Origin of the sequence: Thermophagus sp. OGC60D27, from assembly GCF_052400625.1 — a bacterium.
Classification (GTDB): domain Bacteria; phylum Bacteroidota; class Bacteroidia; order Bacteroidales; family Marinilabiliaceae; genus Thermophagus.
Genome location: NZ_JBQTGH010000017.1, coordinates 1 through 57,671 on the forward strand (window position 1 = coordinate 1; position 57,671 = coordinate 57,671).

The 57,671-nt window shown below is 40.7% G+C and carries 43 protein-coding genes; 19 read left to right on the plus strand and 24 right to left on the minus strand.

The window, feature by feature from the left end:
* Positions 1-14 precede the first annotated feature (14 nt).
* From ACT29H_RS15500 to ACT29H_RS15520, 5 genes are all read right to left on the minus strand, one after another.
* Positions 15-2,534, minus strand: coding sequence for a glycoside hydrolase family 2 TIM barrel-domain containing protein (locus tag ACT29H_RS15500; RefSeq protein WP_444822564.1), 2,520 nt, complete (start codon positions 2,532-2,534; stop codon positions 15-17).
* Positions 2,535-2,700: 166 nt separating this feature from the next.
* The gene (locus ACT29H_RS15505) at positions 2,701-3,993 is read right to left on the minus strand and encodes a class II aldolase/adducin family protein (RefSeq protein ID WP_444822565.1); all 1,293 of its coding nucleotides are present in this window, start codon (positions 3,991-3,993) and stop codon (positions 2,701-2,703) included.
* 15 nt (positions 3,994-4,008) lie between these two features.
* Positions 4,009-5,397, minus strand: coding sequence for an FGGY-family carbohydrate kinase (locus tag ACT29H_RS15510; protein WP_444822566.1), 1,389 nt, complete (start codon positions 5,395-5,397; stop codon positions 4,009-4,011).
* Entirely contained in the window at positions 5,394-6,665 is a 1,272-nt protein-coding gene (locus ACT29H_RS15515; protein ID WP_444822567.1) for an L-rhamnose isomerase, read from the minus strand. The genes ACT29H_RS15510 and ACT29H_RS15515 overlap by 4 nt, the downstream gene beginning before the upstream one ends.
* A gap of 126 nt (positions 6,666-6,791) precedes the next feature.
* On the minus strand, positions 6,792-7,805 hold the full coding sequence (locus ACT29H_RS15520) for an L-rhamnose/proton symporter RhaT (RefSeq protein WP_444822568.1): 1,014 nt from the start codon (positions 7,803-7,805) through the stop codon (positions 6,792-6,794).
* Positions 7,806-8,220: 415 nt separating this feature from the next.
* Between ACT29H_RS15520 and ACT29H_RS15525 the strand changes: the two genes are divergently transcribed.
* Entirely contained in the window at positions 8,221-9,087 is an 867-nt protein-coding gene (locus ACT29H_RS15525) for an AraC family transcriptional regulator (protein WP_444822569.1), read from the plus strand.
* 64 nt (positions 9,088-9,151) lie between these two features.
* On the opposite strand, the gene ACT29H_RS15530 is transcribed toward ACT29H_RS15525, so the two are convergent.
* Entirely contained in the window at positions 9,152-10,243 is a 1,092-nt protein-coding gene (locus ACT29H_RS15530) for a hypothetical protein (RefSeq protein WP_444822570.1), read from the minus strand.
* 348 nt (positions 10,244-10,591) lie between these two features.
* Between ACT29H_RS15530 and ACT29H_RS15535 the strand changes: the two genes are divergently transcribed.
* The gene (locus ACT29H_RS15535; protein WP_444822571.1) at positions 10,592-11,812 is read left to right on the plus strand and encodes a hypothetical protein; all 1,221 of its coding nucleotides are present in this window, start codon (positions 10,592-10,594) and stop codon (positions 11,810-11,812) included.
* Here ACT29H_RS15535 and ACT29H_RS15540 read toward each other — a convergent pair whose 3' ends face one another.
* The 4 genes from ACT29H_RS15540 to ACT29H_RS15555 form a co-directional block, all read right to left on the minus strand.
* Positions 11,813-12,724, minus strand: a complete 912-nt coding sequence (locus ACT29H_RS15540; protein ID WP_444822572.1) for a patatin-like phospholipase family protein — start codon at positions 12,722-12,724, stop codon at positions 11,813-11,815. It lies immediately after the preceding gene.
* Positions 12,725-13,121: 397 nt separating this feature from the next.
* A complete protein-coding gene (locus ACT29H_RS15545) occupies positions 13,122-13,316 on the minus strand; it encodes a sporulation protein Cse60 (protein WP_444822573.1) in 195 nt (64 codons plus the stop codon).
* 275 nt (positions 13,317-13,591) lie between these two features.
* On the minus strand, positions 13,592-13,873 hold the full coding sequence (locus ACT29H_RS15550) for a hypothetical protein (RefSeq protein ID WP_444822574.1): 282 nt from the start codon (positions 13,871-13,873) through the stop codon (positions 13,592-13,594).
* Positions 13,874-14,163: 290 nt separating this feature from the next.
* A complete protein-coding gene (locus ACT29H_RS15555) occupies positions 14,164-15,447 on the minus strand; it encodes a S28 family serine protease (protein WP_444822575.1) in 1,284 nt (427 codons plus the stop codon).
* 517 nt (positions 15,448-15,964) lie between these two features.
* Between ACT29H_RS15555 and ACT29H_RS15560 the strand changes: the two genes are divergently transcribed.
* Positions 15,965-16,996, plus strand: a complete 1,032-nt coding sequence (locus tag ACT29H_RS15560) for a DUF4097 family beta strand repeat-containing protein (protein WP_444822576.1) — start codon at positions 15,965-15,967, stop codon at positions 16,994-16,996.
* A gap of 72 nt (positions 16,997-17,068) precedes the next feature.
* Here ACT29H_RS15560 and ACT29H_RS15565 read toward each other — a convergent pair whose 3' ends face one another.
* The 4 genes from ACT29H_RS15565 to ACT29H_RS15580 form a co-directional block, all read right to left on the minus strand.
* The gene (locus ACT29H_RS15565) at positions 17,069-23,827 is read right to left on the minus strand and encodes an aminotransferase class I/II-fold pyridoxal phosphate-dependent enzyme (RefSeq protein WP_444822577.1); all 6,759 of its coding nucleotides are present in this window, start codon (positions 23,825-23,827) and stop codon (positions 17,069-17,071) included.
* A gap of 465 nt (positions 23,828-24,292) precedes the next feature.
* Complete coding sequence (gene hflC, locus ACT29H_RS15570) at positions 24,293-25,237, minus strand: protease modulator HflC (RefSeq protein ID WP_444822578.1); 945 nt, start codon at positions 25,235-25,237, stop codon at positions 24,293-24,295.
* A 41-nt stretch (positions 25,238-25,278) separates the two neighbouring features.
* Positions 25,279-26,295, minus strand: coding sequence for an FtsH protease activity modulator HflK (gene hflK / locus ACT29H_RS15575; RefSeq protein ID WP_444822579.1), 1,017 nt, complete (start codon positions 26,293-26,295; stop codon positions 25,279-25,281).
* 22 nt (positions 26,296-26,317) lie between these two features.
* A complete protein-coding gene (locus ACT29H_RS15580) occupies positions 26,318-28,540 on the minus strand; it encodes a bifunctional alpha,alpha-trehalose-phosphate synthase (UDP-forming)/trehalose-phosphatase (protein ID WP_444822580.1) in 2,223 nt (740 codons plus the stop codon).
* A 99-nt stretch (positions 28,541-28,639) separates the two neighbouring features.
* On the opposite strand from ACT29H_RS15580, the gene ACT29H_RS15585 reads away from it, so the two are divergent.
* A complete protein-coding gene (locus ACT29H_RS15585; protein WP_444822581.1) occupies positions 28,640-30,445 on the plus strand; it encodes a glycoside hydrolase family 15 protein in 1,806 nt (601 codons plus the stop codon).
* A gap of 43 nt (positions 30,446-30,488) precedes the next feature.
* Here the strand turns inward: ACT29H_RS15585 and folK are convergent, their stop codons facing one another.
* From folK to ACT29H_RS15610, 5 genes are all read right to left on the minus strand, one after another.
* A complete protein-coding gene (folK, locus tag ACT29H_RS15590) occupies positions 30,489-30,863 on the minus strand; it encodes a 2-amino-4-hydroxy-6-hydroxymethyldihydropteridine diphosphokinase (RefSeq protein ID WP_444822582.1) in 375 nt (124 codons plus the stop codon).
* On the minus strand, positions 30,863-31,219 hold the full coding sequence (locus tag ACT29H_RS15595) for a dihydroneopterin aldolase (protein WP_444822583.1): 357 nt from the start codon (positions 31,217-31,219) through the stop codon (positions 30,863-30,865). The genes folK and ACT29H_RS15595 overlap by 1 nt, the downstream gene beginning before the upstream one ends.
* Positions 31,220-31,221: 2 nt before the next feature.
* On the minus strand, positions 31,222-31,941 hold the full coding sequence (locus ACT29H_RS15600) for an SDR family oxidoreductase (protein ID WP_444822584.1): 720 nt from the start codon (positions 31,939-31,941) through the stop codon (positions 31,222-31,224).
* 179 nt (positions 31,942-32,120) lie between these two features.
* Complete coding sequence (locus ACT29H_RS15605) at positions 32,121-32,591, minus strand: GAF domain-containing protein (RefSeq protein WP_444822585.1); 471 nt, start codon at positions 32,589-32,591, stop codon at positions 32,121-32,123.
* A gap of 289 nt (positions 32,592-32,880) precedes the next feature.
* Positions 32,881-33,399: an RNA polymerase sigma factor gene (locus ACT29H_RS15610; protein ID WP_444822586.1), complete on the minus strand. Its 519-nt coding sequence runs from the start codon at positions 33,397-33,399 to the stop codon at positions 32,881-32,883.
* A 593-nt stretch (positions 33,400-33,992) separates the two neighbouring features.
* Between ACT29H_RS15610 and ACT29H_RS15615 the strand changes: the two genes are divergently transcribed.
* A complete protein-coding gene (locus ACT29H_RS15615) occupies positions 33,993-35,093 on the plus strand; it encodes a nucleotidyltransferase family protein (RefSeq protein WP_444822587.1) in 1,101 nt (366 codons plus the stop codon).
* On the opposite strand, the gene ACT29H_RS15620 is transcribed toward ACT29H_RS15615, so the two are convergent.
* Positions 35,066-35,797: a phosphorylase family protein gene (locus ACT29H_RS15620; RefSeq protein WP_444822588.1), complete on the minus strand. Its 732-nt coding sequence runs from the start codon at positions 35,795-35,797 to the stop codon at positions 35,066-35,068. The two genes, ACT29H_RS15615 and ACT29H_RS15620, sit on opposite strands and share 28 nt — an antisense overlap.
* Positions 35,798-36,342: 545 nt before the next feature.
* Between ACT29H_RS15620 and mnmD the strand changes: the two genes are divergently transcribed.
* Positions 36,343-37,128 carry a tRNA (5-methylaminomethyl-2-thiouridine)(34)-methyltransferase MnmD gene (mnmD, locus tag ACT29H_RS15625; RefSeq protein WP_444822589.1) on the plus strand — a complete coding sequence of 262 codons (786 nt, stop codon included), beginning with the start codon at positions 36,343-36,345 and terminating at the stop codon, positions 37,126-37,128.
* A gap of 312 nt (positions 37,129-37,440) precedes the next feature.
* Positions 37,441-38,247, plus strand: a complete 807-nt coding sequence (locus ACT29H_RS15630) for an FKBP-type peptidyl-prolyl cis-trans isomerase (protein WP_444822590.1) — start codon at positions 37,441-37,443, stop codon at positions 38,245-38,247.
* 682 nt (positions 38,248-38,929) lie between these two features.
* Here the strand turns inward: ACT29H_RS15630 and ACT29H_RS15635 are convergent.
* From ACT29H_RS15635 to ACT29H_RS15650, 4 genes are all read right to left on the minus strand, one after another.
* Positions 38,930-40,210, minus strand: a complete 1,281-nt coding sequence (locus tag ACT29H_RS15635; protein ID WP_444822591.1) for a DUF4861 domain-containing protein — start codon at positions 40,208-40,210, stop codon at positions 38,930-38,932.
* Positions 40,203-41,015 (minus strand): gluconate 5-dehydrogenase, encoded by an 813-nt coding sequence (locus ACT29H_RS15640; RefSeq protein ID WP_444822592.1) that lies wholly within the window; start codon positions 41,013-41,015, stop codon positions 40,203-40,205. The genes ACT29H_RS15635 and ACT29H_RS15640 overlap by 8 nt, the downstream gene beginning before the upstream one ends.
* 62 nt (positions 41,016-41,077) lie before the next feature.
* Positions 41,078-41,914 carry a 5-dehydro-4-deoxy-D-glucuronate isomerase gene (gene kduI, locus ACT29H_RS15645; protein WP_444822593.1) on the minus strand — a complete coding sequence of 279 codons (837 nt, stop codon included), beginning with the start codon at positions 41,912-41,914 and terminating at the stop codon, positions 41,078-41,080.
* A gap of 37 nt (positions 41,915-41,951) precedes the next feature.
* Positions 41,952-43,013 (minus strand): LacI family DNA-binding transcriptional regulator, encoded by a 1,062-nt coding sequence (locus tag ACT29H_RS15650; protein ID WP_444822594.1) that lies wholly within the window; start codon positions 43,011-43,013, stop codon positions 41,952-41,954.
* A 745-nt stretch (positions 43,014-43,758) separates the two neighbouring features.
* On the opposite strand from ACT29H_RS15650, the gene uxaC reads away from it, so the two are divergent.
* The 12 genes from uxaC to ACT29H_RS15710 all read left to right on the plus strand — a co-directional run bounded on the left by uxaC (position 43,759) and on the right by ACT29H_RS15710 (position 57,409).
* Positions 43,759-45,153 (plus strand): glucuronate isomerase, encoded by a 1,395-nt coding sequence (gene uxaC, locus ACT29H_RS15655; RefSeq protein WP_444822595.1) that lies wholly within the window; start codon positions 43,759-43,761, stop codon positions 45,151-45,153.
* 225 nt (positions 45,154-45,378) lie between these two features.
* Positions 45,379-46,416 carry a PfkB family carbohydrate kinase gene (locus tag ACT29H_RS15660; protein WP_444822596.1) on the plus strand — a complete coding sequence of 346 codons (1,038 nt, stop codon included), beginning with the start codon at positions 45,379-45,381 and terminating at the stop codon, positions 46,414-46,416.
* 42 nt (positions 46,417-46,458) lie between these two features.
* Positions 46,459-47,133, plus strand: a complete 675-nt coding sequence (locus tag ACT29H_RS15665; protein ID WP_444822597.1) for a bifunctional 4-hydroxy-2-oxoglutarate aldolase/2-dehydro-3-deoxy-phosphogluconate aldolase — start codon at positions 46,459-46,461, stop codon at positions 47,131-47,133.
* Between the two features lie 2 nt (positions 47,134-47,135).
* Positions 47,136-47,990 carry an SDR family oxidoreductase gene (locus tag ACT29H_RS15670; protein WP_444822598.1) on the plus strand — a complete coding sequence of 285 codons (855 nt, stop codon included), beginning with the start codon at positions 47,136-47,138 and terminating at the stop codon, positions 47,988-47,990.
* 19 nt (positions 47,991-48,009) lie between these two features.
* On the plus strand, positions 48,010-49,083 hold the full coding sequence (locus ACT29H_RS15675; protein WP_444822599.1) for a sugar kinase: 1,074 nt from the start codon (positions 48,010-48,012) through the stop codon (positions 49,081-49,083).
* 95 nt (positions 49,084-49,178) lie between these two features.
* Positions 49,179-50,453: a lactate racemase domain-containing protein gene (locus tag ACT29H_RS15680; protein WP_444822600.1), complete on the plus strand. Its 1,275-nt coding sequence runs from the start codon at positions 49,179-49,181 to the stop codon at positions 50,451-50,453.
* A gap of 157 nt (positions 50,454-50,610) precedes the next feature.
* The gene (gnd, locus tag ACT29H_RS15685; RefSeq protein WP_444822601.1) at positions 50,611-52,065 is read left to right on the plus strand and encodes a decarboxylating NADP(+)-dependent phosphogluconate dehydrogenase; all 1,455 of its coding nucleotides are present in this window, start codon (positions 50,611-50,613) and stop codon (positions 52,063-52,065) included.
* 20 nt (positions 52,066-52,085) lie between these two features.
* On the plus strand, positions 52,086-53,084 hold the full coding sequence (locus ACT29H_RS15690) for a TRAP transporter substrate-binding protein (RefSeq protein ID WP_444822602.1): 999 nt from the start codon (positions 52,086-52,088) through the stop codon (positions 53,082-53,084).
* 126 nt (positions 53,085-53,210) lie between these two features.
* Positions 53,211-53,714: a TRAP transporter small permease gene (locus ACT29H_RS15695; RefSeq protein ID WP_444822603.1), complete on the plus strand. Its 504-nt coding sequence runs from the start codon at positions 53,211-53,213 to the stop codon at positions 53,712-53,714.
* A gap of 2 nt (positions 53,715-53,716) precedes the next feature.
* A complete protein-coding gene (locus tag ACT29H_RS15700) occupies positions 53,717-55,021 on the plus strand; it encodes a TRAP transporter large permease (protein WP_444822604.1) in 1,305 nt (434 codons plus the stop codon).
* Between the two features lie 67 nt (positions 55,022-55,088).
* On the plus strand, positions 55,089-56,132 hold the full coding sequence (locus ACT29H_RS15705; protein ID WP_444822605.1) for a LacI family DNA-binding transcriptional regulator: 1,044 nt from the start codon (positions 55,089-55,091) through the stop codon (positions 56,130-56,132).
* A gap of 17 nt (positions 56,133-56,149) precedes the next feature.
* Positions 56,150-57,409 carry a tagaturonate epimerase family protein gene (locus ACT29H_RS15710; RefSeq protein WP_444822606.1) on the plus strand — a complete coding sequence of 420 codons (1,260 nt, stop codon included), beginning with the start codon at positions 56,150-56,152 and terminating at the stop codon, positions 57,407-57,409.
* Positions 57,410-57,671: the final 262 nt, after the last annotated feature.

A 57,671-nucleotide genomic window follows, 5' to 3' on the forward strand; every position in this document is an offset into this window, starting at 1 on the left:
ATATAACACACGATTTAAAAGATACTCTGGAAAACCTGTGGCATTTTCAGCTTACAAACCTTAACTAAACGACATTGGTAATTTGAAGAAATGGTAATTCTCCCCTCTCGCAACCCATCAGCCATTGCTTTAACCTTGATTTCTCCTGCACGACGTCCAGCCCTAATTATCAATAGCGCTTTGCCTTGGAAAACTCTTCTTTGGTTCGCAACAAAAGGTTCGTCGCTCAAAACGTCAGCGTTTCCTACTCCGGCTATGGCTCCCTCCCCTGTTACCTTAAAACGAATATTATTAGAAGCATCCGGAACTAACACACCGTTTTTGTCCACCACCTTAACGGTTATATAAGAAAGATCCAAACCATCCGCTTTTATTTTTGATCTGTCAGGTTCCAAAACAACTCGATATGGTTTATCGGCAGTTACCATCTTATGTCGGGCCACTTCTCTGCCTTCAATTCTACTAATTGCCAAAATCTCCCCTGACTCCCAAGGAACTGTCCACTCTAAAAACTTGTGCATGGCAGGCCCCGTGTTTACAGGATTATCGGGATCATATTCGTCAGCGGCAAATCCTTTAATATCCTTACTGTAATATACTTCCGGAACATTGCGTCTACCCAACGATCTTCCATTCAAAAAAAGTTCCACTTCTTGTCCATTGGTAAATGTATATAGTTTAACGGAATCTTTATCATGCCAGTTCCAATGAGAAAACATAGGTTGATATCTTAATTGAACCTCATTCCAATACTTTTGCCTTTCATCATTCGAATCGAAAGCAGCAATCTGTACCATTGGATGTTCGCTGTATAAACTTTGAATATAGTAACTAAAAGGCTTCCAATGGTCATTCCAGTCTATGATTCCATTCGGCCATCCCTTGGATGGCCACCCAAAAGATTCTCCTATGTAGTCAGTTCCTCCCCAGTAAAATAATCCTACCGAATTGTGATGATTAAAATTAAACCATTCGTTTCCCAAATTCCCCACTTGTGCTTCGCTCAAAATAAACATAAGTTGTGGATATTTTGCTTTATCCACCGGCCAAAACTCTTCTCGATAATTGGTACTAACCACATCCATATAAAATTCCATTTCAGGTGGCCCTTCCCTGTAATAATTTTCTGTTCGATATGCCCCGCTTTTTCGAGAAGGATGCAGACCACACGTCACTTTGCGCGTGGGTTCGTAAGCATGAATAAAATCGCGCATTTTTTTCATCATCGGAACACCAAATTCGTAATGTGGGCTTCTTTGCTGGTGCGTTTCATTTCCTACACTCCAAATAAATACAGAAGGATGATTACGATCCCGTCTAATAAATGACTCCAAACTTTCTTCCCAATGGTCATTAAAATCATTTCCCTTACCAAAAAACTGATCATTCCACTTATCAAAGGCTTCATCCATTACTAACATTCCATTACGGTCACACCAATCTAAGATAAATTCATCATGAGGATTATGTGCCAATCGAATAGCATTGCACCCCAACTTTTTTAATCCCTCCAAACGGCGTTCAAAGCCTCTTTCAAAAGCTGCTGCACCCAATGGACCTAAATCATGGTGAATGTTTACACCTTTCACCAAGACCTTTCTCCCATTTAGTAATAATCCTTGATCCCGATCAAACTCAATGGTCCGAATACCAAAAAAAGATTGATATAAGTCACTTTCTTGTCCATCTGCTACAACCGAGGAGCGAACCTGATAAAGATTGGGCGTCTCCAAATCCCACAATAATGGGTTTTTAACTTTAACTTCTTGTGAAAACACATAAAGTTCTCCCGCGCCCAAAGGCACAACGTCCGAAATGCAATCAACTACTTCTCCTGAGGGTCCAATAATTTCGGTTTTCAGAGTCACCTCTGAATTATTATCTTTTTCATTCACCACCTCTGTTTCTACCAACACTTTAGCCAGACCGTCTGTTACGAAAGGAGTTCGAATATAAGTCCCTTTATAAGCAACATGTACCTCATTGGTAACATGCAGAATTACATCCCGGTATATCCCTTCTCCATTATACCATCGGGAACTTTCCATATCTGTATTATCATAACTGACTGCAATAAGATTGTCCCCTTGTCGTACAACGGATGAAATATCGACTATAAAATTTTTAAATCCGTTTAACTCATGAGCTAATTTTTCTCCATTAACATAAACCCGACAATCTCGATAAACACCTTCAAATTCAAGGAAAATCTTTTTAGAATTCAGTGGATTACTGAAATTAAGCCACTTCCTATACCACCCTTTTCGGCGTGGCAAAAAACCGTTCTTACGATCAGCATTCAGGCTATCCTTTACAAATGGGCCGACAATACTTGCATCATGTGGCAGATGCACCGTCGACCATCCCGAATCATCAAATTCCGGTTCTTGCGCCCCGGGAATTTCTCCAAAAGCATGTTTCCAGTCAAAATTAATTAATGTCGAAACTCTAGTGGTTTTCAAAAAATCTTGGGACTGGGCGTTTATAAGGGAAATGAAACTTATTAACAGTATAATAGCCTGAATTCGTACCATAATGCTTTTTCTTTAAACCATTGGATATTAAACATTTCTCACCAAACTTTATCTGGCAAAAAAAAGTTATAAGAACCGACCTGAAATTTTCAACTCAAAATACTTGATTTTCTTTCCACCAACATTTACAGATTCAATTATTCGTTGTTCTTAAATAATTCTATATCTATTTGAGAAATTTTTCCCGTAATGCTTCAACTTCCTTATCACCAATCGGCCGAAGGTCGCCAATCGGCTTGGCCATAGTCAGTGATTTCGCACTAAATTCTGCCACCTCTAGGCGATCAAAGGTTTGCAGTAACTTATCGCCTGTAACCAATACAGAATCATTTTCAATAATCACAGCAGGGATGTCTTTTGAAATGAGATCAGGTATTATCTTTTTACCCTTAAAATGAGAACCAAAGGGAACAATAGGTACATCTTGCAGAAAAATCCAGCTCTCAGGAATAGTGCGTACATCAAACTTCTCCCCTGTAACACCAAATGCCATCAAATAGGGAGATTGAGTAAGAATAATCGAATTGATATCAGGATGCCTTCGATAAATCTCCTGATGTAACCAAACGGAACGGCTCGGAACTTTTCCTGGTTCCCGCTTGCCGTCTTTTATCTGAACGATATCCTCAATTGTAATATCCCAACGAAGAACATTGGTAGGCGTTATCAAAAAATCATTATTTCGCCAACGGCATGATACCGTTCCATAAGAGCTAATCATCATGCCTTGTTGACAGGCTCTGCGAACAATATTTGTAATCTCTTGACGTATTTCTCTCTCATCGGAGGGGAATTCCACATGGTCCTGTTCTGGTTGTAGGACAGGAATCTGACCTTCAAAACGTTCTATTTCTTCATCGCCTAACGATTTTACAGTACCAATGGTTTTGGCATTAATGATCGTACGTGCACAAAACTCCAATGTCTCAAATCGTTGAAAAGCATCTTTTAAATCAGTTCCACCAACAACAACACCATGGTTCTCCATTATCACCGCATTGAAAGACTCTTTAAAAACCTTGGCAATATTGTCTCCCAACTTTTGGCTGCCTGGTAATTCATATGATGCATATCCTATAGGACCGCATATATTCTTTGCTTGAGGAATAACGTTGGTATCAGGAATATTATGAACAATACTAAAAGAAACCAATGCCGGAGGGTGAGCATGAATCACCGCTTTTATATCGGGTCTGTTTTCGTAAATAGCCTTATGAAAAGGATATTCTGACGATGGGCTGTGAGGTCCCTCAATGGTGCCATCATTACGCACACACATAATATCTTCTCGCCTTAGGGACCCCTTATCAATTCCTGATGGTGTCACCCATATATCACCATTTCCATCAATAACAGAAATATTACCACCTGTTGTTGTCGTTAATCCATGATAATAAATCCGATTAATTGTAAGAATGATCTGATCGCGAGGATGCATCATTTTTGTATCTAATTTCATTACTACTCCCTATGTTTAAAGAACTGCCTGTTTTAAATTCAAATTTATTTGAGGCTTTGGAGTTTCACCAAAAATATCTGAAACAACCGCTGCTGCTCCAAGTGCAGTAGCATTGTGAATGGTTGAAGTAAAAACCTTCATCTTTGGGAAAAATCCAGCCATGACTTTTACAAAAATCTCATTTTTGGAAAAACCTCCGGAAATAAAAATAGTCTTAATACTTTCCTGACTCTCAAGAATTAGCTCTATAGAATTAACATTCAACCTAGTCAGATCAAAAATTAATCGATGATAAGCTTCCTCAAACGAAATAAACAAAGTTAAATCAACTTGGTCATCCAGATAATTATCGGGAACTCCATTTTTAAAAAAAGCTTTGGAAGATATTTTGTCTTCTTCCAAAAAAGTTTTGATTAATTCATCATTTGCCAACACATTCTTAAAGTCACCCTCTCCAACCTTAAAATGACGGCATAAGTTTTTTAGATTAATATCATGGATATGGCCCATAAAAAGCCTTGACGATTTAACTGGTTTTTCATCAATACTAAGGTAACATAAACAATCATTTTTTAACTGTTCAAGGGTTAAAGGAAGATTATTAAAAGGATTCATATTAATACACCAAGTGCCGGTAGAAACTAAAATAAAGGGTTCCCCCACCATATGAAGATAGGGCACCAAAGATGCGGAACTGTCATGAATTCCTATCCCGACCCACAATTCTTGGCCGCCAATAGAAACAAGAGTTCTTTCAGAATTTTTTTCAGGCGATGGCAATAAAACACCTTCCTCCTCAAGCCATTGATGATATTTCATTTGATCAAAATCCCACATCCCTGTATGACATCCAATTGAAGTATAATCCGATACGATCCTATTTGTTAACAAAAATGATAAATACTGAGGTAAATGAAGAATATGGGTAACTTTTTTATAAACATCCTTTTTGAAACGCTTCAACCATAGAATTTGAACTCCCGAATTCAGCATCGCTTCAAGGGGAGGACTGGCTGTTTTACGACAAAATTCGTTCCTCCCACCATTGGACTCATACCATTCATTTTTAACAATCTCCGGAATAGGCTTCATATAATTGTAAACAGGGGTCAACCGGTGACCCCTACCGTCCAAAAAAACCAAAGACGCGCCATAAGTGGAAAAATTCACTCCAATAATATGGTATTTTCCCTTATTTATTTCCTCTTTAAGCCGACTCCTAACCCATTCTTCTATAAATGATATATCATCACATTCAAAACCATCATCATCAACTACAGGAGGAATTTTCTGTTCATCCTGAAAAACCAACTCCAATTTATTATTGAACAATAGGAATTTTTTATTAGTCTTCCCTATATCAAAGACAGCAATTACATCTTCCATATTTTCACAAAAAATCATCTTCTCTTTTTCAAGATTTCTTTTTCATAATCAACGACCTCCTTAATAAAATCTCCGCCAACAGGAACTTTATTCACCAAGCAATAATAGTCCCAAACGGCTCCAAACAATCTTGTTTTCATTGTTTCCATAAGCGCCAACCTTTCAAAATTTCGGGAATTTTCTTCGTAGCTAAGTAACATTTCAGTTGGCTCCAATAAGGCCTGCATAAATGCTTGCTGTGTCGCTCTGGTTCCAACTAAGTAAGCACCTACTCTATTCACACTTCCATCAAAGAAATCAAGCCCAATATTTACCCGATCTAAATAATTGTTTCGAATAATTTCTTGAGCTATCAACATGATTTCATCATTCAGTGTCACAATATGATCGCTATCCCAACGTACACCACGGGTTACATGAAGCAATATTTCATCCAGAAATTGAAGAACAGAAGAAATTTTATCACCGACCTGCTCTGTTGGGTGAAAATGACCATTATCAAGACAAAGAAGCTTTTGATTTTGAATAGTATACCCCATATAAAACTCATGAGATCCTACCACCATAGCCTCCGATCCAATACCAAAAAGCTTGCATTCCATTGCATCTTTCAGATATTCCTTTGAAAACTCCTCTGCATAAATCTCATCTAAGGATTTCTTTAGAATAGTTCGATAACCAGCCCTGTCAATGGGATAATCCTTAGAGCCATCAGGAATCCATAAATTATGAACCGAAGGGGTTCCCAATTGTTTTCCAAATTCTGCAGCAATTTTTCGGCAGGCCTTCACATGGTTAATCCAGAATCGTCGAACTTCTTCATTTTTACTGGAAAGAGTAAAGCCATCATTAGCCTTGGGGTGAGAAAAACAAGTTGCATTAAAATCTAATCCTATTCCTTGCTCTTTAGCCCAGTCAATCCATCCTTGAAAATGCTCAATGTCCACCTCATCACGGTCAACTTGTTTTCCTCCAAATTCACCATAAATGGCATGAAGGCTAAGCCGTTGTTTTCCTGGAAGCAATGAAAAAACCTTTTCCAAATCAGCTCTCATTTCTTCAATAGATCTTGGTTTTCCTGGATAATTTCCTGTCACCTGTATTCCACCTCCACCAAGTTCTGCATCGGGCGTTTCAAAACCACTCACATCATCCGACTGCCAACAATGAAGACTGATAACAATTTCATTCATTTTTTCCACAACGGCATCGGTATCTACACCAAAACCGGCATATTGCTCTTTAGCTAGTAAATATGCTTTTTCTATATTATTATTAATACCCATAGATAAAAAGTTTAAATAATGATTTTAATTTTTCTAAAAACTATTATGCCAAAATTGAATTCATTCAAAAACCAAATCCGTAATCGCCCAAACAATTAGCGAATATTTTCTTATGCCTGATAATCTTTATAAACTCACCACGAAAGTCGATGCAATAAGAACAATTAAGCCTACAAATAAAACCCACATTGTTTTTCGGTTGGCCCCTTTCCATTCCTTCAAAATAATTCCCCAAACATTGCTAAAAGAAATATTCAAAGCCATTAAAATACTCCAACCAAATACTGCCATATTTTCTGGAAGTTTACTTTGCCCCATGCCTAAGAAATGAAACTGAAGAAACCAAAGAAAACCTGCCAGAAAAGTAAAAAACAAATTATTGAAAAATATTTTAGCTCCTGAATGAAAATAATCCTGATACGTTTTATTTTTAATATTTAAATAAAGGCAATATACCGCATTGGTAAAAAATCCCCCCCAAAGAATGAATACAAGAGATGGATTCTTTAAATACAAAGGATCCGTACCGTAAGACCTGGTTAGCTCTTCTATCGGCTTAGCAGCTTCAAGTCCAAAATTAAAACACGCACTCATAACACCTGCCAATATCGCGATCAAAACCCCTTTTTTTAAAGCAAATTCAGATACCGCTTTCTTTCGCTGCTCCTCTGTCAAAGATTTATTTTTTAACGCTCCTGCATATCCTATAATAGCGATTCCCGCTACGCATACGCCAACACCAATAATGAGAATCCATGACAGTGATTCTTGTGGATTGATCATTGGAGGTACCAACGTCCCAAAAGCGGCTGTAAGTCCTAGAGCTAAACTCTGACCTAATGCAACACCCAAATACCGAATTGAAAGGCCAAAGGTTAGTCCGCCTATACCCCACAAAACCCCAAACATTATTGCTAGCCATTTGGGCTTGTTAGGTGCTTCAGACAAAACTTCAAAAAGAGCGTTCTCTGGTACAGTTAGCCATGCAAATAGCAATGGAACCACCAACCATGCAGCAATACCTTGCATTATCCAATAACTCTCCCATGCCCAAGATTTAACTTTTTTAAACGGAACATAAAAGCTGGAAGCCCCCAAACTTCCAACAGCAATTAGAAGGATACCTTGAATTGCATTCATAAGATAGATAAATATAAAGATTAAAAACTTTAAACAATCATCAAAAGTATCTAACACATACTATCAAATCAATACACAAACTGGCATTAAAGTTAACCAATTTGACACATGTCTTTACAATTAAAAAGGATAAACTACTAGAAACTCATCACTAAGCAACCTCTAATCATATATCTCTATAACATTTCTTGAACATTAAATCACCAAATTCAATTTTTAACAAAACTTCAAACCAATTAATTAATCCTTCAGCCAATACATTCCCCCATAAAATACTATAAACAACTCATAATAAAGCTTATTCTAGCAACATCAAAGAAAAATCCATTTAAAATTGTTAGCAATTGAAAATTCCTAATTATTTACTATTTTTACACTGGCAGAGTTTTTTTTAACAATAACAACAAAGCCCAACATGCAAGACTTCTATAAATATCTTACGACAAATCAAGAAGATAAAGAATGGGGCATTTCATTCAACGTGGTGGGCTTGGCAACTGTAAAAGCAGGTGAAATATATCCTTGGCCCGATCATCCAACTGGTTATTATTTTCAATGGGATAAAGGCAGGATTTTATCCGAATATCAAATCAATTATATTACAGAAGGACAAGGAATCCTGGAAACGAAAACAGGCAAGTTCAAAGTCCATACAGGTACCATAATGCTTATAAAGCCAGGAATGTGGCACCGTTATAAACCCGACATTAAAACAGGTTGGACTGAACACTATATTGGAATTGAAGGTGATATTGTAGATCGTCTCTTCCGAAACCCTATTCTCAATTCAAGAATCCCGATTATTGAATGCGGATTAAAAGAAAGCTTTTTAGATTGCTACTACAAAATATTCGAATTGGCTCAAAAAGAACGTCCTGGATTTCAACTAATTTCTTCCGGCATAGCAATCAGATTACTAGGATCAGTGGTATCACTAGTAAAAAACAGACATTTCAAAGGGACACCTCTAGAAATCGCGATGGAAGACGCAAAATTTATAATGCGGGAAAATGTAGAACGCGAATTGGACTTCAAAAAGCTCGCTTCATCTCTTAATCTTGGTTATTCATATTTTAGGAAGATGTTCAAAAAACATACTGGTGTTTCCCCTGGGCAATATCATTTGCACCTCCGTTTGATGAGAGCCAAGGAATTGCTTCTATCTACAGATATACCGATCAAACAGGTAGCATTTGAGACAGGTTTTGAGTCAACACATTATTTCAGCCGCCTGTACAAAAAGAAAATGGGAATTCCTCCTTCTGAAGTTAGAAAAAAATGAACTCCAATTCCTAGCTTTCTTACTCATTTTATCCCCCCAAAAAACATAAATTTAAAAGATATTTTTATTCTTCTCCATCCCATCCGGCTAGACGGGCCAGGATCCACCAAAAAGCCATAGCCTTACGATTGGCGGTGATATGTTGAGAGTTGTGCGCTCCATAGGCAACCTCCCCACCAGGTGATAATCTATTTTCCCAATAATCCACTCCTTTTGTATGAGACGCTTGCCATTCTTGATAAAAATTTCCTCCATATAGGTCAGAATAGCCATCATCCCCAGCATCTTCCCAATAATTTCCGTCCATATCATGGGTATCAATACTATAATAATCTAAACAGTAAAGTTTATTTTCCTGGCAATAAGTATTGATTAAATCTGCCTGATTTTTAGGCCTTCCTTCTCCCACGTTCTTATCGAATACAGCATGTCCAGTCATAAAAATAAAATGAACGAATTCTTCCCGTTGTCCGGGACCGGTTCCAATTTTTGAACCTCCTTTACCATATTCGGCAATCAACTGTGACATACCTGGAAGATAATTTTCCTCCACCTTATGCTTGGATATATCACACCACGACCACATTACCACATTAACATGGGCATTATCCGGATCGTCAAGGAAATTTCTGGTTGCCTGAATAAAGGCTGTTTCATCCACACTTAGATCAGTGGCTGTTTTTCCCTGTGAGGCATAATCTTCCATTGCATAATCATAAATGGTCAATTTCCCATTGATCAACGTATTGCGCGAAACACCAAATAGATTCTCATCACCATCCTTATAACTTGTTAGGCCGAATACACCACGTGTCACATGCGTGCCATGCGAAGTATGCTGATAAGCCACATAAAAATTTTCTCTAGCTTTCTCAAGATATTGCTTTGGAATACTCCTTAATACGGATTCTTTTGCCACCTCATGTCCTGCAACAAACCTAGTTCCTTCAACACTATCCAAATCATCACCGACACCTTCTGAATTTTCTCCCTCGGAACTATCATCATCTACATCATTTGTCTCCTCCTCCGATCCGGAACTGGGATCGGTTTCTTCCGTCAACTCACCATCACCTGTATTATCCTCAACAGCGTCAAGCGTGCATGCCGTCAACCAAAACAAAAACATCGAAATAAAAAAATAACCTGGCTTCATATGCCTTAATTTAATTTTCATTAATACTCAGTCAATTATCAAAATCATAAACCCATTGGTACTAGACATTTAATTCTCAAAAATCGAAACAATTTCAACGACACTCAACTCGCTGTCATTTAAAACATGTATTCAAAATAAGAAAAGCTTTAAAGTCATAACGCCTTCCCACCTCCCATATTGCTTAAAAGATAACTTGAGCCTCCACTGCTAATACATAAACACCCATTTTATGACTTTCAACAGTAACAATTCATTTTCAGTCTTTTTTACAACTGGCAAAATACGACGACTTTGTATCAAAATCAATAGTATTAGCTTTGCAATTAAAAACAATAAAAAGAAGCCATGCACCCCGAAATTTTTTTATTTAATCCCACCAATGAAATGGCCATTGCCAATGGTCAGGGATCTTATATGCCCCCCCTCAGACTTCAAAGATTCGAGAATGACTTAGCTGCAATACCTTGGTTATTAACTAATGAACAAGACTTTATACTTATCTCTCAAAAACAAGGAAATACTTTAGAACATTTAAGCCAATTTGGTTGGAAAATGCCGTCATTGGTGACTTCACCTTCTGAAATACCTGAAAACATGAGGATTAACTTTTCCCCATGGGGATGGAGTCCGGCGGTATATAACAAACTAAAACCTTTTTATCATTTGGCATCCAGACAATGGATGGAACACCCTTTTGCCACTTGGAAAAACAATTCAGCACATCTCCTAAGCCGTGAAACTGGATATCAGCTCTTAAACGAAATTAAAAAAATAAAAAATCAACACCCCAAACATTATGATCTCATTGAGATTCCTTATTCGCCAATAAAAATCAGTAATATCAAACAATTGGCGCAAACATTATCAGACATCCAACCACCTGCTTTGATCAAAACCCCCTGGAGTGCTTCAGGACGAGGACTCTTTAGAATAAGAGATCATCGTGACGATCCTTCACAATCGGACTGGATCCGCGGAATGCTTAAACGACAAAAAGTTATTTATCTTGAGAAAATGCTTTCTAAAATTCAGGATGTCTCATTTCAATTTATAATCAATAAAAACATTAACTATAAAGGGCACAACTTTTTTTATACTGATGATTCCGGACAATTTGCGGGATGCGCGGTTGGATATCCTGAAAACAGTTTTTCCTGTTTTCAGGATATGAACAAAGTCAAAGAAGCATTATCTCAGGGTGCTGAAATAATATCACTAGCTCTTAAGCAATTGAGAATAGAAATTCAGTATTGTGGGCCGGCCGGAATTGATGGGCTCTTTTTCATAGATGATCAAAATGAAATGAAGTTACAACCTTGTCTTGAAATCAACTTAAGATATAACATGGGCCTGGCTAATCTTCGGCTGCAAAATAGAATTGCGCCTCAAGCGCATGGACGTTGGACTACAGGCATTTTTAAACAGGAAGCTTGGACTTCATTTTGCAAGAGAATGAGTATGGAGAATCCTCCCGTCTTTGAACAAAACAAAATAAAAAAAGGATTTTTGCCGTTGGTTAATCCCTATTCCGAAAAGCTCTTTGGAGCATGGCTAAACCTAAAATAGCTAAATACCGCTACCTTCTTCTTCTATTTTGCTTATTTGCATCACAGGACCAAGTTCTTCTTGAATAAGTTTTACCGTGGCATCATACCCAATTTTAAATAGTTCATCCGCTTTGTCGAAATCCAAAAGAGTGAAACGCTTCATCTCCTCCGGCTCAATTAAAAAATCGCACATTTGACGGCTTTCATTAACATTTTGCTCTACTGCCAGACTAAAAGTTCGCTGGGCAATTTCACGAATCCCACTTAATTTTTCCACTGTACCATTATAATTGACATTCACACCGATCAAAATACGACACTTATCCTTAATGGATGCAGCCGGAAGGTTATCAAATAACCCTCCATCGATATAAGTTTTTCCTTGGATATCCTGGGGTAACAAAATAACGGGAACCGAACAGGATGCAATAACATAATCAATAAGAGGTCCCTTTTCGCCTTTCACTTCATTAATCCCATCTGTAATATTTGCCACAGACAAAAAGAATGGTTTCTTTAAAGTGGAAAAATCATCCTCAGGAATCTCCTCTTTCAATAATCTTCGCACGGCATTCAGTTCGAAAAAACCTCGTTGACCAAAACGAAGTGATACCATGCTATAAATTTTATCCTTTTTCACCAGGTCAAGAATACGTTCTGGACGAATTCCAGCAGCATATAAGACGCCAACTAAAGCCCCCATACTAGTGCCGGAAATAATATCGGGCGACATTCCGTACTGATCTAGCGCACTGAGAACACCTATATGAGCTATCCCCCGGGCACTCCCCCCACTCAGGGCTATCCCCACCTCATGGACAAAGGAATTTTCATATTGATCAGCCAAGCTCTTTTTGTTCTGTGCCGGATCTCCCTGCGGCCCCGACTTTGACTTCTCTTTATATTTTAGTATCCAATCAAATAATCCCATAGCAAACAACTTCAGATGTTAAACATTGACTCAAAAATATCAGCTAAATCTTAATAATCAATAACAATCTATTCTTCAATATTTAAAAGGTTCTGTAGATTAATGCGCTGAATGTCGATATTCTGTGAATTAATTTACATCAAAAATCTGGAAATCTTTGACTTTATGAACAGATTCTAAAATAAAAAAAGGAAGAATAATAAATACTCTTCCCTTTTTAAAAATAATAACTTACTCAACATTTTTTGACTCCACTTTTATTTAATTCCGATAAGCTATATGGCTATTCGTCTCATTTTTTTCGGAATCACATAAAAGCACTTCAAACAAAAAAGTATTGATGATTTTTTGAACGTTTAACCTAAAATAACATTTTCTACTTCTTTTTTCAGAAGATTCACCCTGCAGTATACAATAATAAAGCTGAGTAAGTATTAATGCCTTGACTGGAATGCGCAGCATACTCCAAATCGATAATCTGATCGGGAGAAATCTTTTCTTCCGCAAGAAAATGGTTGATCTGATCATCCAGCGACATGTCATAATCATCTAATCCAGTGTACTGAAAGTGTTTTGTAAATACTTTTTTCATAAAATCCTCTTTAATATTATTAAACTCACATCACACATTCGGTCTACGCAAAAAAGAGTTTTTTGATACACTAAAGATTCTAAATAACTACATAATTTTTATGTTCTGATAACAATTAGTTCTATATGTTGTCTTTAGATCAAAAAAAATTTCCAATAAGATTCAATAAACTAAAGTAGTTTAAGGGGAAAGGCCCTACCAATAAACCCACATAACAATCTACTCAGATCCAAATTAAAAAAAAGAGGGGCGTGCCCCTCTTTTTTTTAATCACTCTATTTTAGTTCGCTTACAATTTCGACTAGTTCGGAAAATTTCTGATACATCTCCTTGCGAACCTCCTGAAAATACTTTTTCACCTTTTTAGGATCCCTTTTTTCAACAGGATGATTAATTTTTTTAAGAATGGCACTACGGAACATAAGGGTATCGGTAACCACCTTCCTGAATGTCTCATCATCCACATTGCTAAAGAGCATTTTTCTTACATAAGCTTCAGTAACTATTTCACCGGCCAAATAATTTATATCTTTCTTTAAGTCTCTAATACTCGCCATGATTTCCTAATTAAAATTTATATACCAAATTTAAATGTTTTTATTATTGCATACAAACCATTGGTTCACATTTACTCCTTTTTTTATTCTTTTAATCTAAAAAATCAGGCTATTCGTAAAAGAAATCAACACATTAAACATTTACCTTTAACATTAAAAACATATTTTTCTACATTTGTAATCGTCAGAAAGTGCTTGCGCTTTTTACCCAAAAGTGCAACGTGACCTAAGTAACCCATGTTCAAAAAGGAAAAGACGACTCAAAACGTTGAGCCGTCTTTTTTTTTAGTTTAATTTAGCCATTCATTCAATTGGCGAATTACTACCTGTCGCAGAGAATCAGGCAAATTATTGATTCTGGTCCGATGCGAACCTCCAGGCTTTTGGATTTTCACCATTTGTGATAAACCTTCTGGCTCCAGCGAGGTGGCACTCCATGGATCATTCTGACCGGTTATCAAAATAATTTCAGGATCAGCCTCTTTCAGTTTTCTTAAGATTCGATAAGGTGCATTTTTATCGAATTCAAGATTGGCCACATCGGGAGCCATAAACCGATTAGAAACGGTATCGGTATGAATTTCATCCAACCACGCTTTCAACGGTGTTGCCAAATAGGGATAATAGCCCAATTCTTTGTATGCTTGATAAAAGAAAGGACAAATCTGTTCCCATTGCTGATCCGAAAAGTATCCAAAATCACTCCCCTTTTTCAGATGGTTAAACAACTCTTCGGCTGAAGCCCCTGACCCCGGAATATTATCAATATTACCGCCCCATTGCCATAGACTGAATGGATATTCCAGAACTGCCAGCTCAAAAGCTTTTTCCTTCCCCATTCGGAAAGTATATCCTTTTTTTCGGGCCAAATCATTAAAAAAAGGCATCAACTCATTCTGGCGCTTTAAAACTTCTTTCTGAAATGTCAAAATACGGTGCCGTTGTTCGGCACTACCAACATGTTTAAAAAATTCAATCAACCGTGTATCTTCCTTTTCCAGATTAAACGGAGCAACATAAGCAACAGTAACATCCACATCCTTAGGAAAAAGAGCACGATGAATCAACGCAGTTTGTCCCCCTTTGCTTATTCCGGTATTTATCCATTTTCCGGTGTAAAAAGGCCTAAACATTTCCACAATTCGGTGATGATCCATTGCTGCCTGATCGATAGTCAAAAACTCCCAATCCATGGAGTCAGGAACAGATTGACCAAAGTATCGATGCTCCACAACAATTTGATTTCCACCAACAATTTTCGTGAGTTCGGTGGTTCTGTTTTTGGGGGCCATATACCCCTCTGTCACTAATACAACGGGAGCCGAAGTTGACCTATGAGACAACCATACTCGCTGATTAAAATAGCCCTTTTCCGGATGAAAATGATCAACGGGTTGTTTTACCCACAGAAGCCATGCTTTCGCAAATATGGAATCGGCCCGCACCTCATCCGAGGAAACCACCCCTGGCCAATTAGAAAATATATCTGCCTGCGTTTGGCCGAATACAATAATATTAATACTAAACAACCCAAAACAAACAACTAATAAAACACTAAATTTTTCTCTTTTCATTTATTCTTATTTAGATAGACCAAAACACCCTCCCAAAAAAAATTCATATACTTCATCCTTCACTTTTCATCACTTGGGATTATCAATTAATTTCTGATAAACCGAATGCAGCAAACAAAAATTACCCTATCCTCTCTTTTAAACTCATTTACAAAATATGAAGTATCAATGCATAATTAGGAATTTTTCTTATTTTCTATTAAATTGAGTGATCTTAACTTATAAATTATCAGCCTTTTAACATACTAATCTTTTGAAAAATTTTACTGTAATCCTAAAGAAATCGTACAAAAATATATCAATTTCATTTTCTTTGTAATGACAAAAGCTATAGAACAACCATCCCCTTCATTTGGGGGGTGCAATTTAAAGTTTTTTTAGGTCCGAAAACCATCGGCATTTAAGATCTTATGAACTGTTAATGGAGAACTCATCTATTTAATTGAACAAACCTTAAAATCATTATTAAATATTTTAAAATATTACAATATAAATAACCATGCAAAAATTAAAATTTATGAAAAGACTTGTTATGCTCATTTTCCTGTCAGGAATATTCAGTTTAGCCTCACAGGCTCAGTCCTTGAAAGAGATCTGCAATATGACCAAATCATTCAAAAATACCGACACTGTAAAAATAGATGCCAATTTCTGCAAGGTTACCATTACCTCAGCTAAAACTGATTCCATAAATGTCCAAACAGTTATCAAGGCTTCCACCTCCACCGACGGTTTCGGACTGAAAGAAGAAATCAGTAATAACACTTTAGAACTTTACGTTATGATTCCTGATACCCATGTCTCTACCAAAACGGGGGAAATTATTCTATCTGTTCCTGCGGGAGTTAACGTTTTCGTTCAAACTACTTCTGGTTATATTCAACCCCAAAATCTCTACGACTGTTATTTGGAAGGCAGTTCCTCATACGGAAAAATCCTAACAGAAAATGTTTCTGGACACTACAAATTCAAAACTTCAACAGGAATAATATCGGTTAAAAATCTCAAAGGAGACCTTTCGACTATGACCAAAAGCGGATCCATCGAACTTTATAACATAGATGGGAAAGTTCACTCTGTTTCTGACAAAGGAATCATTTCGGCCGATAATATTCTTGGAAATCTTACTGCCCAAACCAATACGGCAGCCCAAAATATTTCCAATGTTAAAGGAAACCTAATGCTGCGAACCTCAACCGGCATATTAACCCTGAAAAATATCCAGGGACAATTGCAGACCCTCAACGATGACGGAGATGTGTGGATAGACAATCTAAAAGGAACTATGGACCTTAAATCACTGGCCGGCAAGCTGGTCGGCACAGCCATTCAACTCACAAAAAGCAGCACCTTTGAAACCACCAAAGGACGAGTTGAAATGGAATTAAAAAACCCTCTCAATGAACTCACTTTTGATTTGGAATCCAACTTTGGCTTTCTTTATATCCCGGGAAAATCCAAAAAGAAGAAACTCACCTCGGGAAAAGGACCTATAGTCATAACAGCTCGTACCAACAGTGGTCCCCAACGTTTTACTCTGGCCAAATAAACGAAACAAAAAGGAACGGCCCCACTTCTGAATGGGGCCGTTCCTTATATCAGATTATCTTAGCGATGGAGACTATTTACTTTCGCCTTCTTTCCCAGTTTTTCTTGGTCCTTTACTTTTCCCTATTCCAGCCTCCTTTGAAGATGTTCCTTTTTGCGTAGAACCTGTTTTTGATGAAGAAGAACCTCGAACTTTGGAACCTGCTTCTCCTCTTCTCCTCTCCAACTCTTTAAGAACCGCATATTTGGCGGCGGCAATGGTTTCACGATTCACCTTTTCGGTAATTCTACCTTTCAACAAATCATCAAACTCGATATAACCATCCATTAGCAACAATTGAGTAATCATATTATTGATGATGGTCTCCTCACTGTACCCTTTAGCCACATAAAGTTTTCCGGCATCCTCCAGAAATTCTTGGGCAAAATCGGGATAGTTGGGAAGACTCATCAATTCATTACAGGTTTCTCCAAAGCTATTAAGTTCGATGTTCAAATTAGGCGTCACCAACAACGGACTAAACTCTTCATGACGATCTTTGGGGCAAAATTTATTCACCCCGGCCAGATCAATAGGGACAGAAGGATCATCCATCCTGACAAACTCCGCCTTCATCATTCTATCTAACTGATAGAGGTAGAAATTGTATCGCCAAATTTCATTGCTCGTTTGTCCATTGGAAAAGATATGGGCATACTTTTCACGGACAATCCGTCGCACCTGATTCTTCTTCTGGTTGATTTCAGCACGACCAGCTCGCAACTCTTTTATCAGATTGGTGAGGGACTCTGCTGCCTTCTGAGGACCTGTAATTTCCTTGCCTTTTTTACCGATTTCAGTAGACAAAATACCGCACTCTATTTTAGCGCCTTCACCTGTTCCATCCTCTCCTCCGCTTAGAACATCTATCAAATGATAACGTCCATCAATCTGCTTATCCTGCGACACAAAAGGTTGTCCGGCAGGTGTACTGGCCAAGGAATCGAAGATAGAGCTGAAAATATTTCTGGACAAAGTAACCTCCGCAAGCTCATCTCCTTTTTTAACGGTAGCGACGAAACGATTTTTCACCAAATCAAAGCTTACACCGGTTACTTTCCATTTTTCATTCTCAAATGGGATTTCCTTTCCAATAAAGATCTGACTGACAACTTTCTCAATATCTATTTTGTCCATCATCTTATAGGATGATGCCAGATAATATTTCCCATCCACAGGATCCAACTCCCAATCCAACACATCATCAAGGTAATTCCCATGTTTTGCCAACACCTCCACAATGTTCCTATCAGCGGTATAACGCAAAAGGGTGCGCTGGAAGTGAGGTCCGTCCTGGCTGGTAGCTTTTTCTTTTCGCTCACCGTGAGAATCGATGTACAATAAAAAGTTTTCGGGGTTGCTGACGCGAATTATCCCGGCATCTTCTTTAGAATTGTTGTGTGCCGTCAAAATAATATCGATTTTGTACGGCATCTGAATTTCACAAATTCCGCTAATGGTACTTCGTGAATTAAGATCATCCACATTACTATCGGCACTACTCTCAAACAGATATTTATAGTATTTAATGTATTCGGGATCAAAATCGGTAACTCTCGAAAAGTCACCTTCCTCCGTACCAAAACCATATAGGTTGCCTTCCCTATCACGAAAAACATGAAACATGTCGCCTGCGATATTCTTAATAGATCGGACTCCAGGCAAGTTTTGACGCAACCATTTCAGGGTAAGACCTGCCAACATTTCCGATTTTCCCACACCACTATCCCCGTCCACTTCAACCACAAAGATAGAACCATCTTCCAACTCAATGGCAAAGAGAGAACCGTGCTTGGGAATACCCCCCATCTCTTTCACTTTCTCGTTGATCATAGTAAGCCAAGGTTTCTTTACATCACCGAAGTAGTCGGCTTCTTTCCTTAGCGGCGTAACAAGCGTCTTGATATTCCCTTTTGGCCCTTGAATGTCGAAATAACCAACCTGTGGGAATGAAATCACCTTTTCAGGGGCTCCCAGTAACAGCAAAACATCAGGAACAAATCTTTCAGCATCCTGCAAGGAAATATCCTGATATTGGGTAAGTCTAAAAAAGTCAGTCAAATACTTTATATAGCCTTTCTGGAAGATGATCAACTGGGTCACCACCCCGTTTTTCATGATCTTACAACGGTAATCATCCGGATCCATATTGGCTACAAATCTGGCCAATCGACGCTCAAAAAATCTGGAGGAAGGTTTGGTTGAGAGTGCCTTGAGATAATCGTTTTTCGACTTACTCTGATTCATGTCCAGCAGGTACATCGGCTCTTCATCTCCGCGATCCACCTTATGAAAGGGGTATTCCCTTTTTTTGGCGTCGGTAGAGATCCGCGTATGCCGCTGAACAGATTGTTCCACTGAAATAACCCCGCATTTGGTCATCATTTCATTGATCCAGGCCAAGCGGCCATTTTCAAATTGTTTCAGGGTCTTATCCTTAATCTCATAATTCCGATACAAGGTAATTCCATGTTGGATCATTTCGTTCACATCACTATTCTGACGTCGGAAATAAGTATCCAACACTTTAATCAATGTATGCGTATATTTGTGATAATAATCTGTTCCTTTAGAGAGATTCTGTAAAAAGACCAAGAAACCGACCACCTTTTGGGTGATTTCAGAAAGGCGGGTCTCATCCACCTTAATATCCTTTTTCCGGATAATATAATTCATTATATCGTCCACTTCTTGCGGAAGGATATCGGTCAAAATATTTTCTGTAAAAATCTTCAAATCGGCATCTTCGGTTTGATCAATGCGATCCTGTAGGTATCTCAATTTTGAGGTTACCTGATTGAAGAAGCTGCTATCATTTTTAAGCAAATAAAGATAAAGGATCCGGTCGCTTACCGACAAGCCACTACCAAAGACGCGCCGCTTCACCACATCGGCGATAATTCCGACGCTTCTGGACGAAATGGAAATGGAAGAAAATTCCTCATCCTGACGCAACGTTTCTATGAAGTGACTAAGATATCTTTCCAGATCAATATCCTTAACCTGTAAACCTGTAACTTCTTCAAAGAGCTCACTGGCCGTAATGATGATTTCCCTGCGGCTGGGCTCTATAGTGGGTTGCTCGAAAGGTAGGTTAAAATGCAGAAGTATTTCCTGAATATGCTTCTTCAGCACCACATTTACGCCTTCAAGTCTGGCCACATCCATATAGTAGTCGCCACTGGCCTGTAGCGTCAAAATCTTCATCTTGGTGTCGGAAAAGAGCAGCCGTTCCATCTCTATCAGAATTTCCCTCATAATATTCTTCTCTTCCGGATCGTCCAGAACATAATGATTGGGATGGAACGTTTTTTTATTATTGATATACTTCAATATGGTGGCTTTACTAAATCGAGAGGCCACGATATTAAAATTAAGATTGCGCAACTGGGGTATTTTTTTATAGATCTGCGGCAGCAGGTTTTCATAGATTTTGGTAAACGCTCTGCTCCGAATAAACTCTTCTACAGTACGACAATTCCCCACATCTCCCTGAAACTCGATCACCGAATTGCGTGAGTCACCAATGGTGGTGATGGAAACACCACTCACCTGGGGCGAGGCATGGTAAAGCGATCGGTTTTCATTGATGCGCAGCGATTGGTTCACTTTTTTCTTTAAGTCACGCACCATCCGGTAATCCTCAAAGACAGCGTAAGGGAAACCACCTTGCTCTTCCGAATTGAGAATCTGCTCCATCAACTCCTTTACACCTGCTTTGGGAGCCTCTTTGTATGCCTCTTTCAACTTCTTCCAGTAAGAAAGAAACATGGTAAATGCGGTACGCAATTCTTTGCGGAATATCTCATAGCTTTCGGAGGTGCCTTCAATATATCCTCCCAACGAGAAGCGAACCACACCAGTCTTATAAGGTAATGCGGATATTCCTCGCTCCCCCGCCACTTTTTTGGTAAAATCTTCCAGATCATTAAAGCTTCCAAAGCTATGAAACAGAAGATTAAAGAGGTAGGATCCATCAGACTGGATCACGGAAACATCTTCCACATCCAATTCATTTATGACCTCTTCCGCAATTTTCATAGCCGTTTTAAGGCGATAGTTTGATTCGGTCCGAAAATTTTTATTTATCCGAAAACGATTCAATCCCTTAACCAATTCGCCTCTGTAATAGATATAAAACGGAACATCTTTATATTTAAAATCATCGGGAAGGCCTAGAATATCCAACTTCGCCAGAGCAACCAACTCATCCAAAAGGAAAAGATGCAAAGGACTTCCTTCAAAACCCGACATTATAGGATCACCCACCGCCGTTTTGGACTTGCCATCCATTTTCACCAAGCTGACGATGTAATCTTCTATATGCTTAACAATCTTACTGCGAGAAGCATCCTTAGGTAATTTTGATTCCAGCTTATCCTTTAATGACTTTGATCTCAGCCCCGTTTCCAAAACGGCATTAAGAAAGTAGAGTGAACAACTATTTCCTCTTACCGATTGATTGCGTTTGCGGGCATAATCGATCACCTCTTTCATGGCCGGTGTGGCCACCAGCAAACCTAACCTTTCTCCCGATCCTGCCAGATTTTTGGTTGTTGACAACGATGAAACGGCGCGGATCTTTGAATACACGTTTTCATTATTAAAAATATAGCGTGAAATGGACCGCCACTTGGGCATCATCTCATCAGGGACCTTTACGCTATCTGTATAGGCTTCATCAAGCAGGAGCGTGATTTTACTGTTGTTGACAAACTTCAGAAATTCAATAAGATTCTCCCGGTTAAAATCGCTGTATCCCGTAGGATTAGATGGATCGTTGATAATAATCGTCACATTTTCGCAGAAACGATCCCAAAGGCTCCCTGTCGCATCAAACAACTGCAAGGTATTCTTGATACGCGAGAGTTTGGCCAGCAACCTTTCATAATCAATTCGCTGGTCGTCCAAATTTTCAATTTCTATATCGAAAGGGTTGATGTAGAACTTATCATCCGAAAAAAGATCGGTATACTCCCACGCCAGAACTTTGTTATAAATAATATAGGGCTTAGGATTTCTCTCTTTATAATACAAAAGATCACGTATAATCATCTGAACATCATCCGAAATAGAAGTCTTGTCCAGATTATTCAAGTCGCTGATGAAATCTTTTATGATCTGTTGTTCTTTTTCGCCAAGTCGTTCAAAATCCTTGTAAACGCCAAGATCAATCAATACGTTTCTGAAACGTCCTTTATTATCCGATTCATTGTCCACCTTGGCAATATATTTCTGGTATTTTTCCAGAAAGAGGTTTACCCCGAAATTTTTGTGAAAATGGTTATGTATAGTTCTTTTATAGTTATCAGGAATAAAGTTAATAATGGTTTTGCACCGTTCCAGAATTTCGTCATCCAGGGGTTTCAACTTCCTTTGCAATAGATATTCACCATAGGTGCGAATCTGATTACGCCCTCCCCCTTCAAGAATGGTTGCCACTTGCACTTCAGGAGTGTCGGAATAGAAATATTTTCTAATTCTTTCCTCAAACGTACGAATCAGTTCATCATTCTGCTTCTGTCGTTTTTCGGGTGAGGCAGCATTTTGAACGAATTGGATAAAGTCACGCAGTCGAGCTAATGAATATCGATCTTTCAATATTTGCCGTGTGAATGAATCGAATTTAAAAAGATTAATATTCTTCAGCAGATCATTGGTTTGCCCCAGTTGTTCTTTTTTAAGTTCTTCCAGTTCTTCGTTGTAATCGAAGATTTTCTTGTCAAGCAGTTTTTTGAATTCCTGCAGATTTTTATCGTTGACATTTTCCAATATCAACCTAAGGTTAAGCTGTGTATTCGCAGGGGCTCCCAGTTTTTTGGTGTGTACTTTATTCAGGGTATTGATAATCCCGTTATGGAAGCTAAATACCAGTGAGGTATTGGAAGCCCGAGATTCGGGAGAGTCATCCACCACAACAATTCTTGAAATCAAAGGAAACCACCTAGATCCGGCAAACATATTTTGACGCATATGTTTAACCTTCACAACAAAGACACTTGAAGTATCTTCCTGCATCAGATTGTACAGCTCTTCTCCTTTAATATTTTCCTCCACTCGCACACAGTCGGCTCCAAAGACTTCGCCTTTCAGCAATTCAACGGCTATATCACTATTGCCCGATACTACGGTACGAATCAGACCATTCAAGCCCTTAAAATTAACCGCCCACTCGGTCCGGTGAAGAAAATTGTTCTTTTCGGCCTTGGTAGTATAATGAGTACTCTGATTAATCATCTGTTCCAGAGTATCCATAAAATAGTTCCAATGCGCCTCGTCGATATCTCCTATTACCCCGATAACATCACGAAATCGACGTAAATCCACGGGCGAATCACCGATTACGATCTTTGCCAAAAAATCGATGGTTTTTTCCGTAACAGGAGGAGTTCCTACCGAAAAATCATGGAAATTCTGAATATTTTCAATCCACTTTTTCTGCTGATGATTAACAATATCATTGTCAGCAAAATAGCCCAAACGACGGTTGAAATTTTGCTTTAGTGAACTATATATAAAGGCCTTAGAATCCTGATGTGGATAAAGCATCAGGGAAATATCCGAATAGCCGGGAATATCTTCCCTGAACTTAAGCAAGTATTTCTGTATTTCAGCCTGTTGACGAGACGGATCATTAGGCTCTTCATGACAAAGACGTACAAAGGCCTTTAAATTATCAAAAACAAAGCTGGGCAAAAAAACTTCTGCCCGTTCTCCCAATGAGGCGTATAGATCAATGTATTCTCGCGCCTCCTGTCTTAAAAACGCTTTGGGCACTCCTTCTATTTGCATAATCTGGTTCAATTAATGGTCCACTTAATACTTTCCCTTTTCCTATTAATTCTGCAATAATTTAGCTAAATCTGGAAAAACGATCACCTTTTTCGTCCTAATATTCAGAATAACAAGCACTATACAATAAAAACATAACAACTCACACAATCACATGGTTAAAGTTTAAACATTTTTTAGCGCTTTTCATTTCAAAATGTTACAAATATAGGTATTTAGAAGATAATTTTAAAAGCAATCACCCCCCATTTTTGTTCAATTTTATATTTTCAGGCTCAAAATAATTGGCCTCACCATACATGGTTTTAGGAAAATAATTATGAAAACAATACCTATAGAAAATCAATGCTATGAGCCAAAAAACCCTACGTTGAGTACAAATATCAATTACCCTGTCAACAAATTTTGTTGACAGGGTAACCGTTGACATATTATTCGACCTTATTCCTATCCCTCAATAGTCCTTTATTTCGCACTTTTCAGATACTGAAAAAGTTCACTATCGGTAGAAAGTATGATATGCATCTGATCGTCAAAAGTTTTCTCAAATGTTTCCATCGATTTCACGAAAGTGTAAAGACTCCGCGAAGCGGCAGATTTATTATATGCAGAGGCATATATGGACGCTGCTTCCGCATCGGCACGCCCCATTATCTCTTCCGCTTCCCGAAAAGCCTGAGATTGTATGGTTTTCAGCTCCCTTTCTTTTTCACCATTGATCCGGGATGCCTCCCCCTGACCCTCTGACCTAAACTTGTCGGCGATGCGATAACGTTCACTTTTCATCCGCTCATAAACCTGATTTCTCACTTCTTCCACATAATTAATCCGCTTAAACCTAAAATCCAAAACTCTAATCCCCAAATCAAGGGTTTGCTCGTTAGCCGCCTGCAAAATCATGGATTGTATTTTTTCGCGACCAACCTCAATACGCTCCAGGCTATCGCCTATTAATTCTCCAATTACACCACTCGAAATAGGGGTCCTGTTACTGGTTCTAACGGTTTCGATTAAATTATGATTGGCAATAAAATCTCTGGTTTCTCCATCCAATATATCATCCAATCGAGACTGTGCACCCAATTCATTCCTTAACCGTTTAAAAAATTGAAGTGGGTCAACTATCTGCCAACGGGCATAGGTATCCACAAAGATGTACTTCTTATCTTTAGTCGGTATTTGATTTGGATCCCCATCCCATTCCAGAAATCGTTTGTCGAAAAAATTGGCTGTCTGAACAAAGGGCAGTTTAAATTTCAATCCCGGGGTTGTCACTGCATCACCTACCGGTTTTCCAAATTGAGTAACCACCACCTGCTCCGTCTCATTGACCACATATATGCTGCTAAATAGGGTAATAATCCCCACAAAAATTAATATTGCTATAAGTATTGTTCTATATCTTGCCATAATATCCAAATTAAATTTTTTCTACAGATCGGGTTTTCGAATTATTCATTTTTATCACCTGAGGATGACAGGTTTACTTCTTTAACATTATCCAATTGCATTTGCAATAATGGCAAAACATTATTGCCCTCCTGATCGGTAATAATTTTATTGCCCAGTCGTGGTAACACTTTTTGCATGGTTTCCAAATAAATCCGCTGGCGCGTCACTTCCGGGGCTTTAACAAATTCTGAATACAATTCGTTAAATCGGGCCACCTCTCCCTTCGCATTGTTAACCCGCTCAACAGCATAACCTTCTGCTTTACGAAGGGTCTCTTCAGCCTGCCCTTTTGCCTTGGGAATCACCTTATTGTATTCCGACTTAGCCTTATTGATCAGCGTTTCTTTTTCTTGCTGAGCCTCATTAACGGCGTTAAAGGCAGCTTTAACCGGATCCGGAGGATTAACATCCTGCAACACCACCTGATCTATTTTAACCCCCAATTCATAATTATTGGCCAATTCCTGAATGAGTTGTTCCACACTGGAGGCAATCTCCGTTCTTCCCACGGTAAGCACTTCATTCACTGTCCTGTCTCCCACAATTTGCCGAACAGCTCCTTCCGAAATATCCCGTAATGTTGATTCCGGGTTACGAACCTTGAACAAAAATTTAAAGGGATCATTAATACGATATTGTACCACCCACTCCACTTCGGCCAGGTTTAAATCACCTGTAAGCATCAACGATTCATTTCGAGCACCACCCTGAGTGGTATATTGAGAACGAATGCTGGAGCTGGTAGTTCTGAAACCAAACTCCAGTTTTTGCTGACGTTCTACCGGCACTTTGTAAACCTGTTCAATAAATGGAATTTTGAAATTCAATCCCGGCATTACGGTCTTAGTATATTTCCCAAATCGGACTACAACACCTGCTTCTTCGGGTCCTACCTGAAAGAACCCACTCCACACCAAAATCAATGCAAATAACACAACTACTATGGTGCGTATGTTTTTGATGATCTTCTTTAACACAGGAGACATCTCCTGGTTCGAAAAATTCAATTCACTCATATGATTATCAGTTTTTATTTAATTAGTTTTTTGACATTGCGCGCAGAAAATTTCTTACGGCATCCACCGTTTCAAGTTTATAGGCAGCACTGGTATATTTAATTCCCACCTTAATGGTAATGGCCTCGGGCGGCAGCTCTTTAAATAAATATTCATCGGTCCAGTCATCCCCCATTGCCAATATGTAGTCGAACGGCTTATTCAGCAAAAACCGGTTGGCTGCAACTCCTTTATTGATTCCACCGGTTTTGACTTCCACCACCTTGTTCCCTTCCATTATTTCCAAGTTATGATTGGCCACTAGCGTGGTCAACTCATCCTTCAGCTCATTGGCTCTCAATTCACCCAACTCTGCTTCGGCTTTCTCATAATGCCAAACCAACGAATAATTCTTCTCTTCAAGATAAGTCCCCGGTGTCCGCACCACAAAATTGTCAAGAACCGGACGAACCATTGGCATCCATGAATTGGTGGCATTGGTTAGCATCTGCCATTCACCACCCCGCTCCCGCATCCACACGCCATGTTCACTAATCAGACTCACATTGGATTTGTTAAACCATTTACTCAACGTTTCTTTGTCCCTTCCACTGATCAGAACTACTTCATTACGTTCATCACTGGTCAGCGCATTGAGGATCTCATGAAGTGCTTCATCAGGGGCTGCTCCCGGTTCTTCTTCCCGGGTTGCTTTTTTAAAATGAATCAGTGTTCCGTCATAATCCAAAAATATGGCTCTGGATTTGGCACCAGAAAAATCTCTTAGTAACTTCTCTGCTAGGGAAGGAGTAATCTTTTTGGAAATAAAATCGCTCTGAATCTGGGCAATTCGTTTCAACGAAGCCACAAATTGCTCTGCCCACTTAAAGACGTCGTAGCGTTTCAGGCGTTTTTGAATTACTGACATTCTGGCCCGTTGTTCTTCAACCGGCATTTCCAAGGCTTGCTTTATCGCTTCTGCAACCTCTTCCTCATCATTGGGATTGATAACGATGGCTTCTCCCATCTCCTTAACCACCCCGGTCATTTCGCTAATGATCATCACCCCCGTTTGGTTAATACGTGAGGCCACATATTCTTTAGCCACCAGATTCATCCCATCTCGAACTGGTGTCAATAGAGCCACATCACTCATGCTGTATAATTCTATCAAATTCTCAAAGGGCATGGAACGGTAAAAATACCATACCGGAGAATAATTTACCGATCCGTACAACCCATTTATCCGTCCCACAAGCTCTTCCACTTCTCGTTTAAGTTGCTGATATTGCGGCACTGAATTGCGAGACGGAACAGCCAGCATAACCAGAGTCGCCTTGGCCCGGTATTCGGGATATTTCTCAAGAAAACGCTCAAAAGCCCGTAAACGGTTGGGTATACCTTTGGAATAATCCAAACGGTCAATGGATAAAATCAATTTCCGTTCTGGAGAAACAAAGAAGATCTTCTCCAACTCTTGGTGCAGAGCCGATTTTTCCCGCAACGTCTTAGAAATGGTTTGAAGCGCAGCATCATGAAATTTGTCGTAATCTATTCCCATGGGAAAAGCATCGGCCAGCACGATTCTTTCTTCAATATGAATCCGGTTAAAAGAAATCTCAAAACCAAAAAGACGACGAACACTACTCAAAAAATGACGCTCATAATCGTACGTATGAAAGCCCACCAAATCAGCCCCCAATAATCCCTCAAGAATCTCATTTCGCCAAGGTAAAAACCGAAATACTTCATAAGAAGGAAAAGGAATATGCAAGAAAAATCCAATAATTATATCGGGCCTCTTTTTCTTTATCATGCCGGGGACCAACATTAACTGATAATCGTGCACCCACACATAATCGCCTTTATCAACCACTTCCAGCGTTTTATCGGCAAACTTTTGATTGACTTTAACGTAGGATTCCCAATACTCGGAAGAATAATCCACATATTGATTGAAATAATGAAAGAGAGGCCATATCGTCCGGTTGCAGAATCCTTCATAAAAGGTTTCCACCTCGTAAGATGAAAGCGGAACGGTTTCGCACCCTTCTTTTTGCAGCATCTGTTCTATCTTCCCGGCCTGTTCTGCGGAAAAATCTTCTGCAGCAACCCCCGACCATCCAATCCATCGTCCCTGAAAATCTTTATATACCGACTTCATACCTGTTGCTAATCCCCCGACACTGGGTTCCAAAGAGATCTCATTTTGTTCCGAAACTATACTGAATGGCAACCGATTGGATACAATATGAAGTTTTTTCATGAAATTTAGATTTTTATTTATTCAAAGTATAGTTCTTTTTTCTTTATTTTACAAACTTTGAAGCCTCAATCCAACAAATAGATAAACACTTTACACAACATGAATAATCTCAATTACGGTATTGTAGGCAACGGAAAAAGTGCCGCCTTAATTTCCAACAAAGGATCGGTCGACTGGTTTTGTTTGCCTAAATTTGATTCTCCCTCTGTTTTCGCTGCTCTTCTGGACAAAGATAAAGGTGGACATTTTGCCATTATTTCTGTAACAGGGGCAGAGATCACTCAAAGATATGAATTTCATTCGAATATATTGATAACCCGATTTGAATGTGTGGACGGAATATTCGAAATCCACGACTTTATGCCTCGTTATAAAACAGACAACGGATCCTATTACATCCCACCCGATCTGATTCGATACATAAAATGGATTGAGGGAAAACCAAAGATCAAGGTTATCTATGATCCCCGTCTCGAATATGCAAAATATGATACAGAAATAATCATTAATGATAAATATGTTAAGGCTAAAACCACCAAAGGCACTTATGACTCTATCTATCTTTATACCAGCATGGATAAATTAGCAGTGGCTGGCCAATTGCCCATCACCATCGAAAAAGATGAGTTTATTCTTATCAGCTACAATCAAAAGTTACTGGCCCAAACCATTCAAAAGGCCTATCTTAAACTCCAACGCACCAAAGTGTATTGGCTCAACTGGGCCGAAAGAACCACACGATTTAAAAAGTACAACGATGAGATCCTGCGAAGTGCATTGGTACTAAAACTTCTTAGTTATCAAAAGAGTGGTGCCATCTTGGCGGCCGCCACCACCTCACTCCCCGAAACGATTGGGGAAGAGCGTAACTGGGACTATCGCTTTTGCTGGATCCGGGATGCCTCAATGGTGATCAAGATACTCACCGTGCTCGGACACTTTAATGTGGCCCAACGGTATATGAATTTCATCATTGATCTGTTGTCCGACAAGGATGAAAAAATTCAGATTATGTACGGCATCAATGGTGAGAAAAAGCTGACAGAAATGGAATTATCTCACCTGGCAGGATATGAAAACAGTCGTCCCGTCCGGATAGGAAACGCCGCTTACAAACAAAAGCAGAATGATATATACGGTATTCTGGTAGATGTCATCTATCAGTTGTTTCACCTTTTCACCACCTCGCTTGAACACAGCGAAGAATTGTGGACCATTACCCGCAACATCATTAAAGTAGTGAACCGAAACTGGCAAAAACCCGACAAAGGAATTTGGGAAATACGCAACCACACAAAACACTTTACCTTTAGCAAAGTTCTTTGCTGGGTGGCTGTAGACAGAGGGATAAAAATTGCCGAGCTCCTGCATCAAAACGAATACATCCGGGCATGGAGCCGGCTGCGTGATAAAATCAAAAAAGATATCATGATTAATGCCTGGTCGGAAAAGAAACAGGCTTTTACCCAATCCTACGATAGTGAAGACTTAGATGCATCAGTTCTGCTCATGGAAGCATATGGCTTTTTAGAGGGCAACGACCCCAAGTACAAAAGCACGGTCAAAGCGGTACAGAAAGAACTGGAATACAACGGTATGATGTTTCGTTACAAAAATTACGATGGTTTCGGACAACCCTCATCCGCCTTTACCATCTGTTCTTTCTGGCTCATCAGAGCTCTGTATAAGATTGGTGAAAAAGAAGAGGCTCAACAAAAGTTTGAAGAACTGATTAAACATTCCAATCACCTGGGTCTTTTTAGTGAAGATATGGATTTTGAAAGCAAACGGCTTCTCGGCAATTTTCCCCAAGCCTATTCCCATCTGGCTTTAATTGATGTGGCAATGCTCCTGGCCGGAGGAGAATTAACCAACGAAGAAAAAATTCTCGGAAATATTGGTTAGTACTCCATCAACAATCAAACATCCACGTGGAAAAAGGCTGCTTTCAGGACATTAGTTCTGCAACCAACTGCCGAAGAAAATCTCTTTGATAATAGTCATCATCCACGATTTCACCATCCCAAACCACAATATCCAAATCAATTTCTCTGGGTCCATACTTGGGGCGTGAACGGTCTCGCCCCATCTCGTTTTCTATAACCTTTAGCCTTTGCCTCAGACCTTCCTGCAACAAGGTGGTTGCCAGCCATACCGCAGCATTAAAAAAGTCGGGCTGATTGGTTATTCCCACCGGAGTAGTTCTAAGAATGGATGAGATTTTTTGTACCTCGAAACGCTCTTGCAAAAGGTCCAATGCACGTTTCATATTTGTTTGTGGGTCAATATTTGAACCCAGAACAATGATTGCCTGATGTCTCATCAATGCGGTTTACTTTTCGACAGAAAAAAAGAAACACTACGCGCAAAACGCAATGCATGAGGCTTGTCCACTTCCACCTCCACCTTTTCTATTCGCGGCTCAGTCAACAATAGTGTGGCCACATCATTCGCAACCTTTTCCAGCAAATTGTAGTGGTTACCTTCTACCAGAGCGATAACTTGTTTGCAGATATTTCGATAGTTTAATGCCTCATCGGGTTGATCGCTCAGCTCTTCTCCCCTGATTTGATATTCTATGGATATATTGAGCAAAAGGTCTTGCTTTTTTCCTAACTCGTGGGGATTAAATCCTACCTGGGTGCGCAACAATAAATCTTTTATAATAATTTTCGCCATAATTACAGTAGATGTAAACCACTGTCACAAAATATTATTTGCCCTGTAACAGAGGAGGTATTCAACAAAAAAGATACAGAAGAGGCTATGTCTGAAAGTTCCACCCTTTTCTTAAGAGGGGTTTTTCCCACAACTTTCATCAGGTAATCGTCACTTTTTCTGGGTGGTGCCAAAACAGGTCCCGGCGCCACCGCATTCACTCGAAAATCAGGAGCAAACGACAGTGCTGCCATTTGTGTCAACGATGCCAGATTTTTTTTTGCCAAAAGATAAGCCGCATGTGATGCTTCATTGGTCGTTATTTTAGTATCCAGGATATTTACAATACATCCTTTTTCAAACGAATTTTTAAACGATTGAAGCAAATAAAAGGGAGCCTCAAAATTGACTTCCATCTCTTTCCGAAGAAAGGCGGGGGAAGTTTCTTCAATGGTTCCGGAATTAAAAGTACTGGCATTATTAATCAGTGCATCCAAAACTTCATACCCCTCGGGCAATCTTTCAAAAAGAGATAATACAGCATCGGTATTGCTCAAATCACATTGCACTACAGGAAAATCACGATCTGCATACTTGCTTTTAAGCTCCGCTGACAGGGCGTGGGCTTCATCACGACTGTAATTGTAGTGTAACACCACATCCCATCCTTCGGCCGCCAGCGATCGCGACAACGTTGCTCCTAGCCGTTTGGCTGCTCCGGTAATTAATACGATGCGTCTCATATCCGTTTTACATCACTTTTTATACCAATGGCCCAGGAATACCTCAAAGACGAATGGCAATAAATTATTAAAACTCCAGTCACTGTTTTGATTTTCGCTGCACAGGAACCTTCACAAAATTTTTTTTGCATCTTAACGTATAGGCAAATCGTTTAAGGCGCTATTGAACTTTGTCAACCCTAGACCTCCCCATAAACCAAAGTTACCATTTTCTCAAGTTCTTCCCGGTCTGTATCATCAAAAGCATTTAACTCCCTACTGTCTATGTCTAACACAGCCACAACCTTACCCTCATGGTTTCTAACGGGCACTACAATCTCAGATTTACTTAACGATGAGCAGGCAATATGCCCCGGGAATTTTTCAACATCTCCAACCACTTGACTGCGCTCTTCATTAATGCCAGCCCAGCACACACCGGTATCTTTTTTCAGTTTCAGGCAGGCCAGTGGTCCCTGATAAGGCCCTACCACCAAATCGCCGTTATCATCCAGATAATAAAATCCGGTCCAAAAAAAGCCATCCATTTTATGGTGCAACAAGGCGGCTAGGGTACTCATGCGTGACCATGGGCTCGCGGTTGCTCCTATTAAAGATTTTACTTGACCATAAATCCGTTGATATCGTCTTGATTTTGTTTGGCTATTCATATTTTATCAATTAATTTTTAAATTCTTGACCTACAAGCATGCTTGTCACACCTGCTCTTATCCCCATTTTCTTACCCACAAAAGCATCTATTTTCACACCTCACCCCTATGGGCAGCAAAAATTAAACAAAATTAAGCCATCGCACAAAGAAATTCTTCCAAAATCAAAAAAAAACAACCGGCCATTGTTATAAAAACAATTGGCCGGCTGCCCACTCATCCACTAAACCCAAATCTTTAACTTATTTTATTTCGGCACCCAATTACCGAATAAATTATCCAAATATAATTATACCGCATAGCTACCTTCACGATCTCTTAACATCTCCTGCAATTTCTTCCTTGTGAAGAATATACGACTCTTTACGGTACCAATGGGAAGATCCAGTTTTTCAGCGATCTCTTTATATTTATAACCATCGGTATGCATGCGAAAAGGAATCCGAAACTCATCCGACAACTGCTCAATATACTTATTCATTTCAACCACGGAATGTACCATTTCAGGTGTCTCGGAGGTATAATTATGACGGTGCGCATATTTAAAGGCATCGTCCGATCCATCAAAAGTGTTTCGGGTTTTCTGATTTCTTCGATAATTATTAATAAACGTATTCTTCATAATGGTAAACACCCAAGCCTTAAAATTGGTGTTGGCCACAAACTGATTGCGGTAAGTTAATGCCTTCAGGATGGTTTCCTGAAGAAGATCATGGGCATCTTCATCATTAGATGTCAAGCTCAGGGCAAAATACAACAACTTATCCTGAAGCCCCAGTAATCGATTAGTAAATTGTATTGATGTCATGGTATTTAATTTTTTGTTTCCTGTCTAACAAAACTACAATAAAAATAAACGACTTCAAACTCCTAAATACCTCTTTTTTCTCTCTATTTAGTTTGTTTCTAAATAAACAACACGCTTTTTAATTGAGTATCTGGCTATTAATTTTAACCAAAACAGATGATTCTAAATTATGCAAACAAATACAAAATGTCAAGTGTGTTTAATGTTAAACAAATATTAAATTAACTCCTTACTGGTTGCAAACCCCTAATTTAGAATCATTTTACATTATGCCAACCTATTTGATGATCAGTCTGACTCCCTTTCTTTGGCACAAATCCAAATATTCCTTTCCCCCATTTCAGTTCAAAAACCATTGCTGAGCCAATACTTTATGATTAGTTTTACCTAATTATTTTCATAAAAATGCTTCGAGAGCAAAAAAAACAAGCTTAGTCATTGAGGTAAGAAGGTTCCGTTTCGAAATCGAGCGGTACGGAAAAAAGGCCGAACATTGTTTATGCATCTAGCCAGTAGAAGGCATCTTATCCACACCCGCTCAACCGGTACCATTCAAAAACATCTCATAGTTAAGTTATTTAGACATCTGTTTCATGAAAGAGAATTTACCATTTCAGTCGACTGTTGCCAATCTGGTTTTTGAGTGGTGCAAACCTTCGCAGAAACCGCCGGTTTTATCCCGGGTGACCCAAACAAATTTTGAAGAGGTCTTCAGCTTTGCAGCCAGAAACGGGGTGGCACCTTGGTGCTATTATCAATTCAAAAAACATCCAGCGATGGTTCTGCCACCGGAATTGGAAGAACCATTAAAGATGCAGTATCTGCAAACCCTTCTGATGAATCGACAAAAATGGAAAGTTTTCAGTGAGATGAATCTTTTGGCCCGACAAAACGGAATCACCATCGTTCCCCTCAAGGGAACGGCATTGGCCTTCACAGTCTATCCGCAGGAAGCATTGCGCCCCATGGGCGACATCGACATTCTGGTGCCCGATGCGCAAATGGATCTCTTTGCTGATATCATGTATCAAAAGGGCGCCACTCCAATTCATCAACCCATTTCGCAACTACACGCCAAAGTCAATGCCCATATCCCTGCCATCCGCTGGCAAAATATCATGATAGAGCCTCACCGGCGTCTTTTTGCCATTGGAAGTACGCTAAACCCTCAACAGACAGATCTTTTCAGTGAAACCTTTTGTCCACAACAGATACCCAACATCAGTATCTTTAATGATGTTATGCAGACCTATCATTTGGCCGGTCATCTTTTAAAAGGTTATCAGTTGGGAGGACTGCGACTGGGTTGGTTGGTGGATCTGGCGCTCCTCCTAGAAAGGAATCAACACGACCCGGCCTTCATTCGAAAAGTGCTGAACTTTAACCCACGGGAAAAAGAGCAAATGGCCTCGGTCATGGCCTGGGCCATGCGCCTGTTGCCTTATGATCCCTGGAACATCCGTCCTAAAATTCCATTTCCGGAAGAGACCTTTTTCCTGCGTGAGACAGATGCGGCTAAAAGACATAAACAAATGGTCGTCAAAGAGATTTTACGACTGCCGGGAATCAAAAACAAAAGCATAATGCTCTTCAGAGAATTTTTTCCTGAAAAAGCGTATATGGATCAACAATATGGAAAACATCGGGGAGTCGCCCTACTAAAGCTCTACTTTAAACGAATATTGGGATTTTGAGCAAAGAATTGGATAATTTCCAGGCATGCTTCCGACAAATGGTCGGTGGCAAGCTTTAAGTTTTGCAAAAACTCTTCATGCGTTGGTTTTCCCGAATCTACCAAATCGGTCACCGCTTTGACACAAAAAAAAGGCACTGCATGCAAAGAAGAGACCCATGCAACAGCAGCCGCTTCCATCTCCTTAAGCTCCCCTCCCAAACGATGAATACGCTTTTCATCCCCTTCAGGCATATCCAGAGAACTGCCCGTGGAAACAACGCCATATTTTAAATGCAGACTTTGTAACTGACCGGTATCCCACACCGGATAATGACCTTCACTATGGGCCTCCCACCCAGGAATATCCACACGATGATCATGATAAACCACTTCCCGATGGCTCAAATAAACATCTCCTATTCGGGCCCCTTTTTGCATAAAACCACCCGCAGTGCCGGCATTAATCACCATTTGGGGACGATACCGTTCCAGTGCCAGTTGAGTGGACAATGTGGCTGCTTCGGTACCTATCAAATCATGCGTCGTAGCCCGGTCTTTTCCATTAGTAACCAAACACAAAGAAATGCCTTCATATTCACCTGTCCAGCCTCGCATGGGCAAACCAACGCCAAAAAACTCATCTTCCACAAGTGACAATTTCCGTATCAACGGCCTGGCTTCTGCCTCCATGGCCACAATAAAAGTAATCCTGTCTATGCACATAATTAAAGGTTAATTTAACGGAGGGTCAATGATTCTCATCGCCCAAAGATTCCTCATATTTTTCAAACATCAATGCTTTGGGCCGGACATATATCTATCCCTCCCCCAATATTAATCTTCTATTCCAGATATTTAGCCAATTGGATTGTTCGACTATTCCGAAAATTATTTGAACAAACAAAATAACAACAATAAACTTAAAACTCATCGACGGAATGGATAAAACGACCTCCACAGTCTCAAAAAACGGGAAATAGAAACATTGATTTAGAAAGATTCCACGCCTGCAAACAATGCAATCAGATATCACTATCTTTGCCACCGAAAAATTTATTTCATGGCAGAATCATTATCTTCAAAGGCTATCACATATTGGTTCGCATAATTTATAAGCCCTGCTACAAATTGTGAAACTAATAATAATAAACAAAGAATTTATAGGAAGCTCACAAGTATCACAATGTGAGATGGTCACTAAAAAGTATGTATACCCCCTGAATCAGGCGAGTTCCATCAGACCAATGAATTAACCAAATTTTATACTGATGAATAAAGATTTCCCCCAAATAATCCTCAAAACATCGGAGGACGGATCTTCCACCCTTTACCGTCCCGACCTTGACGAACACTACCATTCCATTCACGGGGCCATACAAGAGTCGATGCATGTATTCATTCGGGCGGGCCTTCAACACTATTTAAAAATGAAAGCCCCGAATGGCAGCGACAGCGTTACCCCACAAAAGAGGATAGAGATCAAAACCAATCCGAATATCCAAAACAAAATCGCCAGCCATCACCGCCCAAAGGTCGACCCCATACATATTCTGGAAGCAGGATTCGGCACCGGCCTTAATGCCCTGCTCGCTTTAGTCTATTCGAACAACCATCCTATTTGCTACCACTCCCTAGAAAAATACCCGCTCCCACCCGAAATAACGGAAAAAATAAATTATCCCGACCATATTCCCTTCCAACAGGCTAACAGCTGTTTTCAGAAAATTCATAAAGCCCCCTGGAACCACCCAACCGACATAACCTCACTATTCCGGCTCGTGAAGGAACAAACCGAAATACAAAACTTTGTCAGCAACAAACATTACGATCTGGTATTTTACGATGCCTTTGCCCCCGACAAACAACCGGAACTGTGGACCCCGGAAATCTTTCAATCCATTGCAGGCATGATGAGTCCCGGAGCCATTCTCACCACCTACAGCGCAAAGGGAAGTGTAAAAAGAGCTCTCCAAAATGCAGGCCTCATTATCGAAAAAATTCCCGGTCCTCCCGGAAAAAGAGAAATGCTGAGAGCCACAAAGCCGGCATCCTAAAGCAAAAAAAAATCTCGAATGGCTCAGTTTTTCACCGCCACTTTACCTTAATAAGTAGTAACAATTCTAATTTCGTACTCTTTTCATTCATGATTTTCCAATATTTCATCCTACATTTAACCTGGAATACTCTCATTGGGAAATACGAAACAGTTGCAATCAATAAAGCCGAAAAAGCGGATAACTGCCATTGGGACGAAATATTTCCCCAAATCGGAAGAATTTTTAGGTTGTTCCATTCATGCTAATCCATACATCCATTAACAGAGAATTCCGGACAATAGAAAAATAAATCAATAAATATCCATACGAATGAAAAAAAGACAATTAATCATGGTCATGACTACTGTATTGCTAGCCCTGGCCGCATGTAACCGAGTTCCCAACACCGGAAAAGTGGAACTCAACAATCAGCTGGATAGTTTAAGCTATGCGTTAGGATTTTATGAGGCCAATGCCTGGAAAAACAACTTAAAACAAACCCCTTTTGATACTATTGAATTTAAACAGGTGGCACTGGCATTAAAAAATGCCAATCTACTGGAACGATATCTCGAATTTCGAAAAAATCAGTTCGACACCATTGATGTAGAAATCTTTAAAAAAGGGTTTTTCAATGAGTTGGCTTATGGGCAATCTTACTTCACGGAAATGACCGCAGACATCTACATCCGCCAAATTTTCCAACAAATAAGACAACGAAAAGACAGCCTGAAAAACAAAGAGGCCAGAAATAATCTGAATAAAGGAAAAACCTTTTTACAAAAAAATGCCATGAATAATGGGGTTATATCACTGGAAAGTGGACTCCAATATCAAATATTAAAAGAGGGGAACGGCCCAAAGCCTAAAATAACCGATCAGGTGCGATGCACCTATCACGGAACACTCCTCGACGGAACGGTGTTCGACAGCTCAGTGGAGCGGGGTGATACGGCAACCTTTAGGGTAAACAAGGTCATCAAGGGATGGCAGGAAGCCTTAACGTTGATGCCTGTCGGGGCCAAATGGAAATTATTTGTGCCTTCCGATATGGCCTATGGCAACAAGGGCGCCGGCGATAAAATTGGCCCCAACGAAACGCTCATTTTTGAAGTAGAATTGATTGATATTCTATAATTCACAATCGTCTTGGCAATTGCCGACGAAAAACTTTTTGTATATTCATACATATTAATATAAGATATAGGGATGTTCAAATTAATTGGACATCCCTTCTTTTTTGCAAGACACTCAAACGTCCAACAGACACTGACCTTGGTGTCAAAAAAAATAGGACTCCACTATTTCTATCGCACCAATCAAATTTTTAACCCACCAATCAATTTTCATCCATCCCGGAAAAATTTCATCATGCCCGAAAATATTTGATCATGCCCGAAATTTTTTGGTTATGCCCCTCTCATTTTAGTTGGTTTCGGAAATATCTGACCATGCCCCTCTCATTTATGTTACCTCTGAATTTATTCATTATTTCCAGCAAATTTTCACGATTCCCCATTTTTACAACTATTCTCTGAGAGAGATCCTTCATTGCTAAGTGTGATACGTATGAATACTTTTTATATACCGGAAAGCATTGCACACACAAAAGAAAGATGAACCAGAAAAAAACGATTGATTACGATTCCTATTTCGACCATGCATCACCTGACCGTTTTTAATTTTACATTTTCGAAACCCATAAAAAATGAGGAGTGAACCTACCGTTGATGACAGATTCACTCCTCTTTAACACAACTTATAAAACCTAAACTACATTAGCAACGTCACAGCGACGTTGACCTTCAAAGATGATCTCCTAATGCATTTCAACAACCACCGGATTCCCAAGCCGTTGGGCTTCGTCAGTCATGTAAGCCTTAAAGTTTTCAACATCTTTCCATTTCTCATCTTCGAGTCCCCAAACAGCAAAAAAGAAATGACGGGCTGCTCGGTCGGCCTTGATTTTTTGGGCGACATAATAGGTTTCGGAAATAACGTGACTGAACGCTTTCTCCACCACCGTCTGATACCCCCGTTCAAAGAAGTTGATATCTGTGGTTCGTGCCACACGGGTCACCTCATCGTCTTTCAACATTATTGCCATTCCCAGTTCATCCTTATTTTCCGACTGAAGATCGTGAGTCCCGATCACCCGATAACCGGGGTCGGTTTTAAACTCAAACGGCTCATTGGTTAATTTACTTGTAACTATTCCGGTCACCAGCTGCTTTTCACCATCAAATCCGTTAACGGTCACGTCCGACATAAACCAATATTTCCCGGGAAAAATGGTGATCCGCTCCACGGCCGATAAAGATTGGTCGGCCACCTTCCACCCTTCATATTTCAGATCGAACACCGACCTGACTGGTCCTTCAGTAATTTTCTCAAAAGAATACTTTTCTGTGGACCCCAGTCGGTAGAGCGAATCTGCTTCCAGCATGGCAAGACCTCCGGAACCCAGAGAACTTCCACAGTGAAGAATGTCCATCCCCCAATCGGAAAGCGTATGATAATCCGGTATTTCCGGTGTATGGAGTTTATCCAGAAGGATATCTGGTTTCAGCTTCCCAAACAGATCCTTAATATTCCTGACATCAAAATAGTTACGGAACCCCATTTTATCATTTTCCCAACTAACGCTTTCCCCTTGCGCAATAATTTTAAATCCTTCTGAAATGGGGGGAGCATCGTACTTATCCACCTCTTTATAGGTTCCATCAGGTTGATGGATGCCCAGCTGGATATTGGTACGAACAGGAAATTCGGGATACTCATCTTCGGGAAGATTAACTACCTCCAATGATAACGTTTCGGAAGGCTGAAAATCCACCGTAAAAACGAGTTCATCCCACACGCCGTCACGGTCCATGTCATCTACCTGAGAAGGAACATATTGGTCGTTAAGCTTTATCGCTGCAGCAAACCCTTGGGGAATTTCGCCAAAGCGTTCTTCCAGGTCGGATCTCTTAACAACAATGGTTTCGTCACTTCTTTCCACATCCAGAGGATTGGAAACCACCAGCGACGGTTTTTCCGAACATGAAGTGGCTCCCCATAACAAGAGAGCCACAACACCCATAATCACTCTATTCATTTGGCAAATCATTTTCACCTTTAACATAACCGAAATTAGCAAGAATACCACCATCGACGTACAGAACGTGTCCGTTCACGAAGTCACTGGCTTTGCTGGCCAGAAAAAGAGCTGCATTACCCACATCTTCGGGCTCTCCCCAACGACCCGCCGGGGTACGCGTCATCACCAAATCGTTAAAAGGATGGTTCCCCTCGCGAATAGGCGCTGTTTGAGCAGTTGCAATATAACCAGGACCTATTCCATTTACCTGAATGTTGTATTTGGCCCACTCACAGGTCATATTAGCCGTAAGAAGTTTCAATCCCCCCTTGGCAGAAGCATAGGCAGAAACGGAATTACGACCATAGACACTCATCATTGAGCACATATTAATAATTTTTCCGCTCCGTTTCTTAATCATTGAAGGAGCCACTCTTTTGGACACAATCAAAGGAGCCACCAGATCCACATCAATGACTTGTTTATATTCAGAAACTTTCATGTCAAGAATAGGAATCCGCTTAATGATTCCGGCGTTATTGACCAAGATATCAATCTCACCCAATTCCTTTTCAATTTGAGTGATTCCTTTATCAACATCTTCTTCGTTGGTCACATCGAAGACCAAGGTATAAACATCAACACCATCTTTGGCATACTCTTTTTTGCACGCCTCAAGCTTTTCTTGGGAAAGGTCATTCACCACAATTTTGGCACCGGCCTTTCCCAGCGTTTTACCGATGGCCATGCCAATGCCGTGGGTTCCCCCTGTAATAAGGGCAACTTTTCCATTCAGATCAAATAACTCATTAATGATACTCATAACAGTATATTTTTTAATAGTAACACTTTAACTTAATTCTTCAACAACCAACATTTCCCCAATTATTTCAAATCTTGAGGGCCGCATTTTTCCATGTCGTCATAATCCAGATTTTCACCTGCCATACCCCAGATAAAGGTATAGTTGGAAGTTCCGGCAGCACTATGAATGCTCCATGAAGGCGAAATCACCGCTTGCTCATTTTTCATCCAGATGTGACGGGTTTCGTCTGGTTGACCCATAAAGTGACAAATAGCCTGATCATCCGGTACTTCAAAATAGAAATAGGCTTCCATTCTTCGGGTGTGCGTATGGGCAGGCATAGTATTCCAAACACTTCCCGCTTTGAGTTCGGTCATCCCCATCTGCAACTGACAAGTTTTCACCACACTATTTACCAACAGTTTATTGATCACCCTATGATTGGAGCTTTCGAGCGCACCCAGCTCCACAATTTCGGCATCCTCTCGGGTAACTTTTTTGTTGGGATACTCATGGTGCGCCGGTGCAGAATTGATGTATAAATGAGCCGGCTTGGAAGCATCGACCGAAGCCATTGTTACTTCTTTATTCCCGCTGCCCAAATAAAGCGCTTCCTTATACTTTAAAATGTATTCGGTTCCGTCGGAAGTAATTTTCGCATCACCACCAACATTAATAATTCCCATCTCACGACGTTGCAGGAAATATTCGGCCTTTAACTCCTTAAACGGCTCCAGTTTCAACGCTTGATCGGTTGGCACCGCTCCGCCCACAATGTACCTGTCATACAGAGAATAAACCACATTGATTTCGCCCGGAACCATTACGTTCTCAACCAGAAAATCTTCACGGATTCTCTTGGTGTCATAACCTTTAAAATCAGCAGGATGTGCTGCATACCTTAACTCGTAATTCATGATTGTATTATTTTAATAAAACATTAAACATTCTTATTTACTTCAAATTAATGATTTCATCGTCTCCTGGATACATAGCCGATGAATTCTCATGCATGGAAGATAACCGTGGAATCAGCCGCACCGGAATTTGAATTTCCTCCTCGCCAAACTCATCTTTCCCCAGGTTATTGATTATGGAACGGGCCACCTGAGAGCCCATCTCAAAAGCATTTTGTTCGACAGATGTCAGCCCCGGATCCACCAACCCGGCAAAAGGTTCATTGGCAAACCCACAGATTTTAATCGCTTCGGGGACTTTGACACCCAACTTTTTCAATTGCTTCAGGGCTCCCAGAGCTGAAAAATCACTGGCCGAAAAAATGGCATCAATCTTTTGAGAATGAAATAGTTTTTCGGCAGCCTCAGCTCCCGCCTCTTGCAATATGCAATTTTCGACTACCAACTCCGGATCAAACGCTATATTGCTTTGTTTCAGAGCATATTTATAGCCTTCTAACCGCTCGCGATACACATTGATGTGAAGTGCTCCTGAAAAATGCGCAATTCGCTTACACCCATTTTTAATGAGATGTCGAGTGCTTCGTAAAGCGCCCAAAAAATTATCATTAATAATCCGGGGGCCTTTCACCTGGTCTGTTACACGGTCAAACTGAACCAATGGAATGCCTTCCGAAATGATGTCCAAAAAGTGATCAAACTCCTGTGTCTCCACCGAATGAGAAATGATAATCGCGCCCACTCGGTTTTGCATTAAGGTTTGAACCGCTTTTCTTTCATCTTCTTCTCTTTCATGAGTTTGACAGATCAACAGACTATACCCTGCCGGATTAAAAATGGCCTCCACTCCACTAATAACATGACTAAAAAAATGACGGTTAATACGCGGTACAATCATTCCGATGGTATCGCTTCTTCCCTTTCGTAAGGAGGAGGCCAGCATATTGGGCTGATACCCCATTCCTTCGGCCACTTTCAGAACAGCCGATCTGGTTTTTTCGCTGACTCTGGTATTTCCGGAAAGAGCCCGCGATACGGTCGATGGCGTTATACCCATCTGATTGGCGATATCCGTAATGGTAACATGTTTTTTGGCCATACTTCAGCAAATTGTATGACAAAAATACAAACGTTTGCACATAAAACACAAATTTTTGACACTGTTTTTCCCTTTTCTCATATTTAATCCATTCTTTAGAACAGGAGACCGCTTAAATAGCCCACTCCAATAACAACGTTTCCGAAATTGAAGCGATAAATATTCAAACATTCTATTTAAAAGCCACTTAAAATACACATACACCAATAAAGGTCTGCCTTTTACTGCTTCTATCATCTCCCCAAATTTTAAATAACAGCAAAAAATCATAAAAATATTTGACCGAAATAAAAGAATCTCATATCTTCGTGTTCGTTAACGAAAAGTGAATTCATCCTTTTAATCAACGAATAAGCAAGTTCATAACAAATGGCAATTTTTCAAAATTGAACAACCATAAAAAATACATGAAACGATAATTGGCAATACCTACCCCAACCGATACTGAATGATTCAGGGATTCCAAAAAAATTGGATAAAACTCAGTCAGCCGAGTTCCCTGAAACTGATGAATCAATAAAAGAGATAATTTTTATACGAATGAAACGAGCATGATCAGTAACTAAGATCACAAAAAAGTATGTATATAACTTGATCATGCGAGTTCCATTCGGTCAACAACTTAAGTAAATTTTATTTTATACGCATGAAACGAACATGACCATGTAAGTTGATCACAAAAAAGTAGAAAACTTAAGATCATGCGAGTTCTACCAGACCAATTAATTAAACAAATTTTATACTGATGAAAAACTTTATTCATCCCGACTTCTTACTGGAAAGCGCAACCGCAAAAGAAATATTTCATGATTATGCGGAGGCGCAACCGATCATTGATTTCCATTGTCATCTTTCCCCAAAACTGATTGCAGAAGATCATCGCTTCGACAATCTGGGAGAAGTATGGCTTGCAGGAGATCATTATAAATGGCGTGCCATGCGAACCAATGGTGTGGATGAAGCATACTGCACCGGTGCACCCTCTTTCTATGACAAATTTTTAAAGTGGGCTGATACAGTACCCTATACGGCAGGAAATCCCCTCTATCACTGGACCCACCTGGAACTGGCACGTTATTTCAACATCTTTGATCTGCTCAGCCCTAAAACAGCGGACACCATTTATCATCAAGCATCCGAAATGCTGAAGCAGAAGGAGTTTTCTACCCGCAATCTTTTGAAAAAAATGAAAGTTGAAGTGGTAGGAACAACAGACGACCCGGCAGATAGCCTGGAATATCACATTCAGTTGAAAAATTTCGAAATTCAGGTCCGTCCTACCTGGCGCCCCGACAATTTGATCAAGACCGATAATCCGGAAACATTCAATCAATATATCAACCAATTAGAGGAAGTTAGTGGCGCTGTCATCTCCTCTTTTGCCGATCTTCTGAAGGTATTGGATCAACGGCATGCTTTTTTCCATGAAACAGGATGTCGTGCCTCCGACCACGGCTTGGACAGGATGTACTACACCGATGCCGCCGGAACCGATCCCGAAAAAGCCTTCCAAAAAATCAGAACAGGACAGAAACTCAACGAACAGGAAACAGAAGGCTACAGATACAAAATCATGCAGGAACTCTGTAAACTCAACCACAAACGGGGCTGGGTGCAGCAGTTTCACCTGGGAGCCATGCGTAACAACAACACCAGGCTCTTTAATAAATTAGGTCCTGATACCGGATTTGACTCCATTGCCAATCCACAAGACAGTTACAAAATTTCCCGTTTTCTGGATAGCCTGGATGTTTCCAACCAATTGGCAAAAACCATTCTATACAATCTTAATCCGGCCGACAATGAAGTGTTTGTGACCATGATCGGCAATTTCCAAGATGGTTCTGTCCCCGGCAAAATGCAATATGGGGCTGCGTGGTGGTTCCTGGACCAAAAAACAGGAATGGAGAAACATTTGGCTGATCTCTCTGCCTTAGGACTCCTTTCCCGATTTGTAGGAATGGTTACCGATTCCAGAAGCTTCCTGTCCTATCCGCGTCACGAATATTTTAGAAGAATAGCTTGCAATTACATCGGACAAGAAGTGGAAAAAGGCGTTATTCCTAAAGATCAAGAAATTCTTAAAACCCTTGTAGAAGGTATTTCCTATCAAAATGCCAAAGCCTACTTTGGATTTTAAGGTATGGAAAGGGGAAAATACGCAGACGGTGACATTAAGTGACAAAATTGAATCGTTCAGACTATAGCAACAAGAAATGAATGTTACCTTCTTCGAAATAGGGAATCCCCTACCTTGTTTTTTAATATGGGTAGACGTCAAAAGAAAAGAACAATTAAAAAACCCGTTTTTATTTAATCACAATAATTAAAACCAACAGGAAACGTAAATTAAAAATTTATCATCATGTCACAAAAAAGAGTAGTTACCTTCGGAGAGATCATGCTGAGGCTTTCTACGCCCGGATATCAACGTTTTGCACAAGCCACATCTTTCGACATCAACTATGGCGGTGGCGAGGCCAACGTTGCTGTTTCACTGGCCAATTACGGGATTGATGCCAGCTTGGTAACCCGTCTTCCCCAAAATGATATGGGACGGGCATGCCGTATGGAACTGGAAAAATATGGTGTAGATACCAGTAAGATCCAGTATGGAGGTGAACGACTGGGGATATATTTCCTGGAATCGGGCGCTGTAGCACGCCCCAGCAAGGTAGTTTATGACCGCGCACACTCTTCTTTTGCCACTGTGGAGACCGGAACTTTCGACTGGGATGAAATATTTGAAGGAGTGGATTGGTTCCATTGGACTGGTATTACCCCGGCTGTATCTCAAGGTGCTGCCGATGTTTGCCTGGAGGCGATAAAAGCAGCCAACAAAAAGGGAATTACCGTTTCCTGTGACCTTAACTACAGGAAAAACTTATGGAAATATGGCAAAAAAGCCAATGAAGTAATGCCCGAACTGGTAGCCGGTTGCGATATCGTTCTGGGCAATGAAGAAGATGCTGAAATGGTACTGGGAATAAAACCGGAAGGGGTAGACATCACCGGTGGCAAAGTAGAAGCTGCAGCTTATCAGAGTGTTTCAGAGCAAATCATGAAACAATATCCAAGAGTAAAAAAAGTAATCACCACGTTGAGAGGTTCTATCAGTGCCAGTCACAACAGTTGGTCGGGAGTTTTATTTGACGGAAATAAACTTTATACCGCCCCCACCTACCAGATTACACATATTGTGGACCGCGTGGGTGGTGGAGACTCTTTCATGGGAGGTCTGATCTACGGTTTACTGACCTATAACGATGATGAAAAAGCTCTTCGGTTTGCTACGGCAGCATCTTGCCTGAAACATACCATCCATGGTGACTTCAACCAGGTAACCGTGCCGGAGGTGGAAAAACTGATGAGCGGGGATGCTTCGGGACGGGTGTCACGTTAATTCCCGATCATCGGATTACTCAACTTTAAAAAAAATAGAAAAATGGCAAAATATAGTAGAATAGAAGTTTTTCAAACCATGAAAGAGACAGGGGTGGTACCGGTATTTTACCACCCTGACCTTTCCACCGCCAAAAAAGTTCTGAAAGCTTGTTACGATGGCGGCATTCGTACTTTTGAATGGGTAAACAGAGGAGACTTCGCCCATGAGATCTTCAGCGAACTCAATAAATATGCACTGAAAGAATTGCCGGGAATGATTTTGGGCGCCGGATCGGTGGTCGAAGAAGCCACGGCCGCCCTCTATATCCAGGTAGGAGCCAATTTTATCGTTTCACCTCTTTTCAATGAGAACATAGCCCGCATGTGCAACCGCAGAAAAATAATGTGGGCACCGGGATGCGGATCGGTATCCGAAATCGGAAAAGCAGAAGAACTGGGGGCTGAACTGGTAAAAATTTTCCCCGCCTCGGAAGTGGGGGGACCCTCTTTTGTAAAAGCCGTGAAAGGCCCTTGTCCTTGGACCAATATTATGCCAACAGGTGGAGTTGACACCTCCAAAGAAAACCTTCAAAAATGGTTCAATGCCGGTGTTACTTGTGTGGGAATGGGATCCAAACTCTTCCCCAAAGACATCATTGAAAAAGGCGACTTTGACGCTCTGTCAGCAAAAGTAAAAGAACTCATCAGCACCATTAAGGAAATTAAATCGGCATAGTCATGACAAATCCTATTAAAGATCTTAATCTAAAAGACAAAGTTGCCGTCATCACAGGCGGTGGCGGAGTAATCTGCTCGGTAATGGCCAAAGCTTTGGCGTCAAAAGGCGTCAAAACAGCCATTCTTGATCTTAAAAAAGAAAATGCTGAAAAAGTAGCCTCGGACATCAAAAACGCGTTCGGCACCGAAAGTATCGGCATTTCAGCCAATGTGCTGGATAGAGGTAGTCTCGAAGCTGCCAAACAAGAGATAAACGAAAGATTGGGATCGATTGATTTCCTGATTAACGGCGCCGGGGGGAATGCCCCCTCGGCCACCTCTAAGGCTGAGAGAATCGACCCGGCAGATCTGGACCATCTGGAAGAAACCTTTTTTGGGCTGGAGTTGGAAGGGTTTGATAAAACCTTCGACCTCAACTTTAAAGGGACACTCCTCCCATCTCTTGTTTTTGCCAAAGACATGGTTTTAAAACAAAACGGAGGAATTGTCAATATTTCTTCTATGAATTCCTACCGACCCTTGACCAAGATTCCTGCCTACTCGGCCTCTAAAGCTGCCATTAACAACTTTACCCAATGGCTGGCGGTTCACTTTGCCAAAACCGGTGTCAGGGTCAATGCCATTGCCCCCGGATTTTTACTCACCAATCAAAATCGTTTTCTATTGATTGATGAAAAAACGGGCGAAGCTACACCGAGAGGTCATAAAATTATTAATGGGACCCCCATGGAGCGATACGGCACACCCGAAGAACTCACCGGGGCATTAATCTTTCTTCTTTCCGACTGGTCGGAATTTATCACCGGAATCGTGATTCCCATAGATGGGGGTTTTAGTGCATACAGTGGTGTTTAATCCTTAAAAATGAACAACAATGAAACTAAAAAATGACTTCAAATATGCCATGGTTGTTCCAACCAGCATGGGAGTAAGAATCACACCGGAAAACGGACAACCGGTCCATAGCAGTGACACCTTTAAGATGCAAGCTACAAGTGCAGAAACCAATGTAGCCAGCATCTCTTCCTATCTGGGATTACCGGTTAAAGTGCTCACCACTTTTGTAAAAGACAGCCCTATTGCCCAATTCATCAAAAGCAATCTTCGTAATCGTCACATGGATTATGAAGGAATGGAAGTAGAACAAGGCGGCCCTTGGGGCTATCGCCATCAGTTTAACATTGCCGACAGTGGCTTTGGCGGAAGAGGCCCTCGGGTACATAACGACAGAGCCGGTGAAATAGGCCGAACTCTGAATGCCAAAAACTTCGATCTGGAACGAATCTTCGGACAAGAAGGAGCAGGTGTTTTGCATCTTTCCGGGCTCATTGCAGCACTGTCGCCCGAAACAGGAAATTTTTGCCTCGAAGTGGCACGGGCCGCAAAAAAACACGGCACAATCATCTCTTTCGACTTGAACTACAGAGCCTCTTTCTGGAAAGACAGACAAAAAGAGCTTCGGGACATTTTCATCGAAATAGCGTCCGTTTCTGATGTCCTGATTGGTAACGAAGAAGATTATCAGCTTTGTCTGGGTATTGAAGGTCCAGAAGCCGGCGGTAAAGAAATCGCGGACAAGATCGACAACTTTAAGGAGATGATTATGCGGGTGAAGCAAACCTTCCCCAACGCTTCGGTGTTTGCAACAACACTACGCCAGGTGATCTCAGCCAACGAACATCTGTGGGGCGCCATTATGCTTGAAGGCAATAACTGGGAAGTGATAGAGCCACGCCCCATCAGAGTCCTGGATCGCATTGGCGGCGGCGACGGTTTTGTAGGAGGTCTGCTATATGGAATCATCAAAGGTTGGGAACCACAAAAATGGATTCAATTCGGATGGGCATCGGGCGCACTGGCAACCACCTTCCTGACCGATTATGCACAACCGGCGGACGAAGAAATGATCTGGAGCCTCTGGAGTGGAAATGCCAGAGTGAAAAGATAAATTTTAAACTAATTGTAGAGACGGAATAAAGCCGTCTCTACAAAACAACACCTCACAGGATCAGGGCATCCATAAATGAAACACAACAAACCAGCATGATTTATTTTCAACAAGGATCGGAGAAGAGTGTCCTAAGACCTGATGACCTGAAAAAAGGTCTCTTTGCGGCACTCGAAAAACTGGGAAACCGCCAGAAAGTATTGGCCGTACCACCCGATTATACCCGCTTTCATTCCAAGGCCGGTGAATTGACCGGCTATGCCTATGAATACTACGGTAAGAAGCTAACAGATGTCCTGCCGGCTCTTGGTACCCACACAGCCATGACCCGTGAACAAATGGACCATATGTTTGCGGGTATTCCTCAAAATTTATTCCGGGTACATGATTGGAGAAACGATGTGGTTACAATGGGCTTAGTCCCCGGTAGTTTCATTTCTGAAATAACAGACGGTCGGATTGATTACGACTGGCCGGCACAGGTCAACAAAATGATCCGGGATGGAGGGCATGATCTGATCCTTTCAATTGGTCAGGTGGTGCCTCATGAAGTGATCGGGATGGCCAACTACAATAAAAATATTTTCGTGGGAACGGGTGGTTCAGAAGGCATCAACAAAAGTCACTTTATTGGTGCCGTTTACGGAATGGAAAGAATCATGGGACGCGCCAACAATCCCGTTAGAAAAGTCTTGAATTATGCTTCCCATGAATTCACCGCTCACCTTCCTATAATCTATGTTCTCACGGTTGTTGGGAACGACCCTCTTGAAGGATTGGTGGTTCGAGGATTATTCATCGGTGATGACAAGGAAGTATTTGAAAGAGCTGCCGATTTGTCCTTGAAGGTTAACTTTGAAATGGTGGAAGAACCCCTGAAAAAGGTAGTAGTATACCTCGACCCCACAGAATTTAAGAGTACCTGGCTGGGCAACAAAAGTATTTACCGAACCCGCATGGCACTGGCCGACGGCGCGGAACTGATCGTTCTGGCTCCCGGACTGAAAGAATTCGGGGAAGATCCTACCATTGATAAATTAATCAGAAAATATGGATATAGAGGCACCCCTGCAACCTTGAAAGCCACCAATGAAAACGAAGATCTCAGAGAGAATTTGGGGGCAGCAGCCCACCTGATTCACGGAAGTTCCGAAGGCCGCTTCACAATCACCTATTGCCCGGGTGCGCTCTCAAAAGAAGAAATTGAATCGGTTAACTTTAAATATGCCGATCTGAATGAAATGACATCAAGATATAATCCGGAAAAACTGAAAGATGGGAAAAACATCCTGCCCGATGGAGAGGAAATCTTCTTTATTTCTAATCCGGCTCTGGGATTATGGGCCCATAAAGACCGTTTTTCAGAATAGCCTCTTTAAAGGAAAAAATTCCCTGAAAATAAAATTCAACACCACTTCAGCCCTGTCATCCCATAAAAGGGGCTGAAAATGGGAATCCCTCGAATGGGAAATAAAAGAATTACGTATTATTGTGGCAAACTAAAACTAACAACAAAATATTAACACCATGAAACAATTATCAGACATCGGACTCATCGGGTTGGCCGTCATGGGCGAAAACCTGGTACTGAATATGGAAAGCAAAGGATTTCAGGTATCTGTTTTTAACAGGACCATTGAAAAAGTGGACAATTTTATCAATGGTCGAGCCAAAGGAAAAAACATAAAAGGGACCCATTCTTTGGAAGAACTGGTTCAATCGCTGGAACGTCCCCGGAAAGTGATGTTGATGGTGAAAGCAGGAGCAGCAGTCGATAAACTCATCGACAGTTTAATTCCTCTACTGGAACCGGGTGATATCATCATTGACGGCGGAAACACCCATTTCCCCGACACCACACGTAGAACCCAATATGTTGAAAGCAAAGGATTGCTCTACATTGGAACCGGAGTCTCCGGAGGTGAAGAGGGTGCTTTGAACGGCCCCTCCATCATGCCCGGTGGGTCACCTAAAGCATGGCCGGAAGTAAAATCCATTTTCCAATCTATTTCTGCAAAAGTAGAAGATGGAACCCCTTGCTGCGACTGGGTTGGTGAAAATGGAGCCGGACATTTCGTAAAAATGGTACACAACGGCATTGAATATGGTGACATGCAGATCATTAACGAAGCTTATCACGTCATGAAGGAGCTGCTGGGAATGTCGGCCGATGAGATGCATGAAGTATTCAAAGAATGGAATAAAGGACCTCTCGACTCTTATCTGATTGAAATAACCAGAGATATATTAGCCTACAAAGATGAAGACGGACAACCGTTGGTAGACAAAATTCTGGATACTGCAGGCCAAAAAGGAACAGGAAAATGGACCGGAATATCAGCTCTGGACCTGGGAATTCCGCTGACATTGATTGGAGAAGCCGTCTTTTCAAGATGTCTGTCGGCCATTAAAGAAGAACGCGTGGAAGCTTCAAAAATACTGAAAGGCCCCAAACCCGAATTTAAGGGCGACAAAGATGCTTTCCTCAAAGACTTGCATGATGCGGTATATGCTTCAAAAATCATCTCCTATGCTCAGGGTTATGCATTGATGAGCGCCGCCGCCAAAGAATATGGCTGGAACTTGAATTATGGTGGAATTGCCTTGATGTGGCGGGGTGGGTGTATCATCCGTTCAGTCTTCCTGGGAAAAATTAAAGAAGCTTTCGATGAAAACCCCAATCTGACCAATCTGTTACAGGCTCCTTTCTTTAAAGATGTGATCCACAAAACTCAGGATGGATGGCGGCGCGTGGTTGCCAAAGCCGTAGAAAATGGCATCCCAACACCGGCATTTGCATCGGCTCTCAACTATTTCGACGGTTACCGCCACGATCGTCTCCCCGCCAACCTGCTGCAGGCACAACGCGACTATTTTGGAGCCCATACTTACGAGCGCATCGACCAGCCAAGAGGACAATTTTTCCACACCAACTGGACCGGCAAAGGCGGGACCACTGCTTCAACCACCTACAATGTATGATCTCTTTAAATCATAAAACAATGAATAAACTACTGACAGTTTCCCTCGCCTTGCTGTTTATTATTTCAGGGGGATGTGGCCTGAACAAGGAGGTTAAAGTTCTTAAGCTCGGACATGGACTTGACACCAAACATTCTGTCCACATTGCCATGGAATTTATGGCCCGTAGGGTAAAAGAATTATCGAACGGAAAATTAAAAATAGAAATTTACCCCGGAGGAGTTCTTGGTTCAGAACGCGAAAGTCTGGAACTCCTCCAATTGGGGAGCCTTGATATGACCAAAGTATCCACTGCCGCCATCGAAGGCTTTGTGGAAGAATATAAAATTTTTGGACTTCCCTATATCTTCAAAAGCAAAGAGCACGCCTATGCGGTTTTAGATGGTCCTTTGGGTCAGGAAATCCTAAACAAAGGAGAAGAATTCTGGTTGAAAGGCCTGTGCTTTTATGACGCCGGAGCCAGGAGTTTTTATACCTCCACTCCCATTCAGTCACCAAAAGACTTGGAAGGCCTTAAAATTAGAGTTATGCAAAGCATCACCTCTTTTGAAATGGTACGGGCCATGGGCGGATCACCAACACCCATTTCCTGGGGCGAATTATATACCGCCCTGCAAGGGAAAGTGGTGGACGGAGCTGAAAACAACCCGCCCAGTTTTTACCTCTCCCATCACTATGAGGTTTGCAAGTACTATACCCTCAACGAACACACCCGGCTGCCGGATGTCTTAATTATGAGCACTCATGCCTTGGAAAAACTTAATTCTCAGGAAAAAGAATGGCTCATGCAAGCCGTCAAAGAGTCCATTCCCGTGCAGCGAAAAGAATGGGAAAAATCTGAAGAAAACGCCTTAAAAGCAGTTGTCGCAGAAGGCGTTGAAATCATCAAACCGGATAAACAACCCTTTATTGATGCGGTTGCAGAAGTGTATAATTTATATAAAGACAATAAAAAACTTTGGCAGCTGATTCAAAGAATTAAGAATGCCGATCCGGCTCTTAAAACCGAAGAGGAATAAATGAACCGGAGTGTTTGAAGTTTGAAATTAAAAAACCGAAAATCATAATGATTTCAGAACACTGAAATATGGAATGATTTTTCATAAAAGAAAGCTTGATTAATAAAAAATAAGAAATCAACTAATATGAGCCTTCGACAAAAAATAGACAAACTACTGGAAATATTTCTAGTCATCATAATGACTACCCTGGTAGTGGATGTAGTATGGCAGGTAGCCAGCCGCTACCTTTTTTCCAACCCCAGTTCATTCACCGATGAATTGGCCGTATTCCTGCTAATATGGGTAGGCATGGCCGGGGCAGCTTATGTCAAAGGGAAAAATGAGCATCTAGCCATAGATATTCTTCCCGAAAAGCTAACTCCGCCCAAAAAAAATCGACTTATGGTGTTCATCAATTTCCTGATCATTATTTTCAGCTTAACCATCATGGTCGTTGGAGGTGCCTGGCTGGTTTATACCCGGTTCAGGCTGGGACAAGTCTCTTCAGCCCTTCAGGTTCCCATTGGTTATGTCTATATGATCGTACCCATAAGTGGGCTGCTGATGATCTATTATTCGCTGGATGATATCAGAAAATTAAACATAGAATACAAAACACTCATCAACAAAAAAAATAAAAAGAATTAATTATGGAACTAGATATCCTGGGTATTCTCGTCCTCATTTTTTCATTTCTGTTTTTTCTGGTCATAGGTACCCCAATTGCATACAGTATTGGATTGTCAGCTCTGGCCACCATGCTGGTAAGCTTTGATGTGCTACCCGCATTTTCCACCATGGCCCAACGAATGGCCACCGGTTTGGAAAGCTTTTCTTTGCTGGCCATTCCGTTCTTCATATTGGCAGGACAGTTAATGAATTCGGGGGGAATTGCCATGCGACTCATTGAGTTTGCGAAAGTCATTGTAGGACGTCTGCCGGGTGGACTGGCCCTGGTAAACGTTACCGCCAACATGCTCTTTGGAGCCATATCCGGTTCCGCTGCCGCATCGGCCTCTGCCATTGGCACCATCATGTCGCCAAGAATGGAAAAGGAAGGCTACGACAAAAACTTCTCCGCCGCCATTAATGTAACTTCAGCAACAACGGGATTGTCCATCCCTCCCAGTAACGTACTGATCGTTTACTCGTTGGCCAGCGGTGGCGTCTCTATTGGGGCCTTATTTTTGGCAGGTTATCTGCCGGGAATCCTGACCGGAGTGGCATTGATGTTGGTGGGCGCTGCCTATGCCTATCGAAAAAAGTATCCGGTAGCAGAAAAAATCCCTTTTGGCGCGGCCGTCAAAAAGTTTTGGGATGCCATTCCCAGCTTAATGATGCTGGTGGTTGTTATCGGGGGAATTATTGCCGGTTTATTTACTGCCACCGAAGCTGCTGCCATTGCAGTGATCTATAGCTTGGTACTGGCTCTCATCTATAAAGAAGTTTCCATTAAGCATCTTCCTAATATTATTATCAGTACCATTCGCACCACTGGAATGGTAATGTTGCTGATTGCGGCTTCCATCGGCTTGTCGTGGGTGATGTCATTCGAAAATATTCCACAAACGGTTAGTAGCGGACTTCTTTCGCTATCATCCGATCCATTTATTATATTAATTATCATTAACTTAATACTACTATTTGTCGGAATATTTATGGATATGACGCCGGCCGTTTTGATATTTACCCCAATATTTTTACCCATTGTTACGGCTCAACTGGGACTCGATCCCATCCATTTTGGGATAATTATGATCTTAAACCTGAATGTGGGGCTTTGTACACCACCGGTAGGATCAGTATTATTTATCGGTTGCAGTGTTGCCAATCTAAAAATTCAGGACTTGGTCAAACCATTAATCCCATTTTACATTGCGATGATTGCCGTACTGTTACTGGTCACATTTTTCCCGGGAATATCTCTTTGGTTCCCTAGATTATTTGGCTATTAAATCCATAATCAGCATGACGGGAAACAACAGGTTAAATCTTCCGCTCGTTTTCTGAAGATCAACATCAATGAAGCAAGTTAGAATAAAAGACATAGCACAAAAAGCGAACGTCTCCATAGGGACAGTGGATCGGGTACTACACAATCGCGGCGAAGTAGCCCCAAAAACGAGAGAAAAGGTGCTTTCGATAGCGAAAGAAATGAACTATCAGCCTAATATTGTCGCACAAGCCCTTACAACACGAAAGACGTATAGAATTTCGGTTTTGATCCCCAGGGGCGGAAACGACAATATTTACTGGCTCTCCCATCCCAAAGGCATTGAAAAAGCAGTTAAGGAACTGCATCCTTTCTTGGTAGAAATAGATTATTGTTTATTTGAGCTTCACAATGAAGCCGATTTTCTGAAACGAACGGAAGATATCCTGAACAATTTGCCCGATGGGGTTATTCTTGCCCCAATTCTTAAAAAAGAAGCCATTCAGTTTTGCAAAAAACTGGACAGCCAAAAAATTCCATACATCTTTATTGATACATTTATCGATCAGACCAACTGTGTATCATTTATTGGTGAAGATGCCTTTCAGGGGGGACGGGTAGCCGCCAGCCTGATCGACTACGGACTGCCGGCCGAAAAAGACATTCTTATTGTCAATCTGGCTAAAGACCTGGAAAACACTCAACACCTGAACCGTCGTAATCAGGGTTTTCTGAGCTATTTTCTGGACTCCGGAAAAAATACCGGAATGAAAATCACCGTCGAAATCCCGGTGACCGAACAATCGGTGGTAGACCAAAAACTCGATTCCATTTTTCAACAAAATGCCAATATTGGAGCTATTTTGGTTTCCAGTGCAAAAACACATGTGATAGCTAGATATGTCGAAAAAAGAGACCTCAAAACCATCCTGGTGGGTTATGAAGTCACCAAAAAAAATGTGGAATATTTAAAAAAAGGGATCATTCACTTTCTGATTGGTCAAAAACCAATGGAACAATCCGAAAAAGCGGTAAAACGGCTTTTTGAATTCCTCACCACTCATTCCATTTCATTGGAGCATGAGTTCCAACCGGTAGAAATCATTAACACCGAAACCATTACAATGTTTTAATCACCAAATCATGAGATATGAAAAAACTTGCAAAATACTCATTTGGAATGGGCGACCGATTTGCCCATCAAGCTTCGTGGCAGCTTAAGGCTATTACCGAAATTGAAAAAAATGGGGTCGAAGTAACTCCTGTTTGGAACAAATCCAACCGTGAACATACCACCATTGGCAGCGAACCAAAAGACAATAGAGATGCAGCCCAAAAAGCAATAGAAAAAGCAGGCTGGTCTAAATTATGGTTTATTGATGCCGACCACATTAATATGGATACGGTGGATCGTTTTCTGGACAGCTCAAACTTTTTCACCATTGATGTGGCGAGTTACATAGGTAAAAAAGGAGAGCCTTCAGAAGAGGAAGCTTTTATCAATAAAATGCGACCTTTTATTGGCACCCTTAATATTCCGGGTGTAGGATCCCCATTTCAGGTAACGGAACAACAATTACGAAACATCGTTGCACAATACCTTCATGCCGCTTTCATGGCAGGAGAAACGTACCAACACATCGAGGCGGCCAAGGGAAAAGGAAATTTCATCACCGAAGTTTCTATGGATGAAGTGCCCGAACCACAAACGCCAGTGGAATTGTTTTTTATTTTGGCCATGCTGGCACACTACAAGGTCCCGGCTCAAACCATTGCACCAAAGTTCACAGGACGTTTTAATAAAGGGGTGGATTATGTGGGCGACCTTGAAACCTTCGAAAAAGAATATGAGGCCAACCTCATGGTGATCGATTTTGCCATACAGAAATTTGGGTTTCCTCCGGAATTAAAGCTAAGCATCCATTCCGGATCGGATAAGTTTTCCATTTACCCAATTATCAAAAAATTATCTCAAAAACATGATAAAGGATTTCATCTAAAAACAGCTGGAACAACTTGGCTTGAAGAAGTGATCGGGTTGGCACTGGCAGAAGGCGAAGCGCTCCATTTTATCAAAGAACTCTATTCTAAAGCTCTTGACAATATTGAAAAGCTTTGTGCCCCCTATGCGGATGTTATTGACATAAACAAAAACAACTTACCTCAGCCCAATGAAGTTAATAATTGGACTGGCGAGGAGTTTGCTAATGCTTTACGCCACATACCGGATCATCCCTTATATAATCCAGACCTTCGGCAACTCATTCATGTAGCCTATAAGTTGGCGGCAGAGAAAATTGACCAATTCAATAAAATGTTGGAAGAGCATGCTGATATCGTTGGGAAATGTGTATTTGAAAACATATATGAAAGACATGCAAAAAGATTGTTCATTTTTCCCTCTAAATAAGATAATAACCGGTTGATGATTATTCGGAGATGGCAAGCAAATCATAAAAATGAGAATATGTACATGTTATCTATTCTTCATCAACCAATTATCTCGCTAATATCTATTTCTTAATTAATATAGGAATAAGATAGAACAGAATTAATTTAAACAATCTGTTTCAAGACCATAATAGATTATTGCATAGATGAAACAAGCATGAACAACGAAGGTTGTCATTACAAGAACATGTATAAACTGGCGGTCATGCGTGTTCCACCCA

Bases quoted from the DNA above. Each gene is read 5' to 3' on its own strand.
- ACT29H_RS15500 (WP_444822564.1), bottom strand. From the start codon at position 2,534: ATGGTACGAATTCAGGCTATTATACTGTTAATAAGTTTCATTTCCCTT.
- ACT29H_RS15505 (WP_444822565.1), bottom strand. From the start codon at position 3,993: ATGAAATTAGATACAAAAATGATGCATCCTCGCGATCAGATCATTCTT.
- ACT29H_RS15510 (WP_444822566.1), bottom strand. From the start codon at position 5,397: ATGATTTTTTGTGAAAATATGGAAGATGTAATTGCTGTCTTTGATATA.
- ACT29H_RS15515 (WP_444822567.1), bottom strand. From the start codon at position 6,665: ATGGGTATTAATAATAATATAGAAAAAGCATATTTACTAGCTAAAGAG.
- ACT29H_RS15520 (WP_444822568.1), bottom strand. From the start codon at position 7,805: ATGAATGCAATTCAAGGTATCCTTCTAATTGCTGTTGGAAGTTTGGGG.
- ACT29H_RS15525 (WP_444822569.1), top strand. From the start codon at position 8,221: ATGCAAGACTTCTATAAATATCTTACGACAAATCAAGAAGATAAAGAA.
- ACT29H_RS15530 (WP_444822570.1), bottom strand. From the start codon at position 10,243: ATGAAGCCAGGTTATTTTTTTATTTCGATGTTTTTGTTTTGGTTGACG.
- ACT29H_RS15535 (WP_444822571.1), top strand. From the start codon at position 10,592: ATGCACCCCGAAATTTTTTTATTTAATCCCACCAATGAAATGGCCATT.
- ACT29H_RS15540 (WP_444822572.1), bottom strand. From the start codon at position 12,724: ATGGGATTATTTGATTGGATACTAAAATATAAAGAGAAGTCAAAGTCG.
- ACT29H_RS15545 (WP_444822573.1), bottom strand. From the start codon at position 13,316: ATGAAAAAAGTATTTACAAAACACTTTCAGTACACTGGATTAGATGAT.
- ACT29H_RS15550 (WP_444822574.1), bottom strand. From the start codon at position 13,873: ATGGCGAGTATTAGAGACTTAAAGAAAGATATAAATTATTTGGCCGGT.
- ACT29H_RS15555 (WP_444822575.1), bottom strand. From the start codon at position 15,447: ATGAAAAGAGAAAAATTTAGTGTTTTATTAGTTGTTTGTTTTGGGTTG.
- ACT29H_RS15560 (WP_444822576.1), top strand. From the start codon at position 15,965: ATGAAAAGACTTGTTATGCTCATTTTCCTGTCAGGAATATTCAGTTTA.
- ACT29H_RS15565 (WP_444822577.1), bottom strand. From the start codon at position 23,827: ATGCAAATAGAAGGAGTGCCCAAAGCGTTTTTAAGACAGGAGGCGCGA.
- hflC (WP_444822578.1), bottom strand. From the start codon at position 25,237: ATGGCAAGATATAGAACAATACTTATAGCAATATTAATTTTTGTGGGG.
- hflK (WP_444822579.1), bottom strand. From the start codon at position 26,295: ATGAGTGAATTGAATTTTTCGAACCAGGAGATGTCTCCTGTGTTAAAG.
- ACT29H_RS15580 (WP_444822580.1), bottom strand. From the start codon at position 28,540: ATGAAAAAACTTCATATTGTATCCAATCGGTTGCCATTCAGTATAGTT.
- ACT29H_RS15585 (WP_444822581.1), top strand. From the start codon at position 28,640: ATGAATAATCTCAATTACGGTATTGTAGGCAACGGAAAAAGTGCCGCC.
- folK (WP_444822582.1), bottom strand. From the start codon at position 30,863: ATGAGACATCAGGCAATCATTGTTCTGGGTTCAAATATTGACCCACAA.
- ACT29H_RS15595 (WP_444822583.1), bottom strand. From the start codon at position 31,219: ATGGCGAAAATTATTATAAAAGATTTATTGTTGCGCACCCAGGTAGGA.
- ACT29H_RS15600 (WP_444822584.1), bottom strand. From the start codon at position 31,941: ATGAGACGCATCGTATTAATTACCGGAGCAGCCAAACGGCTAGGAGCA.
- ACT29H_RS15605 (WP_444822585.1), bottom strand. From the start codon at position 32,591: ATGAATAGCCAAACAAAATCAAGACGATATCAACGGATTTATGGTCAA.
- ACT29H_RS15610 (WP_444822586.1), bottom strand. From the start codon at position 33,399: ATGACATCAATACAATTTACTAATCGATTACTGGGGCTTCAGGATAAG.
- ACT29H_RS15615 (WP_444822587.1), top strand. From the start codon at position 33,993: ATGAAAGAGAATTTACCATTTCAGTCGACTGTTGCCAATCTGGTTTTT.
- ACT29H_RS15620 (WP_444822588.1), bottom strand. From the start codon at position 35,797: ATGTGCATAGACAGGATTACTTTTATTGTGGCCATGGAGGCAGAAGCC.
- mnmD (WP_444822589.1), top strand. From the start codon at position 36,343: ATGAATAAAGATTTCCCCCAAATAATCCTCAAAACATCGGAGGACGGA.
- ACT29H_RS15630 (WP_444822590.1), top strand. From the start codon at position 37,441: ATGAAAAAAAGACAATTAATCATGGTCATGACTACTGTATTGCTAGCC.
- ACT29H_RS15635 (WP_444822591.1), bottom strand. From the start codon at position 40,210: ATGAATAGAGTGATTATGGGTGTTGTGGCTCTCTTGTTATGGGGAGCC.
- ACT29H_RS15640 (WP_444822592.1), bottom strand. From the start codon at position 41,015: ATGAGTATCATTAATGAGTTATTTGATCTGAATGGAAAAGTTGCCCTT.
- kduI (WP_444822593.1), bottom strand. From the start codon at position 41,914: ATGAATTACGAGTTAAGGTATGCAGCACATCCTGCTGATTTTAAAGGT.
- ACT29H_RS15650 (WP_444822594.1), bottom strand. From the start codon at position 43,013: ATGGCCAAAAAACATGTTACCATTACGGATATCGCCAATCAGATGGGT.
- uxaC (WP_444822595.1), top strand. From the start codon at position 43,759: ATGAAAAACTTTATTCATCCCGACTTCTTACTGGAAAGCGCAACCGCA.
- ACT29H_RS15660 (WP_444822596.1), top strand. From the start codon at position 45,379: ATGTCACAAAAAAGAGTAGTTACCTTCGGAGAGATCATGCTGAGGCTT.
- ACT29H_RS15665 (WP_444822597.1), top strand. From the start codon at position 46,459: ATGGCAAAATATAGTAGAATAGAAGTTTTTCAAACCATGAAAGAGACA.
- ACT29H_RS15670 (WP_444822598.1), top strand. From the start codon at position 47,136: ATGACAAATCCTATTAAAGATCTTAATCTAAAAGACAAAGTTGCCGTC.
- ACT29H_RS15675 (WP_444822599.1), top strand. From the start codon at position 48,010: ATGAAACTAAAAAATGACTTCAAATATGCCATGGTTGTTCCAACCAGC.
- ACT29H_RS15680 (WP_444822600.1), top strand. From the start codon at position 49,179: ATGATTTATTTTCAACAAGGATCGGAGAAGAGTGTCCTAAGACCTGAT.
- gnd (WP_444822601.1), top strand. From the start codon at position 50,611: ATGAAACAATTATCAGACATCGGACTCATCGGGTTGGCCGTCATGGGC.
- ACT29H_RS15690 (WP_444822602.1), top strand. From the start codon at position 52,086: ATGAATAAACTACTGACAGTTTCCCTCGCCTTGCTGTTTATTATTTCA.
- ACT29H_RS15695 (WP_444822603.1), top strand. From the start codon at position 53,211: ATGAGCCTTCGACAAAAAATAGACAAACTACTGGAAATATTTCTAGTC.
- ACT29H_RS15700 (WP_444822604.1), top strand. From the start codon at position 53,717: ATGGAACTAGATATCCTGGGTATTCTCGTCCTCATTTTTTCATTTCTG.
- ACT29H_RS15705 (WP_444822605.1), top strand. From the start codon at position 55,089: ATGAAGCAAGTTAGAATAAAAGACATAGCACAAAAAGCGAACGTCTCC.
- ACT29H_RS15710 (WP_444822606.1), top strand. From the start codon at position 56,150: ATGAAAAAACTTGCAAAATACTCATTTGGAATGGGCGACCGATTTGCC.